Origin of the sequence: Sanguibacter sp. HDW7, from assembly GCF_011300875.1 — a bacterium.
Taxonomy (GTDB): Bacteria; Actinomycetota; Actinomycetes; order Actinomycetales; family Cellulomonadaceae; genus Flavimobilis.
The window spans coordinates 2628890-2686560 of the sequence record NZ_CP049862.1 but is presented as its reverse complement, the minus strand read 5'-3'; the positions used below and the strand labels follow the sequence as shown (position 1 = coordinate 2686560).

Below are 57671 nucleotides of genomic sequence, written 5' to 3'. Positions count from 1 at the left end.
CGTGATCTCGTACTCGCCGCGGGCCGACGGCGCGAGGTCCTTCGCGATCTCGACGACGTCGTTGTCGTAGAAGTACAGCCCGGGGATCGCGTACGAGCTCTTGGGCTGCGCGGGCTTCTCCTCGAGGGAGACTGCGCGGCCCGCCGCGTCGAACTCGACGACACCGTACGCGGTCGGGTCGGAGACGCGGTACGCGAAGATCGCGCCACCGTCGACGTCGCTGAACGACTGGAGCTGGGTCCCGAGCCCGGGGCCGTAGAAGATGTTGTCACCCAGGACGAGCGCCGCCTTCTCGGAGCCGATGAAGTCCTCGCCGAGGATGAACGCCTGCGCGAGCCCGTTGGGCTCCGCCTGGACGGTGTAGCTGATCGAGATGCCGAACTGCGAGCCGTCGCCGAGGAGCCGCTGGAACTGCTCGGCGTCGTGCGGGGTCGTGATGACGAGAACGTCGCGGATCCCGGCGAGCATGAGCGTCGAGAGCGGGTAGTAGATCATCGGCTTGTCGTAGACCGGCACGAGCTGCTTGCTCACACCGAGGGTGATGGGGTGGAGCCGGGTGCCGGAGCCGCCGGCCAGGATGATTCCGCGCATAGGCTCATCTTGCCTGACATCCAACTCTTCGTGCTGATCCGGTCTCACTGCGGCGACGTAGGCCAAGCGCGAGCCGCGACGGCAGTAGGGCCGACGTAGCGCCCGTCCTGGTTCGGCAGTAGGCGGCCGTCGACCGAAGCGCGGGGCGCCGGCCGGGTAACGACTGTGGCGACGCGGCGGCTCGCGTCGACCTCGGGGGATCGCACCTGCACCCCGCGTCCACGCCTCACCGGTGCGTCTGCTGCCTGCGAGCCCGTCTGGAGCTGCAGCCCTTCGAGGCCCGAGGCGTCGGGAAGGAGCGGGGTGGGTGGGCCGAGCCTCCTTCTGTACCCTCCGCGCGTGGCGCGGCTCATGGCGCAAGGGAGTCACTAGACGCGCTGGCCGGTCAGAGGCGGCAGCCGGTGGCGAGGTAGACTGGCGACGTAGGGACGCATGACAGGACCGGAGGACAGGGACACTGTGCACGACGCTCAGGGCTCAGCTGCCGTCCGCGAAGCGGCAGCGGCCACCGTCGCCCAGCCCGAAGCGACGGAACGCGTTCGATGAACCCCGCCCGTAGGCGAAGCATCCTTCTTGGCGTCACCGCCGACACGTCGCTCCAGCTCATGGCCGGGCTGCCTGCGCGCTACGCCGAGGGTGGCTGGGACGTCCACGTCGTCGCGGACGGAGGCCCGCGCCTCGAGACTCTCGTCGGTGTCCCGCACGTCATCCCGCACGTGGTCCAGATGCGACGCAATCCTTCGGTCCGCGCTGACGTGACCGCACTTGTCGCATGGTGGAAGCTTCTGAGGAGGCTGCGGCCCGACGTCGTCGACGTCGGAACGCCGAAGGCGGGCCTGCTGGGGTCGCTGGCGGCGCTCATCGCGCGCACCCCGGTGCGGGTCTACACGCTTCGTGGCCTGCGCTACGAGTCTGCGACCGGTGCGGGTCGACGAGTGCTCGTCATGCTCGAGCGCATCGCCTGCGCATCCGCGACGCACGTCATCGCGGTGAGCGAGACGCTCCGCGCACGTGCGGTTGACGACGGTGTCGTGCGGGCGAGCAAGGTCGAGGTCCTCGGCGCGGGGTCGTCCAACGGCGTCGACCTCGACCGCTTCGCCCCGGCGAGCCAGGCAGCGGAGGCCGGGGATCTCGGCCTCCGCCTGGGTGCACCGGTCGTCGGGTTCATCGGGCGGATCCACGCGGACAAGGGCGTCGACCTCCTCCTCGATGCCGCAGAGCTCCTCCGGTCCCGAGGCGTCGACTTTCAGCTCCTTGTCGTCGGTGGTGCCGACGACGCGACGGGGCGCGAGCTCGAGAACAGTGCAGCAGCACGCCACCCCGACACGATTCTCACCGGACAGATGGACGATGTGGCTGTGGCGCTGCGCGCGATGGACGTCCTCTGCCTCCCCACCCGGCGCGAGGGCTTCCCGAACGTGGTGCTCGAGGCTGCCGCCTCCGGGATCCCGTGCGTAGCGACGAACGCGACAGGCGTGCCTGACGCCATCGTCGACGGCGTGACCGGCTCGATCGTGGGGTCGAGGGAGGCCGCGGCGCTGGCCGACGCCCTCGAGCCCTACCTCACCGACGCAGACCTGCGGGGACGTGCGGGAGCGGCGGCGCGGCGACGCGCCGAGTCCGACTTCGACCGTGCCCAGGTCCAGACCAGAAAGGTCGCCCACAGCGGCGCCCTCGCCGACGCAGCACGATCGCGTCGCTCACCACGCGTGTCGTCGCCGGCGACCCGCTCAGCACAAGACCAAGGAGACCAGTTGTGAAGGTCCTCATCACCGGCGGCGCCGGCTTCATCGGCCACAACCTCGCCCGCTACCTGCTGGCGCAGCCTGAGATCGACGGGGTGCGGGTCATCGACGACCTCAGCACCGGCAACCGTGCGAACCTCGACGGGATCGACGTGGAGTTCGTCGAGGCGAGCATCCTCGACTACCCGGCGCTCGTCGAGGCGGCGCGTGGGACCGAGGCGATCGTGCACCTCGCGGCCATCCCGAGCGTCCCGCGTTCGGTCGCGAACCCGCGGGCGTCGCACGACGCGAACGCGACCGGGACCCTCAACGTGCTCGAGGCGGCGCGCGAGGCGGGCGTCGGCTACGTCGCGGTGGCATCGTCAAGCTCGGTCTACGGCTCGAACCCCACATTGCCCAAGAGCGAGTACGCCTGGACCCGACCGATGAGCCCCTACGCGGTCTCGAAGCTCGCGACCGAGAGCTATGCGATCGCCTACCAGTTCTCCTACGGGCTCAAGACCCTCGCGTTCCGCTTCTTCAACGTCTATGGCCCGGGCCAGGTTGCGGGTCACGCCTATGCAGCGGTCATCCCGAAGTTCCTCGACGCGGCTCTCTCCGACCGTCCGCTCGAGATCCAGGGCGACGGCACGCAGTCGCGTGACTTCACGTACGTCGACACCCTGTGCTCGGTCATCCACCAGGCGGTCGTGGGCCAGATCGCGAGCACCGACCCGGTCAACCTCGCGTTCGGCACGCGCACGAGCCTGCTCGAGCTCATCGAGCTGCTCGAGTCCCAGCTCGGGCGCGAGCTGCCGCGGGTCCACACCGACCCACGCGTCGGCGACGTCAAGGCGTCGCAGGCCGACAGCACGCGTCTGCGCGAGCTGTTCCCCGACGTCGTGCAGGTCCCGCTCGAGGAGGGCACCGCGCGCACGATCGCCTGGTTCGAGGAAGGCTCCGCCCGCTGACGAGGGTGACTGGGGCACTACCCGCAGGCACGAGGCCCGGCGCTAGTCTTGTCGGGGCGAGCTATTTGGACGAAAGAGGAAGAGACGTGCTGTACAACCCGGTACTCCGGCGCGCGACCGTGGCTGCGTGGGACGTGGCGTGCTGGGTCGTCGCGACCGTGTTCGTCGTCGGTATCCGCTACGACTTCACGATCAACGCCGACCAGACGCGATCGACGGTCATCTACATGGCCGTGTCGGGGGTCCTCCTCGTGGGCATCGGCTACGCGGTCAAGCTCTACAGGGGCCGCTACCGCATCGCATCGTTCGACGAGGCGCTCGCCCTGGCGGCGCTCGCGCTCGTCGTGGGTATCGTCACGCTGCTCGTCTTCGTCGTCGCCGGCGACGAGCTGCCGCGCGCGATCGCGTTCCTCGTCCCAGCCATCGCACTCATCGCGATGGCCGGTGGTCGGTGGGCGTACCGGGCCCGTCGGCGGGTTCGGCAGGACGAGGGCGGGGACCGGAGGCGCGTGCTCATCTACGGGGCAGGGGACGCCGGTCACCAGCTGCTCCGCGTCATCCTCACGGACTCCGCCGCCAAGTACACGACCGTCGGCTTCATCGACGACAACCCGGCCAAGCGCAACCTGCGGCTCGTCGGGGTGCCCGTCCTCGGCGCGCGCGACGACCTCGTCCACATCGCGGCGGAACGTGACGTCGACACGGTGATCCTCGCGGTCTCGCGCATCAAGGGCGAGCGGCTCGGCGAGATCCAGGACCTCGTCGAGGGTGCGGGGCTCGAGTTCCTCGCGATCCCGAGCCTCTCGTCGCTCATCGGCGGTCGCGTGCAGCTGCGCGACGTCAAGGAGGTCGACATCACCGATGTACTCGGGCGACACCAGATCGACACGGACCTCGGCGCCATCGCGGACTACCTCTCCGGCAAGCGAGTCCTCATCACCGGCGCCGGAGGGTCCATCGGCTCCGAGCTCGCGCGCCAGGTCTACCGGTTTGGCCCGTCAGAGCTTGTGCTTCTCGACCGCGACGAGTCGGCGCTCCACTCCGTCCAGCTCTCGATCTACGGCAAAGGTCTCCTCGACACCCGCGACATGGTGCTCGTCGACATCCGTGACCGCGACGCGCTGCGAGCGGTGTTCGAGGAGCACCGACCCGAGATCGTCTTCCATGCAGCAGCCCTCAAGCACCTGCCGATGCTCGAGATGTACCCCGAGGAGGGGTGGAAGACGAATGTCCTGGGAACCTACAACCTGCTCGGTCTTGCGGCAGAGACGGGGGTGACCCACTTCGTCAACGTCTCGACGGACAAGGCTGCGGACCCGACGAGCGTCCTCGGACGGACGAAGCGCGTGGCGGAGCAGCTGACCGCGTGGCAGTCGGCGCGGGCGGAGGGCACCTACATGTCCGTCCGGTTCGGCAACGTCCTCGGCTCCCGCGGGTCGATGCTCCACACCTTCAACGCCCAGATCGAGGCCGGTGGACCGCTCACCGTGACGCACCCGGACGTCACGCGATTCTTCATGACGATCCCCGAGGCGTGCCAGCTTGTCATTCAGGCAGGAGCCATCGGCTCACCGGGATCAGTTCTTGTTCTCGACATGGGTCAGCCCGTGAAGATCCTCGACGTCGCGCGGCGGCTCGTCGCGCGCTCCGGCAGGAACATCGAGATCGTCTTCACCGGCCTCCGCCCCGGGGAGAAGATGCACGAAGACCTTTTCGGGACCGCGGAGGACCGTGCCGAGACGGGGCATCCCCTCATCTCGCACGTTCCGGTCCCCGCGATCGACCCGGCGGACCTCGAGCGAGTTCACGACGAGCAGGAGGACGCCAGATGAGCGCCCGGATCTACATGTCGTCCCCTGACATCACGCAGGCGGAGGAGAACGGCGTCCTCGACGCGATCCGCTCCGGGTGGGTCGCACCGCTCGGTCCGGTCGTCGACGCGTTCGAGGCGGAGATGGCGGCGTTCACCGGCCGTGAGCACGCGGTTGCGCTGTCGTCCGGGACAGCCGCGCTCCACCTTGCGCTCCTCGGGGTCGGGGCCGGCCCTGGAACCGTCGTCGTCACCGCCACCATGACGTTCGCCGCGACCGCCAATGCGATCGTCTACACCGGCGCCGAGCCGGTCTTCGTCGATTGCGACGCCACCGGCAACATCGATGTCGAGCTCCTCGCCGAGACGCTCGACGACCTGGTGTCGACGGGCCGGACTGTCGCGGCGGTCGTCCCGGTCGACCTCCTCGGGAAGATCGCCGACCATGCCGGGGTGTCCGCGGCTGCCGAGAAGCACGGGATCCCGGTCGTCGTCGACGCGGCGGAGTCGCTCGGGGCCGTGCGTGACCTTCGCCCGGCCGGAAGTCAGGGCCTGGTCTCCGCCGTGTCCTTCAACGGCAACAAGATCATGACGACGTCGGGTGGCGGCATGCTCCTCACCGACGACGCAGCCACCGCCGATCGCGCCCGGTATCTCGCGACTCAGGCACGTCAGCCCGTCGTCCATTACGAGCACACCGATGTCGGCTACAACTATCGGCTCTCCTCGCTCCTCGCAGGCCTGGGGCGTGCGCAGCTCGAGCGGCTTCCCGCGATGATCGAGCGACGTCGCTCCTGGCGGCTCGCCTACCGTGAGCTCGTCGCCCCGGTCGCCGGCGTCGAGGTCTTCGGCGGAGAGGACGGCTCAGGCGGCGGGACGGACCACGACAACTTCTGGCTCACGTCGATCCTCGTCGACCCCGTCGTCGCCGGGTTCACGACGACCGAGCTGCGTGAGCACCTGGCGGGGTACGACATCGAGTCGCGCCCGCTATGGAAGCCTATGCACCTGCAGCCCGTCTTCGACGGGCGCCAGTACGTCGGCGGCGCCGTTTCCGAGCGGCTCTTCGAGACCGGACTCTCGCTGCCCAGCGGTTCGGCGCTCTCGGACGAGCAGTTCGCGCGCGTCACCGGCGCCATCGACGAGTTCTTCGCGGGGCGTGCGTGACGCACCGACCCTACGACCGCGCCAAGCGCGTCCTCGACGCCGTGGTCGGAGGCGTGGCACTTGTCGCCAGCCTGCCCGTCCAGGCCGTCGTGGCGCTTCTCGTCGCAACGAAGCTCGGTCGTCCCGTGCTCTTCCGCCAGGAGCGCCCCGGCAAGGATGGCGAGATCTTCGAGCTGCGCAAGTTCCGCTCGATGCTCCCTGTCGATGAGTCCACCGGGCATGTGACCGACGCTGATCGGCTCACCCCTTTCGGCAAGGTCCTGCGGTCCACGAGCCTCGATGAGCTCCCTTCGCTGTGGAACGTGGTCCGCGGCGACATGAGCATCGTCGGTCCGCGACCGCTCCTGCCGTCGTACCTTCCGCTCTACGACGCCCGACAGGCGCGTCGGCACGAGGTGCGCCCAGGTCTCACGGGCCTCGCTCAGGTGACGGGCCGCAACGCGACGACGTGGGAGGAGCGGCTGCGCCTCGACGTCGACTACGTCGAGAAGAGGTCCCTGAGGGTCGACCTGATGATCGTCGTCCGGACGTTCACGACCGTACTGTCGCGGTCCGGGGTCTCGGCTGAGGGCGAGGCGACCATGGCGCCGTTCACGGGCTCGACCTCGGCTGTCCAGAGCGCGGAGTCCGCCCCGAGCGCGGGGGCCGCAGAGTGACCTCACCGCTCGTCACAGTGACGCCGTACGGCCGTTCCGGCGCTTCGTCGAGGGTGCGCGTGTTCGAGTGGCTCGACCACCTCGGGCTTGACGCACGATCAGAGACCTACCTCGGGGGCGCATCCGCAGGCCTCGGTGCCCTCCGCTCCGACATGCGCGGTGTCCTGGCTGCCGAAAGACGACTGCGTCGACTGGGCCGTGACGTCGCAGACTCGACGGTGCTTCTCAGCCGAAACGCGAGTCCTCTCTCACGTGGCGGCATCGAGTCATCGCTGCTCCGGGCTTCCGCGCACGGGGTCTATGACTTCGACGACGCGCTCTTCGCCGATCCGGCGCGTGGTGCACGTGGCCTGTTCGCGAAGTCCCACATCTGGAAGCGTGCGGTCGATTCGGCGGACGTCGTCATCGCCGGCAATGACTATCTTGCGGACGCAGCGTCGGATCACGCGAGCGACGTCCGGGTCGTGCCGAGCTGTGTCGAGCCCGCCGACTACCTCGTCAAGAGCGATCATCGACATGAGGGCCGACCGCCGCGGGCAGTCTGGCTCGGAAGTCCATCGACCGAGAAGTACCTGCTCCTGGTCGCCGACTCGCTGCTCAGAGAGCATGCACGCAGCGGCCTGACGCTCCGTGTTGTCTCCCGAGGTCGGGCACCACTCGGTCAGCTCGATCCGATGGTTGAGCGCATCGACTGGGCGGCCGAGTCGTTTGCCGCCGACATGATCGATGGCGAGTTCGGCATTATGCCCCTTCCGGACGATCCGTGGACGCGCGGCAAGTGCGCCTACAAGCTGCTCCAGTACGGGGCGGCGGGGCTCCCCGTCATCGGGAGCCCGGTCGGAGCGAGCGCCGAGGCGCTCGGTGCGCTCAGCGGGGCTGCGGCTGACGGTGAAGAAGCCTGGAGCGCGTCGCTGGCTGCACTGGTCGATGCGGATGTCGACGGACGTTCGCGCATGGGCGCGCAGGCGCGTGCGGGCGTGGAGGAGAACTACAGCTTCAGGGCATGGGCCGGTACGTGGCGAGGGGCCGTGCTCTCGCCCTGAGCGGTTTGAGGCCGGACACGCTCAAGGCCGCCAGCTCTGGGCGTCAGTCGTGCGGCGACGGTTGCCACGATGATGATGAGGCCCCACCCGACGGGGGTCGCCCAGGTGGGTTCCGTGAGCCCCACGAGGTTGACCGCGACGAGGGTGAGGAGCCCCCATGAACGGGCTGGCGACGGTGCTGCGCGGACGAGGAGGACGACGGAAGCGATCTGTACCGCGATCATGAGTGCCACACCGATCCAACCGACCTGCGGCAAGAAGTCGATCGCAGCGTTGTGACCATGCGCCAGCGGGTTTGGCAATGCGTCGTTGATCTGGCTACGGACTGCGTTGCGTGGCGCCGGCATCCAGTGATAGCTCCAGACGGAGCCCCATCCGGCACCCGTGAGAGGTTTGGCGGACGAGACGTCGATCACGGTGGTCCAGAGAGGCGTCCGACCGTTGAGCGTGGTCGTCCCCTGCGCCACGGCGCGTCCGAGGACAGTAAGGACGGCGATGGCCCCGGCCGCGGAGCCGACGACGAGGATGCGTCGCACAGTGCGTCTTGCCCGTTCCGGCGCGGAACCGAGAAGCTTGCTGTGGAGCACCAGCAGGCACGCGACGCAGAGAATCGCGACGGCCGCGATGGTCCCCGTCGTCGACCTCACCTGCCAGACGACAATGAGCACTCCGCCGAGGAGCGCGACCGTCGTCGCGCGCGCAGCGCGCTTGAGCGCACCGAGCGTGACCACGGCTGGAAGCAGCATGACTATCACGTACGACAGGATGTTGGGATTCCCGTAGAGGCCCTGGAAGGCCGGGTATCGCTCGCTGCGCCCCCACCAGGCAGACCAACGCCGAGGGCCTTCGTACCCGAGCAGCGTCGCGCCGATCGAGAGTGAAAGCGCCGCGACCAGTCCAAGTGCCAGGCCGACAGGAACGTCGTCCGGGTGGCTCCGCGCTGCGGCTGCCCAGGCGATCGCCGCGATCGCGACATAGGTGAGGACGGCGCGGCGAGTCATCGCTGGATGCTGCGACCAGTGGTAGGAGATGGCGAACCAGCCGAGCATCGTGAGGACAAGCAGCGCTGGGGGCAACACGCGTCGCGGCCAGGCGACACGAGACCTTGCAGGCGGAAGCAGCAGGAGGCCAAGGGCGACCGCTATCCCGGCCCACGTCAGCCAGTTGACGAACCGAGGCGCGAACTCACGAGGGTAGGTGAAGGCCATCACGACGAACGCGAGGGTGATCACCGAGAGCAGTCGCCGAGCCATGTCGAGGCTCGACGGCCTCTGGACAGCATGGCGTGGGACGCCGTTCCGTCGCCGGTCGCGGATCGCGCGCATGGCTCTCATCCTAGGTCGGAACGACTAGACCACGCGCCGCGCACCGACCGCCACCGAACTCTCAGGTTATGACGCAGAGTTCAGCTCCACCGAGGTCCGACGCGACCTGCTCGACCACGGACTTGGAGTCGGAGCCAGGAGTCACGCAGAGCACGACCAGGTTCGCGACCGAGGCGAACGGGACAAGGACCTGCGAGGTGATGGACGCTCCGCAGTCCACGACGAGAGTGCGACCAACGCTGAGACGCTCGACGAGCGACGTGACGCTGGCGGGGGAGAGCCGAGGCGCAAGCTCGTCGGCCGAGAGTCCGGACTGCAGCTCCACCGTCGAAGGATCGAGGACGCTCGAGGGGCTGTCGAGCAGTGAGACGAGCGTCGGCCCCTGCACCCCCGTATCGCACGGCGTCGCGCGGACGAGGAGCGCCTGCTGTCCGCCAACCCGGATCGAGCCTGCGAGCCGGGCTGCCAGGTCGTCACCGGCACCCGACCCGATGACGGCGACGACCGCGTCTGCCTGAGCCGGGAGCAGGGAACGGACGCGCAGGACGGTGTCGTCCGACGCGGCGCTGAACACTCGGATGCCGGTGAGTCCCAGGTCGCTCAGATCGGAAGGCACCCGGACCATCCGGTCGAGCGCGCCCCTCAGCAGCGCCGCGAGCAAGCCTGCCAGTGCCGCAAGGATGAGAAGGCCAACACTCGCGGCGACCCAGCTGATGGCCGGTTCATGACGGACCTGACCGTGGCCTCGGAGGTCGATCGAGACCGGTGCGTCGGTGCCGAGCCGAGCGGTGAGGATGCTACGCGCGCGGTCGATCACCTCTTCCTCGAGAGCGGCGAGCATCGAAGCGCCGTTGGTCGTGAGGCGGTCGTCTACGCGGATGTCGAGAACAGACCGTGTGGCCGAGATCTCGACGGAGTAGACCTCGCGTGCGTCCTTGAGCGCTACGCCGTCGAGGTGCTCCTGGGCAAAGTCGCGCACCGCGGCGGGCGTCGACATCTCGGTGACGACCTGGGTCACGACCCCTTCGACGACCGTCTGGGTGTCGAGGAAGTAGTTCTCGCTCTGGACCACACGACCCACGAGCGCGACCTGAGAAAAGTGCTCGCTCGATGCCCGCGTGGCTCCCGACGCGGCGACGGCGGCGTAGCCGAGCCCGAGGACGACAGCGATCGTGATGGCCGCCGTGATCCAGCGCTCACGCACGATCGTCAAGATCCGTTGAATGTCCATCCCACGCCTTCCGTACGTCCGCCTGTTGTGCGGCACCTCGTGTTCCGCGCAGCGGACCGCCACAACAGGGTAGCCGGGCGGTCGCACGTCGCGCGCCTATACTTGCACCGTCCGCCTTCGGGCTCCAAGTGCAGCCACGGGGGAACCACGTGCAGGCAGTCGCCGCTACCGTCGCCAACGCCGTCTCGATGCTCGCACCGCAGCTCATCGCGCTGGTACTCCTCGGCCCCCAGGACTTCGGCGCCTTCTCGCTCGTCTACCTCGCGTTCGCGTTCGCGTCGTCCGTCATGCTCTCGACGGTCCTCGAGCCTGCGGCGAGGAGCGCTCGCGCGCGCGGCGCGTCGATCGACTCCCTCCGAACCATCGGTGCCGCCACACGGCTCTCTGTCCTTGCCGCGCTGTGCGGCGGAGGCATCGCGCTCGTCGCGGTCGGGGGGCCCGTCCCGACGATTCTCGGCGCCGTCGCATGCTCCGCTGCGACGTTCCGCTCTGCTGCGAGATTTGTCGAGGTGTCCAGCGGAGATGCAAGGCGCGCGACCCGCGGCGACATGGTGGCGACCGTCGGGCTGCTGTCCGGTGCGGGCATCGTCGCGGCCTGGGGTGTCGAGAGCGTCGAGACGTTGCTCGGGGTCTGGGCAGGCGCGATGTTCGCAGGCGCGACAGCGTCGACCTGGCCGCGACTGACCCGCGTGGACCGGCTCCGCGATTGGTTCGCTGACCACCGTGAGGACATCCGGCCGCTACTCCGGGAGTCGCTCGTCATGGATGCCGGGGCGATCGGGGCGCCCTATGCGATCGCTCCGTTCCTCGGGGCGTCGGCGTTCGGGATCTATCGCGCGGTGTCGAACGTCGCGGCCCCGACTCGACTCGTGATGAACCCCCTCCGACCGCTGATCGTCGCGACGCCGCTGCGGACGTTGCTGTCGGTGCGGGGCACGGTCACCGTCGCGGCACTGGCAGTGGTGGCAGGGGCGGGAGCGAGCGCGGTGCTCGTGCTGGTCGACGTGTGGGGCGTGGACCTCGGATCGCTGAGCGCACTCGCGAGGTTCGCCCTGCCCACCGGGATCTTTGTTGCGGCGAGCACCGTCGGTCACCTCGCATACCTCGTGTGCCGGGCGCACAGCAACCCGCGCGAGCTCTGGTTCGGTCGGGTCGCGCAGAGCAGCGTGGCATTCGTCGTGCCGGTCGTGGGTGCGCTGCTCGGAGGGCTGGACGCTGCCATCTGGTGCTACGTCTCCGCGACAGTGGTCGGGTTGGTAGTGTGGATCGTTGCAATTCGGCGCGCAGTTGTTCGCGCGCGTAGCGACGAGGAAGGGGCCGCACGGTGACCGCCAATGCGCTGACGGCGCTGCCGTTCGCGACCGTTCTCGTGGCGCTCTCGGTTCTCGCCGCGCGTGCACGCCCAGGGAGGGTGCTTCCCCTCGTCGCGCACAACCTCGTGTGGGCGGCGGCCTATCTCGTCGTCGGCTCCGAGCTCATCCACTACTCTCCCATCTCGATACGCGCGTGGTTCGTGCTTGTCTCGGGAGCAGTGGCCTTCAACGTCGGGTACCTGCTGTTCACCCGGCCGCGGCGTGGTGCGGACGAGACCGTCGCTGGCTCGTCCGACGAGAGCGGGCCCCCTGACATCGCGCTTGTCGGCCGGCGAGGTCTCCTGGCGCTCCTCGTCGCCTACTCGCTCGGGTTCGGGCTCTACGTCGTGACGATTATGCGCCACTTCGGGCTCATGACACTTCTGCTCAACCCGACGGCGGTGCGCGGTGCGGCCGACGGCTATCTTGCGCTCGTGCCTGCGTGGGCTCGCGTGCTGCTCTTCCTCGGACCGTTGGTCTTTGCCCTGGTGGCCGTCCGGCCTGCGGTGCGTAACTCTCTCCCGCTTGCATGGCGGGTGCTGCTTCTCGCATATCTGGCCGCATCGATGCTTGCGCTGCTCCAGCGGACGAACCTGTTTCTTGCGCTCCTGTGGACGATCTCGGTCTTCCTGTTCACTGCGCGGACCCAGAGTGCCGACAGCGACACGGACCTGGCGGCGCTCCGACGCGCGAGGATCCGCCGCCGAGTCTTCGCAGTCGGGGCGGTCGCAATCGCGCTCGGAGGCTTTGCGGGCTTCCAGGTGGTCGCCGGGGCGCTCGGCAAGGACGGCGGGCAGGCAGTGTCGTCCGGGGCGGTCTCCGAGGCGCTCGCCGGGACGGGTCTCACGTCGGTCGTCACGTACGCGACGGGCGGGATCCCAGCTTTCAGCCAGCTTGTCGAGTCGGACAACCATGAATGGCCAGACCCTGCGCGGCTTGCGTCGCCCGGGCTCCACACGGGCGACTACAACCCGCAGACGTGGGGCGGGGCAACCTTTGAGCCCTTCGTGCGCATCATTCCGATCGTGAGGCCGTGGGAGTCGATCGCAGCATTCGTCGAGATCCCGTTCTACTTCAACGTCTACACGTGGTACGAGACGCTCTACCGAGACTTCCGGTCCGCGGGTGTCATCGTCGGGATGCTCGCGCTCGGGGCTGCCGCAGCCGCGACGTACGTACGCAGGTTCCGGAGTGTGACGGCCTACTGGGTCGGTTCCTACCTCGTCGCACTCATCTTCCTGTGCACGTTCGTGTCGCGCTTCTTCCACTCGATCTACTTCATCAGTCTCGTCCTTGCGCTCGGGCTCGGTCTGCTTGCTGACCGAAGGCGGACGAGGTCGCGACGTGCCCCTTCGCCAGGCGCCGATCTCGGCGATCGTCCATCGCTCACGGGTGCGACACCTTAGCGAGGCAGTCGGGCACCCTGGCGGGCGTCGAACGGCGATATCGCGACAGAAGGCCCCGCCGCCTCGGAACGAGGGGGCAGGGCCTTCTCCGTCTCAGCGTGTGGTGAACCTGGTCAGAGCACCGCGACGTTCGGGCCCTCGAGGACCCGCTGCGTGTCGAGCGTCGGCACGTCGTGCTCGACGAGGAGCTCGTACGGCTGTCCCGAGTGCCCCGTGATGATGACGGCAGCGTCGGTGCGGGCGACCGTCGCGGCGTCGAGGGTGACCTTCTCGACACCCTCGGGCCAGCGGTGGTCCTCGATGAGCTCGTCGACGGCGACGAGGTGCGCGCCGAGGTCGAGCAGGAGCTCGATGAGCTTGAGGGACGGCGACTCGCGGATGTCGCTCGAGTCCTTCTTGTAGGCGAGGCCCATGAGGAGGATCGTCGAGCCCTTGACGGCACGCTCAGCGTCGTTGAGCATCGCGATGAGCCGTGAGACGACGTACTGCGGCATGTGCTCGTTGACGTCGTTGGCCAGCTCGACGAAGCGGAAGTTCTGGCCGAGCTTGCGGCGCACCTGCCACGAGAGGTAGCTGGGGTCGACGGGCAGGCAGTGACCGCCGACGCCGGGGCCGGGCGTGAAGCGCATGTAGCCGAACGGCTTTGTGGACGCGGCGTCGATCGACTCCCAGATGTCGATGTCGAGCTGGTGCGCGAAGATCGCGAGCTCGTTGACGAGCGCGATGTTGACGTGGCGGAACGTGTTCTCGAGCAGCTTGGTGAGCTCGGCCTCCTTCGTGCCGCCGACGGGCACGGTTCGCTCGATGAGCGAGGAGTAGAACGCGTCGACGAGCTCGAGCGAGCGTGCGTCGATCCCGGAGACGACCTTGGGCGTCTCGACGAAACCGAACTTCTTGTTGCCCGGGTCGATGCGCTCGGGCGAGTAGCCGACGTGGAAGTCCTCGCCCGCGCGCAGGCCCGAGGTCTCCTCGAGGATCGGGACGAGCATCTCCTCGGTCGTGCCCGGGTACGTCGTCGACTCGAGGATGACCGTCGAACCAGCAGTGACGAATGGGCCGAGTGCGCGCGCCGAGTCCTCGATGAACGTGAGGTCGGGCAGCGACTCCTTGAGCGGCGTCGGCACGGTGATGACGGCGATGTCGAAGCCCTCGCACGCTGCGTACTCCGTCGTCACGACGTAGCGACCCGAGGCGAGCGCGGCGGCGAGCTCCCCGGAGGAGATGTCCTCGACGTAGGAGTGCCCGGAGGCCAGCTGGCCGACGCGACGCGTGTCGAGGTCGAGACCGACGACGTCGTATCCCTTGGCGACGGCCTGCATCGCGACCGGAAGTCCGACGTACCCCTGTCCGATGACGATGACCTTCTGCGGCTGGTCGTTGCTCAATGCCTTGCTCCTCGCGGGTTCGGGTGGTCCGTCGATCGTAGATCGGCGCTGCGATCCTATCGTCCGGCGCCCTTGCCCCGACAGGGCCTGCGGCGCGGGTCATGCACGCCGACCTAAGCGCTTTCGATGTGTCCCCGGCGCGAGGTCGGCGTGGGGCCTGCGCCCGACGGTGCGACTGCGACGGCGATCGTGACAGAGTTGTCGTCGACGCGGTCGCCGATCTGCCTCCGACACCTAGGAGCCCAATGTCACGCCCTCTTGTCATCGTCGGAGCCGGCGGTTTCGGTCGCGAGCTCGCCGACGTCGTTGACGACCTCAATGCAGAGACCTCGACGTTCGAGCTGCTCGGCTATCTTGATGACGGACCCGCCGAGGCCGACCTGGCGCGGCTCGCCTCGAGCGGTCTCGACTACCTGGGCACGGTCGAGAGCTTCCTCGCGGAGGGGACGGCGGAGTTCGTCATCGGGATCGCGAGCCCTCGAGCTCGTCGTGCCGTCGATACGCGTCTCACGTCCGCGGGACATGAAGCGGCGACGCTCGTCCACCCGTCGGTGACGACGGGACGACACGTCGAGATGGGATCGGGAACGATCCTGTGCGCAGGTGCACGCCTCACCACGAACATCAGCCTCGGGCGCCATGTGCACGTCAACCTCAACGCGACCGTGGGCCACGACTCGGTGCTCGAGGACTACGTCACGATCTACCCGGGAGCGGCCGTCTCAGGCAACGTCGTCCTCGAGGAGTCGGTGTCGATGGGGGTCGGCTCCGCCGTGCTCCAGGGGCTGCGCATCGGTGCGCGCACCTTCGTGGGCGGCGCGGCCCTCGTGACGAAGGACGCGGGACCGGACCTCGTGCTCAAGGGAGTTCCCGCGCGCTGACGCCCCCGCTGGTGCGTCGGGCCGACGCTCGGCCGTCGGAACACGACCGGGGCCGCACTCACCCTGGGCCCGTCGGACGACAGTGCTCGTGAGCCGCCGCAACACGGCCTTCGGGCCCGCTGATACGCTCGCGAAGCGATGTCAAACGCCCGCGGCTTGGCGGTGTCGTGCCCCCGCGCGCCGAGGCGCGCTGATCACCATGGAGACCACGTGCGAGTCCTCGTCACCGGCGGCGCCGGCTTCATCGGCGCCAACTTCGTCCACCAGACGGTCCGGGAGCGGCCCGGTACGGCGGTCACGGTGCTGGACGCCCTCACATATGCGGGCAACGCCGCGTCGATCGCAGGGCTCGACGGCGTCGAGCTCGTCGTCGGGGACATCGCGGACGCCGCACTCGTCGACGAGCTCGTCGCGCGCCACGACCTCGTCGTGCACTTCGCGGCCGAGTCGCACAACGACAACTCGCTGCACGACCCGTCGCCGTTCGTCCGCACGAACGTCGTCGGCACGTTCACGCTCCTCGAGGCCGTGCGCAGGCACGGCGTGCGTTACCACCACGTCTCGACGGACGAGGTCTACGGCGACCTCGAGCTCGACGACCCGGCGAAGTTCACGCCCGAGACCCCGTACAACCCGTCGAGCCCCTACTCGGCGACCAAGGCGTCCTCGGACCTCCTCGTGCGCGCGTGGGTGCGCTCGTTCGGCGTCGAGGCGACGATCTCCAACTGCTCGAACAACTACGGGCCCTACCAGCACGTCGAGAAGTTCATCCCGCGCCAGATCACCAACCTCGTCGACGGCATCCGTCCACGCCTCTACGGCGCGGGGGAGAACGTCCGCGACTGGATCCATGTCGACGACCACAACTCCGCCGTGTGGGCGATCATCGACAAGGGGCGCGTCGGCGAGACGTACCTCATCGGTGCCGACGGCGAGAAGAGCAACCTCGAGGTCGTCCAGCTCGTCCTCGCCGAGTTCGGCCTCGCCCCCGACGACTTCGACCACGTCACCGACCGCGCGGGCCACGACCTGCGCTACGCGATCGACGCGAGCCGCCTGCGCGACGAGCTCGGCTGGACGCCCCGCTACACGAGCTTTGCCGACGGCCTCCACGCGACGGTCGAGTGGTACCGCGCCAACGAGGCCTGGTGGCGCCCCGCCAAGGCCGCCACGGAGCAGAAGTACCTCACCGCCGGCCACTGAGAGGCCCGCACCGACGAGCGAGGGCTCGGACACGCACCGCGTGCACGAGCCCTCAGCCGTCTCCGGGAACCCGGGTCAGAGCGTCCGCAGGTACGCGTCGACCGCCTCCTGCGTCGGCAGCATGCCCGACGCGCGCGCCTCCGCGAGCGTCGGCGCCGCCTCGTCCTTCGCGGACAGCTCGTAGACGAGCGGCGACCCGTCGCGCGCGACCGTCGGCCACTCGATGCCCACCGCCGGATCGAGCGGGTGGATGCCGTGCTCACGCCCCGGCGCGTACGGCGTCGAGCATAGGTACGCGACCGTCGAGCCGTCCTCGAGCGAGCAGAACGCGTGACCCAGGCCCTCGCCCAGGTAGATCGCGCGCCGGTCCACGTCGTCGAGCAGGACCGAGTCCCACCGCCCGAACGTCGGCGAGCCCACGCGGATGTCGACGACGACGTCGAGCACCGCACCCTTGACGCACGTCACGTACTTCGCCTGGCCGGGCGGCACGTCCGCGAAGTGCACGCCGCGCAGCACGCCCGCGGCCGAGACGGACATGTTCGCCTGCCGCAGGTCGAGCGCATGCCCGACGGCCGTCTCGAACTCCGAGCCCTTGAACCACTCGAGGAAGACGCCGCGCGCGTCCCCGTGCTGCTGGGGCGTGATCTCCCACGCGCCGGGGACGTCGAGCTCGCGGAACTGCATGGGGACCTCCGGGTCAGGTGGCGGTTGCGTCGCCACTGTACTCGGACAGGTGGTACACACTGGGGTGCGGCCGACGCGGCCGCGACGCTCGGACAGAACGGGGGACGACGTGCGCTGGCTCGTCATCGGTGGTGCAGGCATGCTCGGGACGGACGCCGTCGACGTCCTCACGCGGGCGGGCGAGGACGTCCGCGCGCTCGGCCGGGCCGAGCTCGACATCCTCGACGCTGACGCGTGCCTCGCGGCCGTCCGCGACGTCGACGTCGTCTTCAACTGCGCCGCGTGGACGGCCGTCGACGACGCCGAGACGCAGGAGGCCGCGGCCTTCGCCGTCAACGCGACCGGCGCCGCCCACCTCGCCCGGGCCGCGACGGCCGCGGGCGCGCGGCTCGTGCACGTCTCGACCGACTACGTCTTCGACGGCGCGGCGACGGTCCCGTACGAGGCCGACGACGTCGTCGGGCCCCGTTCCGCGTACGGCCGCACCAAGCTCGCCGGGGAGTGGGCCGTCCGCGCCCACGACGCGGCCGGGCGGCACCTCGTCCTGCGCACCGCGTGGCTCTACGGGCAGCACGGCGGCAGCTTCCCGCGCACGATCGTGCGCGTCGCACGCGAGCGCGGCACCGTCGCCGTCGTCACCGACCAGCAGGGCCAGCCCACGTGGACGCGCGACGTCGCCGACCTCGCGCTGCGCCTGGTACGCGCCGACGCGCCCGCCGGCACGTACCACGCGACGTCGTCGGGCACCGCGACCTGGCACGACCTCGCGTCCGCAGCCGTCACGTCCGCGGGCCTCGACCCGGCCATCGTCACGACGACGACGAGCGACGCGTTCGTCCGCCCCGCGCCCCGGCCCGCCTGGTCGGTCCTCGGGCACGCGAGCGTCCGTGCCGCGGGCGTCGAGCCCATCGGCGACTGGCGCGAGCGCTGGGACGCGGCCGTCGCCTCCGACGGCTTCGCGGCGACGGTCCTCGGCGCATAGGCGTCCGCACGCGCGCAGGGGCGGGCACCGTGCCGGTGTCCGCCCCTGCGCGTGAGGTGCCTGTCAGCCCAGCCGCTCGACGACGAAGTCGATCGCGCGGGTGAGGCGCTCGACGTCGCTCGGCTCGACGGCCGGGAACACGCCGACGCGCAGCTGGTTGCGACCGAGCTTGCGGTACGGGAAGACGTCGACGACGCCGTTCTCGCGGAGCACCTTGACGATGCGCGTCGCGTCGATGCTCTCGTCGATGTCGATCGTCGCGACGACGTTCGAGCGCGCGGCCGGGTCGGTGACGAAGGGCGTCGCCCAGTCGCGGGCCTCGGCCCAGCGGTAGAGGATCGACGCCGACTCGGCGCACCGGCCCGCCGACCACGCGAGCCCGCCCTGGGAGTTGAGCCACTCGACCTGCTCGGCGAGCATGACGAGCGTCGCGACCGCCGGGGTGTTGAGCGTCTGGTCGAGGCGCGAGTTCGTCAGCGCGATCTGCAGCGAGAGGATCTCCGGGATCCACCGCTCCTTCGCGAGGCGCTCGGTGCGCTCGACTGCCACGGGGGAGAGCGTCGCGAGCCACAGTCCGCCGTCGGACGCGAAGACCTTCTGGGGCGCGAAGTAGTAGACGTCGGCCTGCGAGGCGTCGAGCGCGAGCCCGCCCGCGCCGCTCGTCGCGTCGATCGCGACGAGCGCGCCCTCCGTGCCCTCGGGCCGGACGACGGGCGCCATCGCGCCGGTCGACGTCTCGTTGTGCGGCCAGGCGTAGAGGTCGACGTCCTCGCGGACCTCGGGCAGGCACACGGTGCCGGGCGCGGAGGTGCGCACGAGGGAGTCGGCGAGGAACGGGGCCTTCGACGTCGCGGACGCGAACTTCGCGGAGAACTCGCCGAACGCGGCGTGCGAGGCACGGTCGTCGACGAGCGAGAACGTCGCGACGTCCCAGAACGCGGTCGCGCCGCCGTTGCCGAGGACGACCTCGTAGCCGTCGGGCAGCGAGAAGAGGTCGGCGAGGCCCGTCCGCACGCGGCGCACGACGTCCTTGACCGGAGCCTGGCGGTGCGACGTGCCGAGGAGGTGCGCGCCCGCCGCGGCGAGCGCCTCGACCTGCTGCGGGCGCACCTTCGAGGGGCCCGAGCCGAAGCGCCCGTCGAGGGGCAGGAGGTCAGCAGGGACGACGATCGCGGGGTTCTCGGTCACCCCGCGAGAATACGCGCGCAGGCCTCTCCCCGGCTGGGCCGTCCGTCGGCTGAGCGGGCCGACCGTCCGGCCCCGGCCCGCCTCCCGGCACGTCTCCGTCCCGGGAGATTCCTTCTCTTGGGGCCTGTGCACACGGATCGTGTGCGCTGCCCCCAACAGACGTGCAGCTCCTGGCCCTACGCGAGGGCCGGGGTCCGGGAGCTCGCCTCAGGGCGTGGGTTCAGTTGTGGCCGGTGCACACGGATCGTGTGCGCTGCCCCCAACAGACGTGCAGCGCCTGGCGGGGGAGGGGCTCAGCGCGTGAGGATCTGGCGGATCTGAGCGATGAGCGCGTCCGGCCGCTCGACGAGGTCCCACCACGTGACCCGCACGACGGTCCACCCTGCCGCTGTCAACGCCGCGTCCCGCCGATGATCGGCGACGAGCCGCGACGCGTGCGTCCGGCGCCCGTCGACCTCGATGACGACGCGAGCCGCGCGGAACACGACGTCAGGGCGCACGCGCAGGCCTGGCAGGTCGATCCGGGTGTTCGCCTCCCAGCCCGTGATGCCGGCGCGTCGTAGCAACGCGTGCATGAGCTCCTCAGCCTCGCTGAGCGCGCCCGACGCGCTACGCCGCAGCAGCTCCCGGAGCTGGCCGTTGCCACGCCGGTGGGGGTGGGCCGCGAGGTGCTCACGCAGGTGCTCCGGCCCCAGACGGGCGTGCGTCACCAGGTAGGCGTAGAGGTTGCGGACGTCGTCCCAGGGCATGGTCGCGAGCGCGTCGACGTACGACCACCTGTCCGGCGCGACGCGCGCGATCCCTCCGACGCGGAGGATCCCCGGAGCATCGACGGTCACCATGCGGCCGACGAAGCCGGACGGGACGGACCGCCCCGGGGAGTCGACCTGGATCGCGACGGGCAGCCTCAGCGGGACGGGGACGCCGTGGTACGCGGCGGCGACCCGCCCGACGACGAGACACCCGGGCCGGACAAGTCCTGCGGCGAGGACGAGATCGGTGGCCGTGACGACGTGGTCGCGGTGCGCGATGACCCCGGCGACGACGTACCGCCAGATGCCGCGCGAGAGGCGGTGGTCGACCTGTCGGCGGGTCATCCCGGCCGCGTACGCGTCTCGTCGGAGGAAGACGGCGTGCGTGCGGGTTCGGGGCGTCCAGGACGCGGGAGAGTGCTCCGCCACGCCCCCACCCTGCCGCGCGAGGGATCCCCGGACCGCCTATCCACAGCCCCCAGTCCCGAAGCGGGGTGTCTGTGGGGGCTGTGCACACGATTCGTGTGCACGGCCACCAAGAGAAGGGCGGCGCGGGTGCGAGAAGGACGGCCTAGACTGGCCCGGACCGACGACACAGGGAGGCTGGGCGCCGTGAGCGACCTCATCGACACCACCGAGATGTATCTACGGACCATCTATGAGCTGGTCGAGGAGGGAATCGTCCCGCTTCGCGCCCGCATCGCCGAGAGGCTCGGCCATTCAGGCCCGACCGTCTCGCAGACGGTCGCACGCATGGAGCGTGACGGCCTCGTCGTCGTCTCGGGCGACCGCCACCTCGAGCTCACCGAGGGCGGCCACGCGAAGGCGATGCGCGTCATGCGCAAGCACCGCCTCGCGGAGCGCCTGCTCACCGACGTCATCGGGCTCGACTGGGAGTTCGTCCACGACGAGGCCTGCCGTTGGGAGCACGTCATGAGCGACCGGGTCGAGCGTCGCCTCGTCGACCTGCTCGACCACCCGACGATCTCGCCGTACGGCAACCCGATCCCGGGCCTCGACGAGCTCGGCGACACGCGCACGATCGACGCCTTCCTCGACGGCGTCGTCTCGCTCCAGACCGTCCATGAGGGTCTCGACGACGACGCCACGTGTGCCGGGACGGTCGCACGGCTCGGCGAGCCTCTCCAGACGGACGTCGAGCTCCTCGCGCGGCTCTCGTCGGCCGGCGTGACGCCGGGCACGCAGATCTCGATCGTCCGGCGCGGCGAGCGGCTCGAGGTGGCCTCGGCCGACGCCGAGCACGGCGCCGACCTGCCCGTCGAGGTCTTCCGGCACGTCTTCGTGGAGGCCTGAGCGGATTCGCACCCGTCTCGTGAGGGGCGTCGCACCGAGGGTGCGGCGCCCCTCGCGTGGTGTCGCGGTACGTGAATTCCCGACACCTCCTCACAGACCGTGATCTGAGCGTGACATGACCAGGGTGGGTGAGGTACCTTCGATCTGCCCGACCGGTTCTCCGGACGGGCCCGCGACCGGAACGCCGAGCTCTGCCACCGGAAGCGGACACGATGAACCGCTGGCAGAGGCGGGGGAACCACCTTGGCCTCGTGGAGACACGAGGCCCGGGGTGAAGCCGGAAGGACCTCGGTCCTGACGGCCGGGCACTCTTCAGCCCGAACCCGACAGCTAACTTCGCAGGCGTTGGAGAGAGGCCAGCAGTGACCCTCAGCAGCACCCGCGGGCGGCACCGTGCCGCGCGCCGCCCCCTCGGCCAGGTCATCGTCGACGTCGCAGGAGAGGGCATCGGACGGCGCACAGCCGTCGTCGCAGCCTCCTCCGGCCTCCTCGTCTCGATGGCCGTGGCCCCCGCCAACGCCGCCGTCGGCGCCGATGCTCTCGCGCTCGGCTCCGCAGACGTCTCGGCCCTCACCTCGCAGGCCCGCGCTCAGCTCTCTGCCGCGCCCGCCGTCACCGTCTCCGAGGGCTCCTGGGCCGACGACATCGACGACATCGAGATCGTCAAGGTCACCCCGGCTCCCGAGGTTCGCCAGGCGCCCGTCGCCCCGGCACGCACCGAGACCCCCGCCTCGCGCTCGAACGACCGCACCGAGGCCCCCGCGCCGAAGGTCGAGAACAACCCGATCCCGCAGAGCGTGTCGGGTTCCAAGGTCCTCGAGATCGCGGCCCGCTACGTCGGCGTCCCGTACGTCTACGGAGGCACGACGCCCCGCGGGTTCGACTGCTCCGGCTTCACGTCGTACGTCTACGCGCAGCTCGGCATCGACCTGCCCCGCTCGTCGAGCGCCCAGCGCTACGCCGGCAAGGTCATCTCCCGGGCTGACGCCCGCCCCGGGGACCTCATCTGGACCCCGGGCCACATCGCGATCTACGCGGGCGGCAACTCGCAGATCGACGCCCCGCGCCCCGGCAAGACGGTCCAGTTCCGCAAGATCTGGCAGAGCAACCCGGTCTTCATCCGCGTCAGCTGACGCGCGCCCGTCCCGACGGCCCGGCCCCCGCAAGGGTGCCGGGCCGTCGGCGTCCGCAGGGTGATGCCGGACCGCACGGTGTGCAAGAGCAGGTCCAGGACGAGTAAAGTCGGCGGTAGGACGACGTGGTCCTTGCGCGTCGTCACCTCGAGAAGGAGGCACCCCTTGCCGCACCGAGACGTAGTCCTGGTTGGAGTCGACGGCTCGGCCCCGAGCCTCCACGCGCTCGACTGGGCGGCCGCAGAGGCGAAGAAGCTCGGCTGGCCGCTGCACGTCGTCTGCGCGTACTCCCTGCCCTCGTTCACCGCGGCCTCGCTCGACGGCGGCTACGCGGCGCTCGACGACACGGCGATCCTCGACGGCGCCCGCACGGTCCTCGAGGAGGCCAAGGCGCGCGCCGCCGCACAGGGTGTCGCCGTCACCGCGACCGTGACGACGGGTGACCCTGCGGGCGCGCTCGTCGACCTCTCCAAGGAGCACCGGCTCGTCGTCGTCGGGACGCGCGGTCACGGCGGCTTCGCCGGCCGCCTGCTCGGCACCGTGTCGTCGGCCCTGCCCGCGCACAGCCACTGCCCGACGGTCGTCGTTCCCTACCTCGGCGAGGACGGCGAGCGCACCGCGATCAGCTCGGTCGCGTCGAACGCCGGGCTCGACCCCGTCGACCAGCGGCCCCTCTTCCCGCTGCGCCGTATCGTCGTCGGCATGGACGGCTCGCCGACCGCCGAGGACGCGCTGCGCGCGGCGCTGCGACAGCAGAAGATCTGGGACTGCGAGCTCGTCGCCGTCGCGGGCGTGCCCGTCGGCTCCGGCGCCGGCATGCTCGCGTGGCTCCCGGCGGCCGTCGACCACGAGGCCGTCCTCGCAGACGTCGCCGAGGGCCTCGGCGTCATCGTCGACCGTGTCCTCGCCGACCACCCCGGGCAGACCGTCCGCCGCATCGTCCTCGACGGCACGGGCGCCGAGCTCCTCACCGAGTTCTCGACGGCCTCCGACCTCGTCGTCGTCGGCTCGCGTGGGCGCGGCGGGTTCGCGGGCCTGCTGCTCGGCTCGACGTCCCAGGCCGTGCTGCACCACGCCAAGTGCCCCGTCATGGTCGTGACGAAGCGAGCGGCCGCCGCTGACACGCCGCAGGAGACCGCGGAGCAGGGCTGAGCGGCTCCGAGGAGCTCTGGGGCGGCGCCTGCGTGCTGGGCGCCGCCCGGCGGCGTCCAGAGTCGCGCAGCGTCGCTCAGCGCAGCACGAGCGTGCAGCACTTCACGGAGCCGCCGCCCCGGAGGATCTCCGAGACGTCGACCGGCACGGGCGTGTAGCCGCGCTCGCGCAGCCGCGCCTCCCAGGACGGCGAGCCCGCGCCGAGCCACACGCGCTCGCCGTCGCTCAGGGCGTTGAGGGCGAACGTCGCCGCGTCGGTCTCGGTTGCGAGCAGGGCGTCCGGGAAGAGGCGCTGCAGCGCCTCCTGGGATGCGGCGGAGAACGCGCCGGGGAAGTAGGCGACGTCGACGTCCCCTGCCTCCCCGGTGGTGCCCCTCAGCACTGTGAGCGCGGTGTCGAGGTGGTAGAAGCGGGCGTCGACGAGCTCGAGCGTCACGACCGGCAGGCCGAGCGCGCGCGACGCCTCCGCGTGCGCGGCCCGCTCCGTGCGCCAGCCCGTGCCCGCGAGCAGCATGTCGCCTGCGACGAGCAGGTCGCCCTCGCCCTCGTTGACGCGGGCGGCGTCGTACGGGGTGAGGCCGAGCTCAGTGAGACGCGCGAGATATGCGGGTGCCTCCTCGCGCCGCTCCGCGACGAAGAATCGGGCCGCGTACGCGACGCCGCCCGCGACCGTCGCACCGTTGGCCGCGTAGACCATGTCCGGCATGCCCGACAGTGGCTCGATGATCTCGACGGCGTGACCCGCCGCGACGTACGAGGCACGCAGGGCCTCCCACTGGGCGACCGCGCGCGCCGTGTCGACGGGACGTGAGGCGTCCATCCACGGGTTGATCTCGTACCGCACCGTGAACTCGGCGGGCGGGCACATGAGCAGCCGGAGCGGACGCGTCATCTCAGTCCTCCGTGGGCTGCCCGGTCTGCGGGTCCCCGCCGGACGGGCCTCCAGCGAGCGGGGGAGCGGGAACGAGCTGCGGCGGCGCGCCCGCCGACTCGACCTCGACGACGCGCACGAGCGGGCCGAACGCCGTCGGCGGCTCGCCGAACGCCGCACGCGCCTGCGTGACGACGCCCTTGCCGAGCGCGCGCCCGCCGAGGACCCCGATCGCGGCCCCGATGCCGAACGGCACGAGACGCCCCAGCAGGACGCTCGAGTGGCGCAGCAGGTGCTTCTTGACGAAGCGTCCTGCCAGGACCTTGTTGACCCGCTGGATCGTCGTCGACGGCATCGTCGCGAGGCCTACGCGCGCCCACGCCGCGGGGCTCACGCCCGCGGCCGCGACGGCGCGCGAGCCGTCCTCGCCGAGGACCGACGCGAGCAGGAGGGTCCGCCGGCGTGCGACGTCGTCGACCTCCACCCCGTGGACGTCAGCGACCGCGAGCGTGTACGCGGCGGCCGCCGCGAAGAACGCCGCGACGTCCGCGGCCGTGAGCGTCGCAGCGACCGCCGTGCCGACCGCGGGGATCGCCGCCGTGCCGCCGACCGCGCCGCCCGTCGTCTGGACGAGCGCGAGGAACTCGGAGTCGAGGATCGCGAGGATCTGCGCAGGGGTCGCCTCCGGGTTGCGCCGGCGCAGCTGCTCGACGTGCGTGCGGATGACGGACGACGGCACGCGGACGGCCGTGTCGATCGCGCGACCTACGAGGTGCGTCCCCGGGACGCCCGCGAAGCGCTCGAAGGGGTCGCCGGCAGTCATCGTGCAACCTCTTGCGCCACGTGGACCGTCGCGGCCCCCGTCGCCGTGTCGACGAATGTCAGGACGACCTCCGCACCGGCCTGGACCGTGCGCCCCACCGTGCAGTTCTTGTCCACGGCCCGCGCCGCCGCGGTGAGCAGACGCGCGGCGGCCTCGGGATCGAGCGACGAGAGATCGATCTCGAGGCGCTCGTGCGCCTGCGTGTAGCGCTCCTCCGCGACGTTCTTCACGGTCGCGCCGTGCAGCGTCGCGTCGTAGTCGTCGCCGAGGCGGCGCGCGAGCGTCACGTCCGTCGACAGGCCCGTGCAGCCGAGGAGCGCGATCTTGAGCAGCTCTCCGGGCGTGAATCGCTCGTCGTGCTCGGCAGAGCCGATGTGGACGACGGCGCCGCGGCCGTTGTACCCGATGTACTGGCGGGGGCCGACGCGCTCGATGCGCACCGCGGCGGGATCGTCGGGCAGTGCTCCCGCGGCCTCGGCCGCGTCGGCGGCGAGGGCGGCGGCGAGCTCGAGGTCAGGGGAGGACGTCATGCGTCCATGTTTCCACGGGCCGGGTCCAGCTGCCCAGGTGCTCCGTATGCGGGACGGGGAGCCGCGCGATGGTGCGCCTGGGCAGATTCGAACTGCCGACACCCGCTTTAGGAGAGCGGTGCTCTATCCCCTGAGCTACAGACGCGCTGCGCGGGACCTGCTCGCGCACGGAGGAAGCCTACCCTGCCGACGGCGACGTGCCTGCGCGGCGTCCTCCGAGCGGCTTCGCGGCACCGCGTCGCGTGCCGCGCGACACGCGTGAAAGGGGTTCCCTCACCTGCATTGACACCAGGTGGTTGAACATGCAAACTTCTCGATGACGGCGCGCATCGCCTGCCCCCTGCGTGGTGCGCGCCGTCCCTCATGCCCGGGCCCGGAGCCCGCGAGCCCGGCCGCTGAGCGGCCCCCACGCATCCGCACGATCCCGTGCGCGGCGTGGCAACGCGGCCATGACGGCGCCCCCGGTTAGCGTGGCGGGGTGAACGTCGCCGCCAACCAGAGCACCCCGGGGGAGCACGACGGGCAGACGCCCGCGCCCGCAGCCCCGCGCATCGTCGTGCCACCGACGACGCCCCAGGTCGTCGCGCGTGCCGTCGCCGGATGGCGCCGCACGCTCTCCGACCGCGCCGGAGTCTCCTCGCTCGCCGACGTCGACCTCCTCGGCGAGGCCGTCCTCGAGCTCACGCACGCCCACCCGTCCGGCGTCGCCCAGCTCTTCGCCGGCCGCACGACCGCGCTCGCCAACCTCTTCCGCGAGGGCGTCTCGCTGCCCACCGCGCGCCGCCGCGCCCGAGCGGTCGCCGCGCGCGCGACCGAGCAGACCGAGCGCTACGGCATCGCCCCGACGTTCCTCGCGATCGGCGTCGCCTCCTGGACCGTCGACGCCGCGTCGTCGAGCTCGCACGACGACGTCGCCGCGCTCGCCCGTATCGCCGGCTCCGCCGCAGACCCCGGCGCCGAGAGCGACGACGACGCCCCCGTCGGCCCGCGCACCGTCCACGCCCCCGTGCTCCTGCGCCCCGTGCGGCTCACCGAGCGCGCGTCGGGCGACGGCGACTTCGAGATCGGCCTCGAGCCGACGGCCGAGCTCAACCCCTTCCTCGCGCGCGCCCTGCGCGCCCGCGGCGCGCTCCTCGACCCCACCGCGCTCGCCGCGAGCGCGTTCGACGGCGGCGGCTTCGACCCCCGCGCCGTCACCGAGCGCGTCCACGCCCTCGGCACGGCCGTCCTGCCTGGCTTCGAGCTCGTCGAGAAGCTGCTCGTCGGCTCGTTCGTCCACCCCGGTCAGGCGCTCGTCGACGACCTCGACGCGCTCGCCGGGCTCGAGCACAACGACCTCGTCGTCGCTCTCGCGCACCTCGACCTCGAGGACGCGCACCTCGTCCAGCACGCCAAGGAGTCCGACGTCCCCGCGGCCGAGCTGCCCGAGGACACGGCCGCGGCCGCCGCGCGCGTGCACGTCGCCCAGGACCTCCCGCCCGTGCGCCTCGGCGACGAGGACCCGGCCGACGAGCGTGGCGTCGGCGACCTCGACCGCACCCAGCGCCACGTCCTCGACGCCGTGACGTCGGGCCGGCACGTGCTGGTCGACGCGCCCGCGGGCGCCGACATCGCCGGCACCGTCACCGCGATCCTCGCCGACGCCGCCGCGTCGGGCCGCTCCGTCCTCTACGTGCCCGGGCACCGCCGCGCCGCCGAGCAGGTCCTCGCGCGCATGGCCGAGCACGGCATCGACGACCTCGTGCTCGACATCGAGCCGTCGTCGTCGTGGCGCGCCGGCGTCTCCCGGCGCCTGCTCGCCGCGATGACGCTCGAGCCGCCGTACGTCGACCGCCAGGCGCTCGGCCGCACGCGCGCCGACCTCATCGACACGCGCCGCCGGCTCGCCGGGTACATGCGCTCGCTGCACCTCGTGCGCGCGCCCTGGGACGTCTCCGCGTACGACGTCCTGCAGTCGCTCGCGCGCCTCACCGCCGAGCGACCCTCCCCGTCGACGCACGTGCGCCTCGATCTGGACGCCGCAACCGCGCTGCGCGGCGACGCACGCCTCGACGCGGCCGACGACCTCGTCCGCGCGAGCGAGCTCGGCGCGTTCACGCTGCGCCCCGGAGCGACCCCCTGGTTCGGAGCGGACCTCGTCGACGACGACGCCGCGGCGGCCGCCCTCGCCGGCGCCGCGCACCTCGCCGACACGCTCCTGCCGGCCGTCGTCGCGCAGATCGAGCACGTCCGCCGCACGGCCGGGCTCGTCGAGCCCCGCACGGTCCGCGAGTGGGGCGACCGCCTCACCATGCTCGACGGCCTGCGCACGACCCTCGACGTCTTCCAGCCCCTCATCTTCGAGCGCACCGCCGCAGGCCTCGTCGCCGCGACCGCGGACGCCCGCACCCGCCGCGAGCAGCCCGACGACATGACGACGCTCCAGCGCCGCCGCCTCGTCAAGCAGGCCAAGGACATGCTGCGCCCCGGCATGCGCGTGCCCGACCTCCACGCCGCGCTCATCGACGTCCAGGCGCAGCGCGAGGCCTGGACCGCCGTGTGCCCCGGCGGCGGCTGGCCCATCCTGCCCGACGGCCTCGCCGAGATGGAGCAGACCTGGGACGCGCTCGTCGCCGGCCTTGACGAGCTCGGCGCCGTGCTCGCGACGACGCCCGCCGGCGCCGCGCTCCTCGACACCCCGCTCGACGACCTCGCCGCTCGCCTGCGCGCCCTCGCCGACGACCGCGAGGCCCTCGACACGCTGCCCGAGCGCACGCGCCTCGTGCGCGCCCTCGACGCGGCCGGGCTCGGCGAGCTCGTCGCCGACCTCCGCGAGCGACGCGTCGAGGTCGGGCTCGTCGTCGCCGAGCTCGAGCTCGCCTGGTGGGCCACCGCGTTCGAGCGCATCCTCGCCGAGGACCGCTCGCTCGCGATCTACGACGGCGCAGGCCTCGAGGCGCTCGCACAGCGCTTCCGCGACCTCGACCGTGCGCACGTCGCCGGCCTGCCCGGCCCCGTGCTCGTCGCCGCGCTCTCCGGCATCACCCTCGCCGTCCGCCGCCACCCCGACGACGCCGAGGAGCTCTTCGCCGAGCTCCTCGAAGGCCGCTTCGGCGGGCTGCGCGACGCCATGGACCGCTACCCGGCCCTCGTGCGTGCGCTGCGACCCGTCGTCGTCGCGAGCCCCACGCTCGTGCCGCACGTCCTGCCGCCGACCCGCACCGTCGACCTCGTCGTCCTCGACGCCGTCCACCACCTGCCGATCGACGCGCTCCTGCCCGCGATCGCCCGCGCCCGGCAGGTCGTCGTCGTCGGGGACCCCCGCCGCGCCTCCGGCTCGGGCGTCCGCGACCTCGCGCGTCTCCTGCCGTCGCTCGCCGTCACCGCCGACGTCTCGTCGCGCGACCAGGGGCTCGTCGAGCTGCTCGTCGCCCACGGCTACGACGGCGTCCTGCACCCCACGCCGCTGCCCGTCGCGCACGAGCTCGTGACCTTCGAGGACGTCGCAGGCGTCGGCGTCCCCGCCGACGACGGCACCGTCCTCACGACGCAGGCCGAGGTCGGCCGCGTCGTCGAGATGGCCGTCGAGCACGCGCTCGTCCGCCCCGAGGAGTCCCTCGCGATCGTCGCGCTCTCCGCGACCCACGCCGAGCGCGTCCGCGAGGCCCTCCACACGGAGGTCCGCCGCAACCCCGGGCTCGCCACGTTCTTCTCGGCCGAGCAGCCCGAGCCCGTCGTCGTCGCCGACATCTCCGCGGTCGCGGGCCTCGCGCGCGACGCCGTCATCCTCACCGTGGGCTTCGGCCGCACGCCCCACGGACGCGTCCTGCACCGCTTCGGAGCCGTCGCCGAGCCCACCGGTGAGGCGCTGCTCCTCGACGCCCTCAGCGTCTCGCGTGCACGGCTGCAGGTCGTCACCTCGTTCTCGGCGAGCGATCTCGACCCCGAGCGGCTCCGCGCCCCCGGGACGAGGCTGCTCGCCGACCTCCTCGCGTTCGCCGAGCGCCGCGCTCTCGCAGGTGCCGCCCCTGTGCGGGTCGAGGGAGCGGAGACCGGGCTCAACCCCGACCGCCTCGTCATCGACCTCGCCGAGCGGCTCTGGCGCGCAGGCCTGCTCGTCGACACCGACTTCGGGCTGCCCGGCGGCGAGCGCATCCCGCTCGTCGTCGGCCACCCCGACCTGCCCGAGCGCATGCTCGTCGCGGTTCTCACCGACGACGACGCGTATATCGCCGAGGAGTCCGTGCGCGTCCGCGACCGTCAGCGTGCCGAGCACCTCGAGCGCCTCGGCTGGCGGGTCGTCCAGGTGTGGAGCGCCGCCGCGTTCCTCGACCCGGTCAAGGAGGCCAACCGCATCCGCACCGCAGCTCTCGAGGCGGCGGCCGCGCTGCGTCAGGCGCCGCTCTTCGGCGGCATGGCGCTCGGGCACACGACCGACGAGCTCGCCGAGGGCGTGCCCGCCGCGCGTGCCGAGTCGGCGGGTGCTGGTGACAGCGGGACGGTGTCTGCCGCGTCGGCACCCACGGCCGAGGCACCCGCCGGCGACGGCGACGTCGACAGTGTTGGGGACGCCGCAGGTCCTGCGCCGACGACGGACGACGCTGCATCCGCTGCCGAAGCGCCTGCGGGCGCCCTGCCGCGTCCCGCAGCAGCGTCGCCCCGGGCGACGACCCCTGAGGAGACAGCCGAGACAGCTGAGCCGTCGAGTCTGTCCGCGGTGTCGGACGCGAGCGCCGGGTCTGCTACGTCGACCGCGTCTGCATCCTCTGCGGCTTCGAGCGTCTCTGCGACGTCGGGAGCCTCGGCCATGAGCGGCGCGTCGGCCGTGAGCGGAGCGTCGGCGGCGTCCGCGGCCTCGGGCGCGAGCAGCGTCACGGGCCGGAGCGCAACCTCGTCGACGTCGTCCGCGTCGGTCGCCTCGACCGCGTCGGCCGCGGACCTCCCCGACGAGGTGGTCGCCGAGCCGCGCGCGTTCGTGCGCGGCCCGCGCGAGGCGACGACGGCGCTGGGTGGCGAGGCGGTCCTCCAGGGCGGGTTCGCGATGGTGGGCGGCGTGCAGCCGGACCTTCTCGCGTCGCTCGCAGGCGACAGTGTTGACGGCCCCCGCCCGTCGCGGCCCGACGTGCAGCCCGGCCTGCCGATCAGCGCGTACGGCGACAACGACCTCGACGCGCTCGCGCGGTGGATCGCGTCCGACGGCGTCGTGCGCGACGAGCAGCAGCTCGCGGGCGCCCTGCGCGCCGAGCTCGGGGTCGTGCGTCGCTCCAACCGCGTCGATGCGGCCGTGTCCGCGGCGGTGCGCAGGCTCCTGGGTCGATGAGCGAGCAGTCGTCCGAGCAGCCGTCGGCGGACCGCCCGCAGGGCGACGTGGCGGACGCGCAGGAGGGTGCGGAGGGCGCCAACGAGGCCGCTGTGGGTGCGACGCCTCGGCGGCGGCACCGTCGCGTCGTGCGCCAGGGCACCGAGTCGGGTGTCGTCGCCGGCACGAGCGTGGATGAGCGCCAGGAGGGCTGGTCCGAGAAGGGCACCTCGAGCCACGACGCCGATCTGCTGCGCGACCTTCCGCCCCACTGGGGCGGCGCAGGCTACCGAGACTGACCCCGCTCCCGAGCGACCCGGAGCACCCCTGCACACTCCCGTTGTGCGCAGTGTCGCTACGAGTCGGGGTGTGGGGCGACGGGTAGCGCGTCTGCACGCTGCCGTTGTGTGCGGGGGCGCTACGAGTCGGGAGAGCGTGGGCGGCAGGGAACGTTGGGCGCCCCGGAACGCAAGAATCCGGGTAGCAGGCCGCGTGTGCGAGCTGCTACCCGGATTCTCGGCGGGATGCTACGGGGCGTCAGGCCTGGGGCGTGCCGCCAGCCTGGGCGCGGAGGAGGTCGCGGATCTCCTCGAGCAGCTGGATGTCGTCGGCCTTGACCTCGGGCTCCGGCTCGAGGCCACGCGCACGACGCTCGGCGAGCTTGTTCATCGGCAGGACGATGAGGAAGTAGACGGCCGCGGCGACCGCGAGGAAGCCGATGATCGCGTCGAGGACGAGACCAGGCTGGAACTGGGCGCCGTTGATCGAGAAGCTCAGCGCGCTTGCGAGGCTGTGCGAGCCGAAGACCGCAGCGATGAGCGGCGTGATGATCGCGTCGACGATGTTCGTGACGATCTTGCCGAACGCGCCGCCGATGACGACCGCGACCGCGAGCTCGACGACGTTGCCTCGTGAGATGAAGTTCTTGAAGCCCTCGAAGATGTCCTTCATGGCGTTCCTCCTGCGCTGTGTCCGCTGTGTGCGCGCCGATCATCCCACGAGGACGACCGCGAGGCCCCCCGAAACCGCCGACGCCGCAACGACCGGCGCGTCCTTCACCCGGACCGCGAGGAGCACGACAGGCTCGGCCGCCGTCGTCCCGCCGAGCAGCCCGCCCTCGTCCTCCGTGGCCGCGGGAGCGGGCAGGACGAGGGCGTCGTGCGTGAGGACGCGGCCCTCGGCGGCCGCAGTGTCCCCGGTGGGGTCGGGGGTGGAGGGCACGACGACGTCGACGCGGGTTCCCGCGAGGAGCAGCGCGGCCACGCGCGGGTCGGCGAGACGCACGGGCACGGCCGCCGTGCCGGGCGGCAGGTCGGCGGTGCCGCGCACGAGGAGCTCGGGGCACAGGTGGGTGCCGCGCGTGAGGTCGACCGCGGGCGAGGCGCCGACGGCGTCGCCGGGCGTCGTGAGCGCACAGGGCTGCGCCCCGTCGACGGGGGCGGTCGTGCTCGTGAGGTCGGACGCCTCGAGCGGCTCGCCCGCGACGACGTCGTGCGCGAGGACGACGACCGCACGCTGCGGGGGTGGGGGAGGGCTCGCCGCCGTGACGACGGCTGCGGCGAGCACCCCGAGGGCGAGGCTCACGAGGACGTGCCGGCCGCGCCAGGCGAGGACGCGGAACGCGCGGGCGCGTCGGCTCCGGGCGACGGAACGCCCGCGGGCGTCGGGCCGGTGGGGTCGGGTCATGGGCCGACGCTAGGTCGACATCGCCGTGGGAGCTCGGGTGATGTGGACGGGCCGGGCGGCCGCCGTCGCTGTGGGCGGGCTGCCCGGCGGCGTCAGGCCGCGCCCGACGCCTTGCTCGCCGCGGGCGTCGACGCCGCGGGCTGCGATGCGGCCGGCTTCGAGGGCGTCGAGGACACGCTCGACGACGAGCCCGAGCGCGAGTCCGTGCGGTAGAAGCCCGAGCCCTTGAACGTCACGCCGACGGTCGAGAAGATCTTGCGCAGCCGGCCCGAGCACTCGGGGCACACCGTGAGGGCGTCGTCCGCGAAGGACTGGTGGATGTCGAAGCTGTGACCGCACGCGGTGCACGTGTACGCGTAGGTGGGCACGGTTCTCTCTCCTTGCTGGCGGGTGCGGGGCCGCGACGGGCCGCCGTGGGCTGGCACTCCGTCGTTCCGAGTGCCAACTATACGTCCGACGGCGCGCGCCGCGCCGTGCGGCCCGTCACACGTCGCGAGGTGCTCGCGTCGCGCGGCTCGATGGACCACCCCTGCCGTTGTCGGTGGTCGGGACTAGGCTCGGACCCGTGCTCAGCCGACTCTCCGCACCTCGCAAGGTGCTCCTCGCCCTCGTGTCGCTGCTCGTCGTCGTCCTCGTCGCGACGGCCGTCACGGCCGTCGTCGTCGTGCGCCGCTCGTTCCCGACGACCTCGGGCGCGGTGACGATCGACGGGCTCGTCGGCCCCGTCACCGTCGAGCGCGACGCGCGTGGCGTCCCCTACATCACGGCGACGACGAGCGCGGACCTCTTCCGTGCGCAGGGCTACGTCCACGCGCAGGATCGCTTCTTCGAGATGGACTACCGCCGCCACGTCACCTCGGGCCGGCTCTCCGAGCTCGTCGGGGACAACCCGGACGCGATCTCCGCGGACCGCGTCATCCGCGCCTTCGGGTGGCGGCGCGTCGCGGAGCGCGAGTGGGACCTCCTCGACCAGGACACGCGTGACAACCTCACCGCGTACGCCGAGGGCGTCAACGCGTACCTCACGGACCGCTCGCCGTCCGAGCTCGCGCTCGAGTACGCGGTGCTCGGCGTCCAGGTGAACGTCTCCGACCCCGAGCCGTGGCAGCCGATCGACTCCGTCGCATGGCTCAAGGCGATGGCGTGGGACCTCCGCGGCAACTTCGACGAGGAGCTCGAGCGCGCGGCCGCGTACGGCACGCTGCGCGACGTCGACCTCGTCGAGTCGCTCTTCCCGGCGTACCCGGACGCGGCCAACCCTCCGATCCTCGACGCCGACGAGGCCGCGACGACCCGTGACGAGCGCCGCGCCGCGGCAGCCGCGGTCGAGGGGGGCACGGGTGGCGCGAACAGCGCCGACGACGGCCTCCCGCTCGAGGACGCGGGAGTCCGCGCGGCGCTCGACGCGACCGCCGACGCGCTCGCTGCCGTGCCGCACCAGGTCGGCCGCGGCGAGGGCACCGGCTCCAACTCGTGGGTCGTCTCCGGCGACCTCGCCGAGAGCGGCAAGCCGCTCCTCGCGAACGACCCGCACCTCTCGCTCGCCGCGCCGAGCATCTGGGCGCAGGTCGGGCTCCGGTGCGCTCAGGTGTCCGACGCCTGCCCCTACGACGTCGCAGGGTTCTCGTTCTCGGGCCTGCCCGGCGTCATCATCGGCCACAACGCGGACCTCGCGTGGGGCCTGACGAACCTCGGCGCTGACGTCACCGACTTCTTCGTCGAGGCGATCCGTGACGACTCCTACCTGCGCGACGGCGCGTGGCAGCCGCTCACCGTCCGCCAGGAGACCATCAAGGTCAACGGCGGCGACGACATCGTCATCGATGTCGCCGAGACCATCCACGGGCCCATCATCTCCGGCGAGTACGGCGAGGCGTTGGCCTCGATGTTCTCGCCCCTCGCCGACGCGGGCGTCGGCGGCGTGACGTACGGCGTCGCGCTCGGGTGGACCGCGCTCACGCCGAACCGCACCGCCGACGCGATCTTCGCGCTCAACCGTGCCGCGACCGCCGACGACGTCGCCGCGGCCGCCGCGCTCTTCGCGGTGCCCTCGCAGAACATCGTCTTCGCGACGACCGACGGCCACATCGGCTACCAGGCGCCGGGCGCGATCCCGCTGCGCGGCCAGGTGGCCGGTCCTGTGCCGTCCGACGGCACGTGGCCGCGGCCCGGCTGGGACCCCGCCTACGACTGGCAGGGCCTCGTCGACCCCGCGGACATGCCCGCGGTCCTCGACCCGGCCTCCGGCGTCGTCGTCGCAGCGAACCAGGCCGTCCTCCCCGCGGGGAAGGGCCCCTACCTCACGTCCGACTGGGACTACGGCTACCGCTCGCAGCGCATCGGGACGCTGCTCGGGACCGCGACAGCGAGGAACCAGAAGCTCTCCGCCGAGACCATGTCGGCGATCCAGTCGGACGTGTGGAGCCCCTTCGCGGCCGCGCTCGTCCCGACGCTCCTCAGCATCAAGCTCGACGACGCGTTCGCGGCGCAGGGCCAGGAACTGCTGCGGGACTGGGACTACAACACCGACCCGTCGTCGCCGGCCGCCGCGTACTTCAACGCCGTGTGGGCGCAGATCGTCGACGGTGCGTTCGCCGACGACCTGCCGGACTCGGTGCGTCCGAGCGGGTCGAGCCGATGGCTCGCCGTCGTGACGGAGCTCCTCGACGACCCCGAGGCGCGCCTGTGGGACGACCGCACGACCGTCGACGTCGTCGAGACGCGCGACGAGATCCTGCGCCAGGCGCTCGTCGACGCACGTCTCGAGCTGACGACCGCGCTCGGCCGCGACACAGGCGAGTGGCAGTGGGGCCGCCTGCACCAGCTGCGGCTCGAGCACCCGGTCCTCGGCGGCGAGTCGATCCCGTGGCCCGTGCGCGCCTTCGTCAACCCCGGCGCCGTCCAGCTCGGCGGCGGCTCGTCGATCGTCGACGCGACCGGCTGGGACGCCTCCGAGCGGACCTCGTCCGGGCGGACCGACTTCCAGGTGACGTCGGGCCCCTCGATGCGCATGGTCGTCGACCTCGCCGCGCTCGACTCCTCTACGTGGGTCGTCGTCACCGGCACCTCCGGGCACCCCGGGCACCCTCACTACTCCGACCAGCTCGAGGCGTGGAGCATCGGCGAGACCTTCGCCTGGCCCTTCACGCCCGACGCCGTCACCCGATCGGCCGGCGACACGCTGCGCCTCGTGCCGAGCGACGAGTAGCCCGCGGCGCGACGCAGCAGACCCGGGACGAGGCAGCAGACCCGGGACGACGGCGGGGCCGGTGACCCGAAGGTCACCGGCCCCGCCGTCGGTGCAGGGGATGGGGCCCGTCGTCGACGTCCTCGATCAGGCCCCGCGGCGGTCGGTCCAGCGCCAGCCCGACGGCGTCGCGATCGCGTCGACGGCGACGTCGTGCGCCTCGGTCGGGATCGGCGAGTCGTCCGCGTCGTAGATCTCCTCGGGGAAGACGAGCGCGACGACCTTCGCGTCCGGACGTTTGTGGCCGAGAGCGCGGTCGTACCAGCCGCCGCCCTGACCGAGCCGGGCGCCCGACGTGTCGACGGCGAGCGCGGGCGCGATGATGACGTCGGCCTCCGCGAGGGCCTCGGCGCCGAGATGCGCCGTGCCGGGCTCCGGCGGGCGGCCCGGTGCGCGCTCGAGGAGGTCGTCGGCGCCGGCGAACGGCGCCCAGTCGCGCTCGAGGCCTGAGCCGAGCACGGGCAGCAGGACGCGCACGCCGCGCAGCGCGAGGTCCTCGAGGAGGGGGAGCGTGCCGGGCTCCGCGGGACGGGAGACGTAGGCGGCGACGCAGCGGGCGTCGCGCAGGTGCTCGAAGTCGGCGAGCGCGTGGACGAAGCCGGCGGCGGCCTCCTGGCGACGTCGTGCGGGGCGGTTCTCCCGGGCCGAGCGGACCGCCTTGCGGAACATCGACTTCGCGTCCTCCGGCTCGAGACCGGGAGGGACATGGATGGGCTGCGCTGCTCCGCTCATGACCCCATCATCCCAAACTTTCGCGATCCGGCCGCCTCCGACGGTCCCAGGTCGGGTCCGAGCCTGCTGGTCGCTAAGGTGTCTCCATGGAGATCACGAAGGCTGTCATCCCTGCCGCAGGCCTGGGCACCAGGTTCCTCCCCGCGACGAAGTCGACGCCCAAGGAGATGCTCCCCGTCGTCGACAAGCCCGCGATCCAGTACGTCGTCGAGGAGGCCACCGCGGCCGGTCTCGACGACGTCCTGTTCATCACGGGCAGGTCGAAGCGGTCGCTCGAGGACCACTTCGACGGAGTGCCGGAGCTCGAGGCGAACCTCGAGGCCAAGGGCGACGATGCCCGCCTCGCCGCGGTGCGTGAGTCGAGCGGCCTCGCCGACGTGCACTTCGTCCGCCAGGGCGAGCCCATGGGCCTCGGCCACGCCGTGCTGCGGGCCAAGAACCACGTGGGTGACCACTCGTTCGCGGTCCTCCTCGGCGACGACCTCATCGACGAGCGCGACCCGGTGCTGCCCGCGATGATCGAGGTCGCTCGCCGCACGGGCGGTTCCGTCGTCGCCCTGCTCGAGGTCGACCCCGCGCAGGTCTCGATGTACGGCTGCGCCGCCGCCGAGGCCGCGCCCCAGGTCGGCACGGTCGACGGCGTCCCCGCCGACGACGTCGTGCGTGTGACGGGCCTCGTCGAGAAGCCCGCCCCCGAGGACGCGCCGAGCAACCTCGCCGTCATCGGCCGCTACGTCCTCAACCCCGCCGTCTTCGAGGTCCTCGAGCGCACCGCGCCGGGCCGCGGCGGCGAGATCCAGCTGACCGACGCTCTCGCCGAGCTCGCGACGATGCCGGCCGAGCAGGGCGGCGGCGTGCACGGCGTCGTCTTCCGCGGCCGCCGCTACGACACGGGCGACAAGCTCGACTACCTCAAGGCCGTCGTGCGCCTCGCGTCCGAGCGCGACGACCTGGGCCCGGAGTTCCGGGACTGGCTCCGGGGCTACGTCCCGACGCTCGACGCGTGACGCTGCCGTGCTGAGCGTCCAGGCGCATCTCGCCGAGATCCTCGCGGGGCTCAGCCCCGTCCCGCCGCTCGAGGTCGTCCTCGGCGACGCTGCGGGCTGCATCCTCGCGGAGGACGTCACCGTCGTCGCCGACGTCCCGGCCCACGCGACGGCCGCGCACGACGGCTACGCGGTGCGGGCCGACGACGTCCACCCAGCGACGGATGCGTCCCCGGTGACCCTCCCGGTCGTCGCAGACCTGTGGTCGGCCGCCGAGGAGCCGGAGCGGCTCGTCGTCGGGCAGGCCGTGCGCATCTCGTCGGGCGTCGCCCTGCCGGTCGGCGCGAACGCCGTCGTCCCGCTCGAGCACACCGACCACGGCACCGCGCAGGTGCGTGTGCGCCGCTCGGTCGGCGTGGGCTCGGGCGTCCGACGGGTCGGGGCCGACGCGCGTGCGGGGACCGTCGTCCTCGCCGCCGGCCTGCGTCTCGGGGCGCGGCAGATCTCCCTCGCGGCGGCGCTCGGACGCTCCCACCTGCGCGTCCACCCGCGCCCTCGCGTCGTCATCGTGCCCGTCGGCGACGAGCTGCGCGTGCCCGGACGGCGAGGTGGCGGCGCAGGCGTGTTCGAGGCGAACGCGCAGGCGCTCGCGATCGCCGTCGAGGACGCGGGCGCCGTCGCGATCCCCGTGCCGCCCGTGAGCGACGACCGCGCGACGTTGCGCGAGGTCCTCGCCGACCAGCTCGTGCGGGCGGACCTGGTCCTCACGACGGGCGGTCTCTCGGAGGGCAGCCACGACACGCTCAAGGACGTGCTCGGCCCGCTCGGCACCGTGCGCTTCGACCACGTGGCGCTCGCGCCCGGGCGCGGCCACGGCTTCGGCTCGATCGGCGAGGACGACGGCGTCGTGCCGATCGTCGCCCTGCCCGGGCACCCCGTCGCGGCGCTCGTCGCGTACGAGGTCTTCGTGCGGCCGGCCCTGCTCGAGATCGCGGGGCACTCCGAGCTCTTCCGCCCGTCGGTCGTCGCCTACGCCGACGCCGAGTGGAACAGCCCCGCAGGCAGGCGCGAGTTCGTGCCCGCGCACCTCACGGGGAGCCCCGACGAGGGCTACAAGGTCGTGCCGGTCGCCGACCCGCGCGCGATCGACCAGATGTCGCTCACCGCGCTCGCCTCGGCGAACGCGCTCGCTGTCGTCCCGGAGGGGGAGACGTTCGTGCGGCTCGGCTCGCGCGTGCACTGCCTGGTGCTCGAGGGATGAGCGCCGGCTGGCCCGCGACGCTGCGCACGTCGACGGCCGCCGGGACGGTGACCGTCCGGCCCCTGCGCCGCCGGGACGCGCGCGCGTGGTCCGTGGCGCGCGCCCGCAACGCGGCCTGGCTCGAGCCGTGGGAGGCGACGTCGCCCTCCGGGGTGCCGTCCGCCTCGTTCGGGTCCTACGTCGCCGCGGCGCGCGCCCAGGCGCGCGCCGGCACGCACCTGCCGTTCGTCGTCGAGCTCGACGGGCGGCTCGTCGGCCAGGTGACGGTCGCGAGCATCGTCCGCGGGTCAGCGTGCACCGCGTCGATCGGGTACTGGGTCGACGAGGCCGTCGCGGGGCGCGGCATCGTGCCGACCGCGGTCGCGCTCGTCGTCGACCACTGCTTCGCGGACGTCGGGCTGCACCGCATCGAGATCGCGATCCGGCCCGAGAACGGCCCGAGCCTGCGCGTCGTCGAGAAGCTCGGGCTGCGCGAGGAGGGGCTGCGCGAGAGGTTCCTCCACATCGACGGGCGCTGGCGCGACCACAGGGTGTTCGCCGTCACTGCCGAGGAGGTTCCCGGCGGGTTGCTCGCGCGGCTGCGGGCACGCACGGGGGCCTAGGGTCGCCCGTCTCCGGTGCGGGTGCTCCGGGTGTCTCGAGCGTCCCTGGGCCGGGTTGAATAACACCGGTGTAAGACACGCCGGAGGGCGTGCCGAGGACCGCGCCACCGCTCGCATACCGTCGGGGAGTGGAGAATCTGGCCGGGGCGGCGGTGCTTGCCATCGCCGCGTTCTGGGCGGTGTACCTCCTGCCACAGCGTGTGTCGGAGAGGTCGCAGGTCGTCGAGGCCCGCACCGAGGACCGGCACTCGGGCGCCATGCGGATCCTCGCGGTCGCCCGGCGCGAAGGTCGGGAGGAGCCCGGGGCGTCGCGTGACTGCCCTCCGGGACAGGTTCCCCACGGCAGGCTGCTGACGGGCCCGATGCCCGTCGTCGTCGCGCAGCCCGTCGTCGCAGCGGAAGGAGTCGTCACCATGGACCGACCGGTCATCGCCTCGCAGCGCCGTCCCGGCGCGCCCGCGGGCCGAGCCAACGCGCCCGCTGCACCGTCGACGGGCACGACCCCGTCGGGCTCCGCCCGCACCGCGGCCCCCGCGCGCACCGAGGGAGTCGAGCGCACCTCGGGCGCCGAGCGTGCCCGCGCGCGTGCGCTCGCCGAGCGCCGCGCAGCTGCGGCCCGCCGCCGACTCGCGCTCACCCTCACGCTCCTCGCCGCGTCCGCGATCGCCTGGACGGCGGTGAGCGCCTTCTCCCTCCACGTCGCGGTGCCGACGGCCCTCACCGTCGCGCTCGGCGGCGTCCTCGCGCTCGGCCGCCGGGCCGTGGTGGCCGCCCGCCGCTCCGACGCGCAGGCCGCGGCTCGCGCGTCGCGACCCGCTGCAGCCCGCACGTCGCGACCCGCCGCACGCCCCGCGTCGAGCACCGCGCCGCGCCGCGGCGAGGCCGCGCGCACCGCGAGCGTCACCGGCCGCGCCGTCCACGCGAGCCAGACGGCCACCCAGATGATCTCGAGCGTCGAGGTCCTCGAGCGTGCGACGGCCGCGGCCGAGCGCTCGTCGGCCACCCGTGAGCGCGCCGATGCCGTGCGGGCAGCCGACGCCGCCGTGGCTGCCGTCGACGAGGCCTCCGCGACGCCTGTCGACCTGATCTCTACGACGACCGTCGTCGAGGCGCCCGTGGTCGCCGAGACGATCACCCGGACCGTCGTCGAGCGTCCTGCCGCGGAGGCCGACGGCGACCGCGTCCTCGGAGGATTCTCGCTCCCGCGCCCGACGTACACGATGAAGGCCGCCGCGCCCCGTCGCGAGGTCGCGCCGCTCGCCGACGCCGACGTGACGACGCCCGCGAACGCCGCTGAGCGCGCCGGTGCTGCCGGCACCTCCGGCGTGACGGCAGGTTCCGCGGAGGAGCCTGGGACGACGACCGAGGGCCTCGGCCTGGGGCTCGACGCGATCCTCGCGCGGCGTCGCGCGTCGGGCGCCTGAACCGCCTGCGGGAGGGCGCCGATTTCTGTCGGAGGCCCACCGCGTGCTAACGTAGTTCTCGCTTCACGGGGCTATGGCGCAGTTGGTAGCGCGCTTCGTTCGCATCGAAGAGGTCAGGAGTTCGAATCTCCTTAGCTCCACAGCGAGGGCCGCATCCCAGTCGGGATGCGGCCCTCAACGTTTTCCGGGACCGGCAGGATCCTGCGGTTCCGACCGGGCCGAGCCCGGCCCGTGAGCCCGACCCGCGCGGTCGGGAGCCCAGGGGGAGACGCGACGACGGACCGCGGCCTTCCGACCGTTCGACGGTCGGGAGGCGGCGATCCGTCGCGAGGCTCGGGTGGGGCGGGGGAGCGTCAGGCCGGCGTGGGCTGAGGGTCGTGGTCGTCCGTGAGATCCGCGTTGTCGAGCATGCGGCGCAGCGGCGCGTAGTGCTCCGTCACCGCGGCGCGGAACGCGGCGGCGTCGCCGGCCTCGGCCGCGCGGAGCATGTCCCCGTGCGCCCGCGCGGTCTCGCTGAGATCGTCGGGCAGCTGGAGACCGAGCCGCGGCATGACGGCTGAGTGGACGTCCCAGAACGCGGTGACGAGCTGTCCGACGAGCGTGTTGTCGATGCGTGCGAGGAGCGCCGCGTGGAACGCGCGGTCGGCGGTGAGGAAGGTCTCGCCGCGCTCGGCGGCCTCGACCATCTCGTCGACGAGCGCGTGGAGCTCGGGGTTCTCGGTGTCACGGAAGGACGCGGTGACGCGCTCGGCGACGGAGTCGTCGAGGGTCTGGCGTACCTCGACGACCTCGCGCAGCGCATGGACGTCGTCGCCCGCGGTGATGACGCCCCGGAAGACGAGGGTCTCGACGAGCGCGTCGAGACGCATCTCGCCGACGAAGGTGCCGCGTCCGTGGCGTACCTCGACGATGTCGAGGGTCGAGAGGGTGCGGACGGCCTCGCGGACGCTCGAGCGCGAGACGCCGAGGAGCTCGCAGAGCTCGGTCTCGGTGGGCATGGGGTCGCCCGGCTGCAGGCCGCGGCGCAGGACAAGCTCCTTGATGCGCCGGGCCGTCTCGTCGCGCCGTGTGGGCGTCGGGACCGCCGCACCGCGGCCGAGCGCCTCGGTTGCAGATTCGTGACCTCGCATGACTTGACCCTCCTGTCGGGAAGAACTTATCGTCATCCTAATAGGTCAGACGTCAGACGTCATCTGTCTCACGTCACTATGTATGGAGGATCAATGAAGACCACCACCTCGCGGCTCCGCCGCCGCAGCGCCGTCGCTGCCGCAGCAGCCGTCCTCGCCCTCGCGCTCACGGCGTGCGGTTCCGGCGGCACCACCGCCAACCCCACGTCCGGAGGCTCCGCAGCCACGGGCGACATCGACAAGAACGCGACGATCGAGGCAGGCATCTCCTACTCGCTCGGCGGCGGCTTCGACCCGATGACCACCTCCGGCGCCGTCACCGTCGCCGCCAACTGGCACACGCTCGAGGGGCTCACCGAGCTCGACGGCGTCACCCGCGTCCCCTACGAGGCCCTCGCCGGCAAGATCACCGAGGACGGCGACTCCGCGATCACCGTCGCCCTCCGTGACGGCGCCGTCTTCCACGACGGCTCCCCGGTGACGGCCGACGACGTCGTCTTCTCCTACGAGCGCGTCCTCGACCCCGCCAACAACTCGCTCTACCGCGACTTCATCTCCTTCGTCGACAAGGTCGAGAAGGTCGACGACACGTCGGTGAAGATCAGCTTCAAGTTCCCGTTCTCGCTCTACATGGAGCGCCTCTCCGCCGTGAAGATCGTCCCCAAGGCGATCGTCGAGAAGGACCTCGACGCCTTCACCGCGCTCCCCACGGGCACCGGCCCCTACAAGATCACGTCGGCCACGCCTGACGACAAGATCACGTTCGAGCGCTTCGACAAGTACACCGGCCCCAAGCCCGCCCAGGCCGCCGGCATGACGTGGAACCTCCTGTCCGACCCCGCCGCGCGCGTCACGGCGCTGCAGTCCGGCACGGTCCACGCGATCGAGGACGTCCCGCTCATCGACCTCCCGACCCTGCAGGGCGTCGAGGGCCTCAAGGCCGAGAAGGTCCAGGCCTTCGGCCTGCTCTTCATGATGTTCAACACCAAGTCCGCGCCGTTCGACGACGTCCGCGTGCGCCAGGCCTTCCACTACGCGCTCGACAAGGAGTCGCTCGTCAAGAACGGCATGCTCGACGCCGCCGAGCCCGCCACGAGCTTCCTCCCCTCGACGCACCCGAACTACCACGAGGCATCGACGCAGTACGCGTACGACCCCGAGAAGGCCAAGGCGCTCCTCGCCGAGGCCGGCGTGAGCAACCTCAGCATCACGCTCCTCGCGACGGACACCGGCTGGGTCGCAGACGTCCTCCCGCTCATCCAGCAGGACCTCGAGAAGGTCGGCGTCAAGGTCACCCTCGACGTCGGTCAGTCCTCGGGCCAGTACACCAAGGTCGACGCCGGCGACTACCAGGTGATGGTCGCCCCCGGTGACCCGTCGGTCTTCGGCAACGACGTCGACATCCTGTCCCGCTGGTGGTTCGGCGACAACGTCTGGACCAAGTCCCGCACCGGCTGGGCCGGCTCCGAGAAGTTCACCGAGCTCACCAACCACCTCGACAAGGCGCTGCGCACGTCCGGCGACGCCCAGCAGACCGAGTGGAACGACGCCATGGACATCATGTCCGAGGAGGTCACGCTGTACCCGCTCTTCCACCGCCAGCTCCCCACGGCGTGGTCGACGAGCTCGCTGAAGAACTTCAGCCCCATCAGCACGACCGGCCTCAACTTCCTCGAGGCGGGCGTCGTCACCAAGTGACGCCCCGGGTGCGGCGGCCGGGACACGGCCGCCGCACCCGCACTTCCGCAACTCCCCCGCTTGTAAGGAGCCCGCAACGTGAACGCACTGCTGCGACTCACGGGCCGACGACTCGTCCAGCTTCCCGTCATGATCCTCGGCATCACGTTCCTCGTGTTCGTCGTGATGTCGTTCTCGAAGATCGATCCCGCGATCACCGCGCTCGGCGAGAGCTCCTCGCTCGAGGCCCGTGCCGCCTACAGGCTCCAGCACGGCCTCGACGAGCCCCTCCTCGTGCGCTACTGGAACTTCCTCGTCGGGATGGTCCAGGGTGATCTCGGCACGTTCTCCGCACGCCAGACGCCCGTCGTCGACGAGGTCACCCGCGCGTTCCCCATCACCCTGCAGCTGACGTTCCTCGGTCTGCTCATCGCCGTCGTCATCGCGGCGCTCCTCGGCGTCACGGCCGCGCTCTACCGCGACCGCTGGCCCGACCAGGCCATCCGCTTCCTCTCTGTCATCAGCCTCGCGACCCCGTCGTTCTGGCTCGCCGTCCTGCTCATCCAGAGCGCCACGCTCAAGCTCGGGATCCTGCCCGCCTCGGGTCCGCTGCCTGCCTTCGGTGACGACCCCGCCGGGTACCTCGCCCGGTTCGCGCTGCCGGCCTTCGCGCTCGGCGTGCCCGTCGCCGGATCCCTCACGCGCGTCGTGCGCACCGCCGTCGTCGAGGAGCTCGACAAGGACTACGTCCGCACCGCGATCGGCGCCGGGATCCCGCGCGCCGAGGTCGTCGGCCGCAACGTCCTGCGCAACGCCCTCATCACGCCGATCACCGTCCTCGGACTGCGCATCGGCTACCTCATGGGTGGCGCCGTCGTCATCGAGATCATCTTCGCGCTGCCCGGCATGGGCACGCTCATCCTCAACGGCGTCACCAACAACGAGCCCAACCTCGTGCAGGGCGTGACCCTCACGGTCGCGCTCGCCTTCGTCATCATCAACATCGTGGTCGACATGCTCTACGTGCTCGTCAACCCGCGGATCAGGACGGTGTGACCATGCGCCGCAAGCTCACCGAACGCCTCTCGGCCCCCGGCCTGCGCCTCGCCGCGCTGCCGCTCGGCTCGAAGATCGCCCTCGGGTTCCTCGCCCTCGTCATCCTCAGCGCAGTGCTCGCGCCCGTCGTCGCGCAGTTCGACCCGCTCGCCGTCGGCACCCCCGTGCAGGCACCGGGCGCCGAGCACTGGTTCGGCACCGACCGCCAGGGCCGCGACATCTTCTCGCGCGTGCTCCACGGCGGCCGCTACTCGCTCGTCATCGGCCTCGGCGCGACCGTCGTCGCCCTCGCAGCCGCCTCGGTCCTCGGCTCGATCGCCGCAACCGCCGGCCGGCGGACCTCCGAGGTCCTCATGCGAGTCATGGACATCATCATGTCCTTCCCCGGCATCGCACTCGCCGCCGTCTTCGTCTCCGTCCTCGGCCGCTCGCTGCCCGTCCTCGTCCTGACGATCGCCTTCCTCTACACGCCGCAGCTCACGCGCGTCGTCCGCGCCAACGTCCTCGCCGCCTACGGCGAGGACTACGTCGCCGCGACGAAGGTCATGGGCGCCCCGACCGCGTGGATCGTCGCCAAGCACGTCGTGCGCAACGTCGCCGCCCCCGTCATGGTCTTCACGACCGTGCTCGTCGCCGACGCGATCGTCTTCGAGGCGTCGTTGTCCTTCATCCAGGCCGGCGTCCCGGCGCCCGAGCCGTCGTGGGGAAACATCATCTCCGACGGCCGAGCGCTCGTCATGAGCGGCTACTGGTGGGCGACGTTCTTCCCCGGCCTGACGATCATGCTCACCGTCCTCGCGCTCAACGTCCTCTCCGAGGGCCTCACGGACGCGATGGTCGCCCGCAAGGGCCGCGGCTCGCTGCCCGACGAGACGAAGGCCGAGGTCGAGGCGCAGGTCTCCGACCCCGTCGTCGAGGAGATCCTCACGAGCTCGCTCGCCCTTCTGCGCGAGCGCGAGCTCGCCCGTCCCGAGCGCCTCGTCTACACGCGCGAGGACGCCCCCGTCCTCGCGGTCCGCGACCTCTGCGTACGCTTCCCCGCGCAGCACGGCGACGTCGACATCGTCGACCGCCTCTCGTTCGACGTCCGCCCGGGCGAGACCATGGGCCTCGTCGGCGAGTCCGGCTCCGGCAAGTCCCTCACCGGCCTCGCCATCATGGGCCTGCTCGACCGCACCGCCGTCGTCTCCGGCGAGATCCTCTACAAGGGTCGCGACCTGCTGAAGATGAGCGCCAAGGAGCGGGGATCCCTGCGCGGGCACGAGATCGCGATGATCTACCAGGACGCGCTCTCCTCGCTCAACCCGTCGATGCTCATCCGCACCCAGATGAAGCAGCTCACCTCGCGCGGCGGCACACGCACCGCGGCCGACCTGCTCACGCTCGTCGGGCTCGACCCCGAGCGCACCCTGCGGTCCTACCCGCACGAGCTCTCCGGCGGCCAGCGCCAGCGCGTGCTCATCGCCATGGCGCTCACGCGCGACCCGGCCGTCGTCATCGCCGACGAGCCGACCACCGCTCTCGACGTCACCGTCCAGAAGCAGGTCGTCGCGCTCCTCCACGAGCTGCGCGAGAAGCTCGGCTTCGCGCTCGTGTTCGTCAGCCACGACCTCGCGCTCGTCGCCGAGCTCGCCCACCGGGTCACCGTCATGTACGCGGGCCAGGTCGTCGAGCAGGCGCCCACCCGCGAGCTCCTCGTCCAGCCCGTCCACGAGTACACCCGCGGGCTGCTGGGCGCCGTCCTCTCGATCGAGTCCGGCGCCGAGCGGCTCCACCAGGTGCCCGGCGTCGTGCCCTCGCCGCGGGACTTCCCCGCGGGCGACCGCTTCGCACCCCGCTCGACCCACCACCGGGTCGCGAGCGCCGTGCGCCCGACGTTGCGCCGCATCGACGGGACCGACCACTTCTACGCCGCGCACGACGACGAGCCCGTCGTCCTCGCCCACGGAGGTACCCGATGAGCACCACGCCGACCCCGGTCATCGAGCTGCGCGACATCGACGTGCACTACCGGTCACGCACGGGCACGATCCTCAAGCCCGTCATCGTCAAGGCGGTCGACGGCGTCTCGCTGTCGGTCATGCCCGGCCAGACCCTCGGTATCGTCGGGGAGTCCGGCTCGGGCAAGACGACGACGGCCCGCGTCCTGCTCGGCCTCGAGCAGCCCACGCGCGGCGAGGTCTTCTTCGAGGGCCGCGCCGAGGGAAGCCGCTCGGGCAAGCGTCGCAAGGAGATCGGCCGCGTCGTCTCGGCCGTCTTCCAGGACCCCGCGACCGCGCTCAACCCGCGCATGTCGATCAAGGACGCCCTGCGCGACCCGCTCGACGTCCACGGCATCGGCTCGGCCGCGAGCCGCGTCGAGAAGGTGCGCGAGATCCTCTCGCTCGTCGGGCTGCCGGCGTCGGCCCTCGCGATGCTGCCGACGCAGCTCTCGGGCGGACAGCGCCAGCGCGTCGCGATCGCCCGGGCACTCGTCCTCGATCCGTCCGTCATCGTCGCCGACGAGCCGACGAGCGCCCTCGACGTCTCCGTCCGTGCCCAGATCCTCAACCTCCTCGCGGACGTCAAGGAGAGCCTCGGCCTCGCCATGGTCTTCATCTCCCACGACATCCAGACCGTCCGCTACGTCTCGGACCGCATCGCGGTCATGAGCCGCGGCAAGGTCGTCGAGGAGGGGCCTGCGGAGCAGGTGTTCGCGAACCCGTCCGACCCCTACACCCGCTCCCTGCTCGGCGCCGCGCCGTCGCTGCTGCACGCCTGAGCACCGTCACCACCCGTCCCTCGGGCGACGTCTCGTCGCCCGCCCGCACTGCCGGCCCGTCCGGGCCGACGACCCACACCCAGGAAATGACATGACCTCCACGCTCCGCCTCACCGGCATCGTCCCCCCGATCGCGACCCCCTTCACCGCCGACGGCGACATCGACGTCCCCTCGCTGCGCCGCACGGTCGACCACCTCGTCGAGGGCGGTGTCCACGGCATCTTCGCGCTCGGCTCGACCGCCGAGGTCGCCTACCTCGACGACGCGCAGCGCGAGCTCGTCCTGCGCACGGTCGTCGAGACGGCCGCGGGCCGCGTGCCCGTCGTCGCCGCCGCGATCGAGATGACGACGCGCCGCGTCCAGCAGGCCGTCGCGGCCGCCGCCGCGATCGGCGTCGACGGCGTCGTCGTCACCGCGCCGTTCTACGCGCTGCCCGACGCGGGCGAGATCGAGGCTCACTTCCGCGCCGTCGCCGCGGCCAGCCCCGTGCCGGTCTACGCGTACGACGTCCCCGTGCGCGTGCACTCCAAGCTCGGCGCCGACATGCTCGTGCGCCTCGGCTCCGAGGGCGTCATCGCGGGCGTCAAGGACTCCTCGGGCGACGACGTCGGCTTCCGACGCCTCGTCGCGGCCAACGCCGCCGCGGGCTCGCCGCTCGCGCTGCTCACGGGGCACGAGGTCGTCGTCGACGGCATGCTGCTCCTCGGGGCCGACGGCGTCGTCCCGGGCCTCGCGAACGTCGACCCGCAGGGCTACAGCCGCCTGTGGGACGCCGCGCAGGCGGGGGACTGGGCGCAGGTGCGCGTCGAGCAGGACCGCATCGCGGCGCTCTTCGAGATCGTCTTCCAGTCGCCCGAGCGCTCGCTCGACGCCCGCGGCGTCGGCGCGTTCAAGGTCGCGATGGCCCTCCAGGGCATCTGCGACACCCCGATGATGGCGTACCCGGTCCAGCCGATCGTCGGCCCCGCCGTCGAGCGCATCACCGAGATCGTCCGCGCGGCCGGCCTCACCGTGGTGACGCCCGCGTGACCATGCTCGCACCCGTCGTCGGCGTCGACCTCGGCGGGACCAAGACGACCGCCGCGGTCGTCGGCGCCGACGGCAGCGTCGGGACGGTCCGCACCGTCCCGACGCCCGCCGCGGCCGGCCCGCAGGCCGTGCTCGACGCCGTCGCGGACGCCGTCCGCGCCCTCGGCGTCGGCACGCCCGCGGCGCTCGGCGTCGGCACGGCCGGCGTCGTCGACGTGGGCCGGGCGACGATCGTCTCGGCGACCGACGTCATGCCGGGCTGGCCCGGCACCGACGTCGCCGCGGGGCTGCGCGAGCGGCTCGGGACGGACGTCGTCCACGTCGAGAACGACGTCGACGCCCACGCCGCCGGGGAGGCCTGGCTCGGCGCGGCCGCGGGCGCGCCGAGCGCGCTCGTCGTCGCCGTCGGCACGGGCGTCGGCGCGGCGATCGTCCTCGATGGCACGGTGCTGCGCGGCGCGCACCACGTCGCCGGCGAGATGGGCCACGTGCCCGCTCCGGGCGCCGACGGGCTCATGTGCCCGTGCGGGCGACCCGGCCACCTCGAGGCTCTCGGGGCGGGCCCGGCGCTCCACCGCCGGTATCTGTCCCTCGGCGGCGACCCCGCGAGCCCCGACACGCGCGACGTCGTCGCCCGCGCCGAGGCCGGCGACCCGCTCGCGGTGCGTGCCGTCGTCGACGCGGCGACGGTCGTGGGCCGCGCGACCGCCGGCGTCGTCACGGTCCTCGACCCCGCCGTCGTCGTCCTCGCGGGCGGCCTCGCGCGCGCCGGCGGTGGCTGGTGGGACGCCATGGAGTCCGCGCTGCGCGCCGAGCTCGTCGACGTCCTCGCGGACGTGCGCGTCGTGCCCGCGACGCTCGAGAACGCGGCCGTCGTCGGCGCGGCACGCGGTGCCCACCGGGCGCTCGCCCGCGCCCGCGGTCTTGCGGACCCGACGGCGACGGGCGCTGCCGTGCCCGACGTTGCCGGGGCTGCACCACTCTTCGGAAGGAACCACCCGTGAACCCGCTGCTCGCAGGCCTGCAGGGCCGCCTCGTCGTCTCGTGCCAGGCCTACCCGGGCGAGCCCATGCGCGATCCGCGCACGACGGCGCAGATCGCCGCGTCCGTCGTCCGCGGCGAGGCTGCGGCCGTCCGCGTCCAGGGCGTCGGCGACGTCCGCGCGACCGTCGAGGCCGTCGATGTGCCGGTCATCGGCCTGTGGAAGGACGGCGCCGACGGCGTCTTCATCACCCCGACGCTCGAGCATGCGCTCGCCGTGGCCGAGGCCGGCGCGCACGTCGTCGCGCTCGACGGCACGCGACGTCCGCGGCCGGACGGCCTCACGCTCGCGGAGACTGTCGCCCGCTTCCGCGAGCGGTCCGACGCGTTGCTCATGGCCGACTGCGGCTCGCTCGCCGACGCGCTCGAGGCCGAGGCCGCGGGCGTCGACGTGCTCGGGACGACGCTCGCCGGGTACTCGGGGGAGCGGCCGCGCACCGAGGGTCCGGACCTCGAGCTCGTCGCCGAGGTAGTCGCCGCGTGCACGCTGCCGGTCGTCGTCGAGGGGCGCGTCCACAGCCCCGCGCAGGCGGCGGCGGCGATGGCGCTCGGGGCGTTCTCGGTGTGCGTCGGGACGGCGATCACGCACCCGTCGACGATCACGGGCTGGTTCGTCGAGGCGATCGACGCCCGCTGACCTGGGCTCCCGCCTGCCGGCGGCCTGACTGTTGGGGTCTGTGCACACGTCTCGTGCGCGCAGGCCCCAACTGACGTATTCGCTCCGGGTGGATGGGTCCTCAGGTGAGCGGCGCGATGCCTTCCTGGTGGTCGAGGACGTTCGCCATGCCGTCGAGGAACGCCGCGACGTCCGCTCGTGAGGTCGCCGGCACGGCGCGCGCGACCCGCTCCATCTCCGCGTGCATGTGCGTGAGCCGTGCGCGGATCTCGTCGTGGGCGTGCTCCGTGGGGACGAGCCGCACCGAGCGACGGTCCCGCGGGTGGGGCGCGCGCACGAGGTAGCCGGCGTCCTCGAGCCGATCGATGAGCTTGGTCGTCGAGGCGGTCGAGATGTCGAGGTGGAGGGCGACGGCGTTGGGCGTGACGACGGTGCCGTGTCGCTCGGCGGCGACGACGAGCTGGAGCGCCATCATGTCGGACTCGTTCATGTCCATCGCGCGTGCGGTGCGGCGGCGCATGCCGGTGTCGGCCATCCGGAAGCGGCGCAGGGCGAGGAGCAGCTCGCGCACGCCGTCGTCGGCGTACCAGTAGGGGGTGTCGGGTCCCGGGGCCGTCTCGTGCACGACGTCATCCTAGCGTGACAGATTGCTAGCCTGTCTAGTAACGTGGCGAGCAACCAACTGCCGAGGAGCCGCGATGACACAGCTCGCACCGCCGCCCAGCACGTCTACGCACGACTCCACCGACGACGTCGTCCTGCTCGACGACGCCGGTCGGCCCACGGGAACGGCACCCCGCGAGAGGGTCCACGGCGCGCAGACACCTCTGCACCTGGCGTTCTCGTGCCACGTGGTCGACGACGACGGCTCCGTCCTCCTCAGCCGCCGCGCCCTCACCAAGCGGTCCTGGCCCGGCGTCTGGACCAACGCGTTCTGCGGCCATCCGCGGCCCGGCGAGGACCTCCTCGACGCCGTCCTCCGCCACGGCCGCGCCGAGCTCGGGCTCACGACCCTCACGGACCTCGACGTCGTCCTGCCCGACTTCCGCTACAGAGCCGTCGACGCCCACGGCACCGTCGAGAACGAGCTGTGCCCCGTCGTCCTCGCCCGCGTGCCCGGCCGGAGGCCACCCGTCACGCCCGACCCCCGCGAGGCCGTCGAGGTCACATGGGTCGACGCGGCCGACCTCGGCCGCACGAGCGTCTGCGCGCCCTGGTCCCTCAGCCCCTGGGCCGTCGCACAGCTCCGCGAGCTCGCTGCCCTCGAGGACCTCCGGTGAGCGCCGTCGCGATCGGGCGCTCGTCCGCGCCGGACCCCACCTGGACGTCCGACGCGCTCGTCGACGCGCTGCGCCGGGAAGCCACGCGCCTGCCCGACCCGGACGGCCACCTCGCGTCCCTGTGGGACGCGCTCGCCGACGCCGCCGACGGAGGCAGCGGGGTCCGTCCCGCGCTGCTCCTCGCGACCTACCGCGCGCTCGGCGGCGAGCGCGACGACCTCGCCCTGGCCCTCGCCGACGCGACCGAGCTCCTCCACACCGCCTTCCTCGTCCACGACGACGTCATCGACCACGACGACGTCCGCCGCGGCCGCCCCACCGCCGCAGCCCGCCACGGTGCCGCCGCACGTGCCCGTGGCGCGTCGCCCGCCGGCGTCGCCGACGCGGCGCTCGCAGGCGGCATCCTCGCGGGTGACCTCGCGCTCGTCCGCGCCGTGAGCGCGGTCGCGTCGCTCGACGTCCCCGCCGCGACGCGCGCAGGCCTGCTCGACCTTCTCGGTGACGTCGTCGCGGAGTCCGCGGCCGGCGAGCTCGCCGACACCACCGTGCTCGCCGCCGCGCGGCCGCCTCTCGCGACGGTCCTTGCGACCGCGGAGCGCAAGACTGCCGTCTACACCTTCGTGTGGCCGCTGCGCGCCGCCGCGCTGCTCGTCGGGACGCCGTCCGCGCTCGCCCTCGCGCCGGCGCTCGAGCACGTCGGGCGGCTCGTCGGCGTCGCCTTCCAGCTCCGCGACGACCTGCGCGGGACCTTCGGTGACCCCGCCGCGACCGGCAAGTCGTGCGTCTCCGACCTGCGCGCCGGGCGCGCGACGGCGGTCGTCGCGGTCGCGGCCGGCACGGGTGCATGGCCCGACGTCCTACGCGTCCTGGGCGACGTCACGCTTGACGCTGCGGGCGCCGAACCCGTCCGTCGCGCGCTCGTCGCGCACGGCGTGCCGGACGCCGTCGCGCGGCTCGCGGACGACCGGATCGCGAGCGCGCTCCACGTCGGCCGCGCCGCGGGAGTGCCCGACGCGCTGCTCGACCTCCTCTGCGCAGGGGCATGTGTCGACGCGCTCGCGGCAGTCGCAGTCGGGACGCCCGTCGCAGCGACGCCCGTCGACGCGACGCCCGTCAACGCGGGGGCCGAGGCGTGAGCGCGTCCGAGCGTGCCCGCTACGACGCCGCGGCGCGCGCTGCGAGCGAGACGGTCATCGCGAGCTACTCGACGAGCTTCTCCCTCGCTGTGAGGCTCCTGCCGCCGGGGCAGCGCGCCGACGTCCGCGCGGTGTACGGGCTCGTACGTCTCGCCGACGAGGTGGTCGACGGTGCGCTCGACGAGGTGGCGCCCGACGCACGCACCCGACTGCTCGACGACCTCGAGGACGAGGTCGCGCTCTCGCTCGTCCGGGGCTGCTCGACGAACCTCGTCGTCCACGCGTTCACCCTCGCGGCGCTGCGCTGCGGGATCGACGCGACGCTCACGGAGCCGTTCTTCGCGGCGATGCGCACCGACCTCGTGCAGGGCGACCACGACCCCGCGTCGCTCGCGACGTACGTCCACGGCTCGGCGGAGGTCGTCGGCCTCATGTGCCTGCGCGTGTTCGCGGCCGACCTCCCCCCGGCCGACCGGCAGCGGCTGCTGCACGAGGCCGCGCCCGGGGCGTGCGCGCTCGGCTCGGCCTTCCAGAAGGTGAACTTCGTCCGCGACCTCGGCGCGGACCTCGACGAGCGCGGCAGGAGGTACCTCGCGGACCTCGCGACAGCGCCGACCGACGCGGCCCGCGACGCCGCGCTCGACGACGTCGACGCCGAGATCGCCCTCGCCCGCACCGCGGTACCTCTTCTGCCGCCGGGCGCCCGGCGGGCCGTCGTCGCCGCCACCGCGCTGTTCGCCGAGCTCTCGCGCCGCCTGCGGACGACGCCTGCGCACGCGATCGCCTCGACGCGCGTCAGCGTCCCTGCGGCCCGCAAGGCACGCGTCGTCGGTGGTGCGCTGCTGCGCGACGCCGCGGCCCGCCGGCCCCGGGGCGCTCGCGGCCGGAGGGTGCGGCCCGTCGTCCGGCAGGGCGTCGCGTGAGCCGCGTCGTCGTCGTCGGCGCGGGGGTGGCCGGGCTCGCGGCCGCGACCCTCCTTGCCCGCGAGGGGGACGACGTCGAGGTCGTCGACCGGCTCGACGTCGTCGGCGGACGCGCGGGGACCTGGGAGCACGCGGGCTTCACGTTCGATCTCGGCCCGTCGTGGTTCCTCATGCCCGAGGTGTTCGAGAGCTACTACGCCGAGGTCGGCACGACGACCGCCGCCCAGCTCGACCTCGTGGCGCTCGATCCCGCCTACCGCGTCCTGGCCGAGGACGCCGCGCCGCTCGACGTCCGGTCGGGCCGCGCGGCCGCGACGGCGCTCTTCGAATCCGTCGAGCCCGGCGCCGGGGAGCGTCTGGGCCGCTACCTCGACGAGGCCCACGACGTCTACCGCACGGCCGTCGACCACCTTCTGCGCACCGACTTCGGCCGCCTCCGCGACCTCTTCGTGCCCGCCCTGCTGCGACGGCTGCCGACGCTCGTGCGGCTGCTCGTCGTGCCGCTCGACCGCCACGTGAGGTCGCGCTTCGCCGACCGTCGCCTCCGGCAGATCCTCGGCTACCCGGCGGTGTTCCTCGGCACCCGGCCCGAGCGGGCGCCGAGCATGTATCACCTCATGAGCCATCTCGACCTCGTCGACGGCGTCCGCTACCCCCGCGGTGGCTTCGGCGAGGTCACGCGGTCGCTCGCGCGCCTCGCCGAGGAGGCCGGCGTGCGGATCACGCTCGGCACCGAGGTGACGGCGGTCCGCACCTCGCGGGGCGTCGGCCGGATCCGGACGGCGCGCCGGCCGCGAGCGCACGTCACAGGGGTCGACGTGCTCGGCCCGGGCGGCCCGCGCACGATCGACGCCGACGTCGTCGTCCACGCGGGCGACCTCCACCACCTCGAGACGCAGATCCTGCCCGCCCACCTCCGCACCTACCCGGAACGCTGGTGGGCCGGGCGCGACCCCGGGCCCGGCGCGGTGCTCGTGCACCTCGGCGTACGCGGCGAGCTCCCGCAGCTCACGCACCACACGCTCATGTTCACGCGCGACTGGACGACGGGCTTCGACGCCGTCGACGGCCGACGCCCGTTGCCGGACCCCGCGTCGATCTACGTGTGCGCGCCCTCCCGGACCGATCCCGGCGTCGCACCGGCAGGGCACGAGACGCTCTTCGTGCTCGTCCCCGTCCACGCGGACCCCGCGCTCGGACGAGGCGGCCTCGACGGCGCGGGCGACCCGGGCGTCGAGGACATCGCCGATCGCGCCGTCGCGCAGCTCGGCGCGTGGGCCGGGATCCCCGACCTCGCCGAGCGCGTCGTCGTCCGGCGCACGGTCGGACCGGGCGACATGGCGGCGGACCTCCACGCGTGGCGGGGCGGGGCGCTGGGCCCCGCGCACACGCTGCGGCAGTCGGCGATGTTCCGGGCCCGCAGCACCTCGCGCCACGTCGACGGGCTCGTCCACGCCGGGGCGTCCACCGTCCCGGGCGTCGGCGTTCCCATGTGCCTGCTGAGCGCTCAGGTCGCGCGCGACACGCTCGCGCGGGCGCCCGGCCGGGACGCGGGGGCCGGCGCACCCGTCCACGTGCGCCGGCCCTCGTCCCAGGACGGAGGCCGCCGATGACGGGTGCCTACCTCGCCGCGCTGCTCGTCTCCGGGGCGGGCGTGCTCGCGATCGACCTGCGGTGGCGGCTGCTGCTCGGTGCCCGCAGCGAGGCGGTCGGTCCGCTCGGCTCGGGTCTGCGCGTCGTCGCCGTCGTCGTGCTCGGGGCGCTCCTGCTGCTCGCGTGGGACGTCGTCGCGATCCGCGCCGGCTTCTACGGCCGCGGTGGCGGCGACGCGCTCCTCGGTGTCGAGGTCGCACCGCACCTGCCGCTCGAGGAGCTCGTGTTCGTCGTGTTCCTGCCGTACGTGACGCTCGTCGTGGCCGCAGCGTGCCTGCGCGTCCAGGAGCGACGCAGGAGGCGGGACCGATGACGTACGCGACGCTCGCCGCAGTCGTCCTCGCGCTCGCCGCCGCAGCGCACGTGGGGCTGCGGGCCGTCGCGCGGCGTCGCGGGACGCTGCCTGCGGGCCTCGGGGCCGCGACGACGGTCACCGCCCTGGTCCTCGTCGTGCTCACCGTCGTCTTCGACTCGGCGATGATCGCCGCCGACCTCTTCCGCTTCGAGGAGTCGCAGCTGCTCGGCCTGCGCGTCGGCCTCGCCCCCGTCGAGGACCTTGCGTGGCCCGTCGCGTCGGCGCTCGTCCTACCCGTGCTCGCGGCCGCCGTCGCGCCGGGCGGGGGAGAGGCTCGTGACGACGCGCGCCGCCGGACGCTCGCCCGCCTCGTCGGCACCTCCCGCCCCGTCTCGTGGATCAACACGGCCTACCCCTTCGTCGCCGCGTACCTCCTCGCGGGCGGGACGTCGTGGTGGCTCGGCACGGTCGCGGCCCTCTTCCTCCTCGTCCCCTACAACCTCGCGATGTACGGCATCAACGACGTCTTCGACCACGACTCCGACGTCGCAAACCCGCGCAAGGGCGGCATCGAGGGGATCGTCCTCGAGCGAGGGCTCCACCGGACGACGCTCGTCGCTGCCGTCGTGACGAACGTGCCGTTCCTCGTCGTCCTCCTCGTCGCGGGCACGGCGCTCGCGAACGCCGTGCTCCTCGTCGCGGTCGTCGCCGTCGTCGGCTACTCCGCCCCGCCGCTGCGGCTCAAGGAGCGTCCCGTGCTCGACTCGCTCACGAGCTCGACGCACTTCGTGGCGCCAGCCGTCTACGGCGTCGCGCTCGCGGGCGGGGCATGGACGGGCGAGGTCGTCGCGGTGCTCGTCGCGTTCTTCTGCTGGGGCGTCGCCTCGCACGCGTTCGGCGCGGTGCAGGACGTGCGCGCCGACCGCGAGGCGGGCATCGGCTCCGTCGCGACCGTGCTCGGGGCTCGGCTCACGACGCGGCTCGCGCTGGCCGCCTACGCGCTCGCCGCGGTCGTCCTGCTCGTCGGCGCGGGCTGGCCCGGACACGTCGCGGCGCTCGTGCCGCTGCTCCACCTTCTCAACGTGTGGCCGCACCGGCACGTCACGGACGCGACGTGCGAGACGGCGAACGCCGGCTGGCGACGCTTCCTCTGGCTCAACCAGGTGTGCGGCTTCGTCGTGACGCTCGTCGTCCTCGCGATCCTCCTCGACCGCTGAGCGGCCGCGCCCGCGACAAGGAGGTGTCGCGGGCGCCCGACGGGCCCTCGACCGGGCGTGGCGCGGCGGCAGCGGGTTCGGTCGTCGTCGCTCTGACCTCCCTCGGCGCGACGCGTCCTGCGGTCGTCAGGTCCGCGCGTCCTCGGGCATCGGCGCTCGCTCCCACGACGCCACCGGACCGTCGACGACGTCGAACAGCGGGTGAGCCCGTGCGTGGGCGCCGAGCCGGGCGAGGTCGTCGGGCGCCCGCAGCGCGAGCTTGGCAGCGAGGTGCGCTCGCTCGAGCGCCAGCTGGCCCGTCGTCACGGTGAGCCGGGGAACGGGACGGTCCGTGTCCCCGCCCGACGTGCCCGCGCCCGACGTGCCCGCGCCCGTCGGGCCCGGCCGGTCGATGCGCGCGCGGTCGAAGCGGTAGCCGCGCGCGTCGGCCTCGTCCGCGAGCCCCGTGAGGTACGCGCCGACC

General features: G+C 72.5%; 51 protein-coding genes, 2 tRNA genes and 1 riboswitch (2 of these 54 running past the window's edge). Of the genes, 35 read left to right on the top strand and 18 right to left on the bottom strand.

Annotation, left to right across the window (positions count from 1 at the left end; translation table 11 throughout):
• Positions 1–591, bottom strand: partial view of a glucose-1-phosphate thymidylyltransferase RfbA gene (gene rfbA, locus G7063_RS12110; RefSeq protein ID WP_166414618.1) — the 5' portion only. The gene continues 276 nt to the left of window position 1, outside the view; only the first 591 of its 867 coding nucleotides appear in the window; its start codon is at positions 589–591; its stop codon lies beyond the left edge, outside the window.
• A 542-nt stretch (positions 592–1133) separates the two neighbouring features.
• Here rfbA and G7063_RS12105 point away from each other — a divergent pair.
• The 6 genes from G7063_RS12105 (at position 1134) to G7063_RS12080 (ending at position 7962) form a co-directional block, all read left to right on the top strand.
• Entirely contained in the window at positions 1134–2351 is a 1218-nt protein-coding gene (locus tag G7063_RS12105) for a glycosyltransferase family 4 protein (RefSeq protein WP_166414617.1), read from the top strand.
• Entirely contained in the window at positions 2348–3286 is a 939-nt protein-coding gene (locus tag G7063_RS12100; protein ID WP_166414616.1) for an NAD-dependent epimerase/dehydratase family protein, read from the top strand. The genes G7063_RS12105 and G7063_RS12100 overlap by 4 nt, the downstream gene beginning before the upstream one ends.
• An 86-nt stretch (positions 3287–3372) precedes the next feature.
• On the top strand, positions 3373–5118 hold the full coding sequence (locus tag G7063_RS12095) for a nucleoside-diphosphate sugar epimerase/dehydratase (protein WP_206188151.1): 1746 nt from the start codon (positions 3373–3375) through the stop codon (positions 5116–5118).
• Positions 5115–6263, top strand: a complete 1149-nt coding sequence (locus G7063_RS12090) for a DegT/DnrJ/EryC1/StrS aminotransferase family protein (RefSeq protein ID WP_166414615.1) — start codon at positions 5115–5117, stop codon at positions 6261–6263. The genes G7063_RS12095 and G7063_RS12090 overlap by 4 nt, the downstream gene beginning before the upstream one ends.
• On the top strand, positions 6260–6919 hold the full coding sequence (locus G7063_RS12085) for a sugar transferase (RefSeq protein ID WP_166414614.1): 660 nt from the start codon (positions 6260–6262) through the stop codon (positions 6917–6919). The genes G7063_RS12090 and G7063_RS12085 overlap by 4 nt, the downstream gene beginning before the upstream one ends.
• 59 nt (positions 6920–6978) lie before the next feature.
• Positions 6979–7962: a glycosyltransferase family 4 protein gene (locus tag G7063_RS12080; protein ID WP_166414613.1), complete on the top strand. Its 984-nt coding sequence runs from the start codon at positions 6979–6981 to the stop codon at positions 7960–7962.
• On the opposite strand, the gene G7063_RS12075 is transcribed toward G7063_RS12080, so the two are convergent.
• Positions 7908–9287, bottom strand: a complete 1380-nt coding sequence (locus G7063_RS12075) for an O-antigen ligase (RefSeq protein ID WP_166414612.1) — start codon at positions 9285–9287, stop codon at positions 7908–7910. The two genes, G7063_RS12080 and G7063_RS12075, sit on opposite strands and share 55 nt — an antisense overlap.
• Before the next feature lie 61 nt (positions 9288–9348).
• Positions 9349–10491, bottom strand: coding sequence for a hypothetical protein (locus G7063_RS12070; protein WP_166414611.1), 1143 nt, complete (start codon positions 10489–10491; stop codon positions 9349–9351).
• A gap of 314 nt (positions 10492–10805) precedes the next feature.
• Between G7063_RS12070 and G7063_RS12065 the strand changes: the two genes are divergently transcribed.
• Both G7063_RS12065 and G7063_RS12060 read left to right on the top strand, forming a co-directional pair.
• A complete protein-coding gene (locus G7063_RS12065) occupies positions 10806–11846 on the top strand; it encodes a hypothetical protein (RefSeq protein WP_166414610.1) in 1041 nt (346 codons plus the stop codon).
• Positions 11843–13276, top strand: a complete 1434-nt coding sequence (locus tag G7063_RS12060; protein WP_166414609.1) for an oligosaccharide repeat unit polymerase — start codon at positions 11843–11845, stop codon at positions 13274–13276. The genes G7063_RS12065 and G7063_RS12060 overlap by 4 nt, the downstream gene beginning before the upstream one ends.
• Positions 13277–13389: 113 nt before the next feature.
• On the opposite strand, the gene G7063_RS12055 is transcribed toward G7063_RS12060, so the two are convergent.
• A complete protein-coding gene (locus G7063_RS12055; protein WP_240916069.1) occupies positions 13390–14661 on the bottom strand; it encodes a nucleotide sugar dehydrogenase in 1272 nt (423 codons plus the stop codon).
• A gap of 245 nt (positions 14662–14906) precedes the next feature.
• Between G7063_RS12055 and G7063_RS12050 the strand changes: the two genes are divergently transcribed.
• Both G7063_RS12050 and rfbB read left to right on the top strand, forming a co-directional pair.
• Complete coding sequence (locus tag G7063_RS12050) at positions 14907–15542, top strand: acetyltransferase (RefSeq protein WP_166414608.1); 636 nt, start codon at positions 14907–14909, stop codon at positions 15540–15542.
• Between the two features lie 210 nt (positions 15543–15752).
• On the top strand, positions 15753–16745 hold the full coding sequence (gene rfbB / locus G7063_RS12045) for a dTDP-glucose 4,6-dehydratase (protein ID WP_166414607.1): 993 nt from the start codon (positions 15753–15755) through the stop codon (positions 16743–16745).
• A 75-nt stretch (positions 16746–16820) separates the two neighbouring features.
• Here rfbB and G7063_RS12040 read toward each other — a convergent pair whose 3' ends face one another.
• Entirely contained in the window at positions 16821–17432 is a 612-nt protein-coding gene (locus G7063_RS12040) for a dTDP-4-dehydrorhamnose 3,5-epimerase family protein (protein WP_166414606.1), read from the bottom strand.
• A 109-nt stretch (positions 17433–17541) separates the two neighbouring features.
• Here G7063_RS12040 and rfbD point away from each other — a divergent pair, with 109 nt between their 5' ends.
• Positions 17542–18414, top strand: a complete 873-nt coding sequence (gene rfbD, locus G7063_RS12035; RefSeq protein ID WP_240916068.1) for a dTDP-4-dehydrorhamnose reductase — start codon at positions 17542–17544, stop codon at positions 18412–18414.
• 63 nt (positions 18415–18477) lie between these two features.
• Here the strand turns inward: rfbD and serC are convergent, their stop codons facing one another.
• Positions 18478–19602: a phosphoserine transaminase gene (gene serC, locus G7063_RS12030; RefSeq protein WP_166414604.1), complete on the bottom strand. Its 1125-nt coding sequence runs from the start codon at positions 19600–19602 to the stop codon at positions 18478–18480.
• Positions 19603–19895: 293 nt separating this feature from the next.
• Positions 19896–20699 carry an endonuclease domain-containing protein gene (locus G7063_RS12025; protein ID WP_166414603.1) on the bottom strand — a complete coding sequence of 268 codons (804 nt, stop codon included), beginning with the start codon at positions 20697–20699 and terminating at the stop codon, positions 19896–19898.
• Between the two features lie 267 nt (positions 20700–20966).
• On the opposite strand from G7063_RS12025, the gene G7063_RS12020 reads away from it, so the two are divergent.
• From G7063_RS12020 to G7063_RS12010, 3 genes are all read left to right on the top strand, one after another.
• Positions 20967–21668 (top strand): metal-dependent transcriptional regulator, encoded by a 702-nt coding sequence (locus G7063_RS12020; RefSeq protein ID WP_166414602.1) that lies wholly within the window; start codon positions 20967–20969, stop codon positions 21666–21668.
• Positions 21669–21868: 200 nt separating this feature from the next.
• A riboswitch (cyclic di-AMP (ydaO/yuaA leader) is annotated at positions 21869–22028 on the top strand.
• Positions 22029–22030: 2 nt separating this feature from the next.
• Complete coding sequence (locus G7063_RS12015) at positions 22031–22801, top strand: C40 family peptidase (RefSeq protein WP_166414601.1); 771 nt, start codon at positions 22031–22033, stop codon at positions 22799–22801.
• Positions 22802–22966: 165 nt separating this feature from the next.
• Positions 22967–23953 (top strand): universal stress protein, encoded by a 987-nt coding sequence (locus G7063_RS12010; RefSeq protein WP_166414600.1) that lies wholly within the window; start codon positions 22967–22969, stop codon positions 23951–23953.
• Positions 23954–24029: 76 nt separating this feature from the next.
• Here the strand turns inward: G7063_RS12010 and ddaH are convergent, their stop codons facing one another.
• The 4 genes from ddaH to G7063_RS11990 all read right to left on the bottom strand — a co-directional run bounded on the left by ddaH (position 24030) and on the right by G7063_RS11990 (position 26322).
• Complete coding sequence (gene ddaH / locus G7063_RS12005; protein ID WP_166414599.1) at positions 24030–24845, bottom strand: dimethylargininase; 816 nt, start codon at positions 24843–24845, stop codon at positions 24030–24032.
• Position 24846: 1 nt separating this feature from the next.
• Positions 24847–25647 carry a hypothetical protein gene (locus tag G7063_RS12000; protein WP_166414598.1) on the bottom strand — a complete coding sequence of 267 codons (801 nt, stop codon included), beginning with the start codon at positions 25645–25647 and terminating at the stop codon, positions 24847–24849.
• Positions 25644–26177, bottom strand: coding sequence for an OsmC family protein (locus G7063_RS11995; protein ID WP_166414597.1), 534 nt, complete (start codon positions 26175–26177; stop codon positions 25644–25646). The genes G7063_RS12000 and G7063_RS11995 overlap by 4 nt, the downstream gene beginning before the upstream one ends.
• 69 nt (positions 26178–26246) lie before the next feature.
• A tRNA-Arg gene (locus tag G7063_RS11990) sits at positions 26247–26322 on the bottom strand.
• A 333-nt stretch (positions 26323–26655) separates the two neighbouring features.
• Here G7063_RS11990 and G7063_RS11985 point away from each other — a divergent pair.
• Entirely contained in the window at positions 26656–31476 is a 4821-nt protein-coding gene (locus G7063_RS11985) for a hypothetical protein (protein ID WP_166414596.1), read from the top strand.
• Complete coding sequence (locus G7063_RS11980) at positions 31473–31754, top strand: hypothetical protein (protein ID WP_166414595.1); 282 nt, start codon at positions 31473–31475, stop codon at positions 31752–31754. The genes G7063_RS11985 and G7063_RS11980 overlap by 4 nt, the downstream gene beginning before the upstream one ends.
• A 238-nt stretch (positions 31755–31992) precedes the next feature.
• Here G7063_RS11980 and mscL read toward each other — a convergent pair whose 3' ends face one another.
• The 3 genes from mscL to G7063_RS11965 all read right to left on the bottom strand — a co-directional run bounded on the left by mscL (position 31993) and on the right by G7063_RS11965 (position 33509).
• Positions 31993–32406: a large conductance mechanosensitive channel protein MscL gene (gene mscL, locus G7063_RS11975; RefSeq protein ID WP_240916067.1), complete on the bottom strand. Its 414-nt coding sequence runs from the start codon at positions 32404–32406 to the stop codon at positions 31993–31995.
• Positions 32407–32445: 39 nt separating this feature from the next.
• On the bottom strand, positions 32446–33141 hold the full coding sequence (locus G7063_RS11970; RefSeq protein ID WP_166414594.1) for an SAF domain-containing protein: 696 nt from the start codon (positions 33139–33141) through the stop codon (positions 32446–32448).
• A gap of 92 nt (positions 33142–33233) precedes the next feature.
• Positions 33234–33509: an FmdB family zinc ribbon protein gene (locus G7063_RS11965; protein WP_166414593.1), complete on the bottom strand. Its 276-nt coding sequence runs from the start codon at positions 33507–33509 to the stop codon at positions 33234–33236.
• A 197-nt stretch (positions 33510–33706) separates the two neighbouring features.
• On the opposite strand from G7063_RS11965, the gene G7063_RS11960 reads away from it, so the two are divergent.
• Positions 33707–36349, top strand: a complete 2643-nt coding sequence (locus G7063_RS11960) for a penicillin acylase family protein (RefSeq protein WP_166414592.1) — start codon at positions 33707–33709, stop codon at positions 36347–36349.
• Between the two features lie 126 nt (positions 36350–36475).
• Here G7063_RS11960 and G7063_RS11955 read toward each other — a convergent pair whose 3' ends face one another.
• The gene (locus G7063_RS11955; RefSeq protein ID WP_166414591.1) at positions 36476–37120 is read right to left on the bottom strand and encodes a 5-formyltetrahydrofolate cyclo-ligase; all 645 of its coding nucleotides are present in this window, start codon (positions 37118–37120) and stop codon (positions 36476–36478) included.
• Positions 37121–37206: 86 nt separating this feature from the next.
• On the opposite strand from G7063_RS11955, the gene G7063_RS11950 reads away from it, so the two are divergent.
• The 5 genes from G7063_RS11950 (at position 37207) to G7063_RS11930 (ending at position 41533) form a co-directional block, all read left to right on the top strand.
• The gene (locus G7063_RS11950; RefSeq protein ID WP_166414590.1) at positions 37207–38127 is read left to right on the top strand and encodes a UTP--glucose-1-phosphate uridylyltransferase; all 921 of its coding nucleotides are present in this window, start codon (positions 37207–37209) and stop codon (positions 38125–38127) included.
• 7 nt (positions 38128–38134) lie between these two features.
• Positions 38135–39367, top strand: a complete 1233-nt coding sequence (gene glp / locus G7063_RS11945; protein WP_166414589.1) for a gephyrin-like molybdotransferase Glp — start codon at positions 38135–38137, stop codon at positions 39365–39367.
• Entirely contained in the window at positions 39364–39969 is a 606-nt protein-coding gene (locus G7063_RS11940) for a GNAT family N-acetyltransferase (RefSeq protein ID WP_166414588.1), read from the top strand. The genes glp and G7063_RS11940 overlap by 4 nt, the downstream gene beginning before the upstream one ends.
• A 128-nt stretch (positions 39970–40097) precedes the next feature.
• A complete protein-coding gene (locus G7063_RS11935; protein ID WP_166414587.1) occupies positions 40098–41393 on the top strand; it encodes a hypothetical protein in 1296 nt (431 codons plus the stop codon).
• Positions 41394–41460: 67 nt separating this feature from the next.
• Positions 41461–41533: transfer RNA gene (locus G7063_RS11930), tRNA-Ala, on the top strand.
• 213 nt (positions 41534–41746) lie between these two features.
• Here the strand turns inward: G7063_RS11930 and G7063_RS11925 are convergent.
• Positions 41747–42523, bottom strand: coding sequence for a FadR/GntR family transcriptional regulator (locus G7063_RS11925; protein ID WP_166414586.1), 777 nt, complete (start codon positions 42521–42523; stop codon positions 41747–41749).
• 93 nt (positions 42524–42616) lie between these two features.
• Between G7063_RS11925 and G7063_RS11920 the strand changes: the two genes are divergently transcribed.
• The 7 genes from G7063_RS11920 (at position 42617) to G7063_RS11890 (ending at position 50725) form a co-directional block, all read left to right on the top strand.
• A complete protein-coding gene (locus G7063_RS11920; RefSeq protein ID WP_206188150.1) occupies positions 42617–44221 on the top strand; it encodes an ABC transporter substrate-binding protein in 1605 nt (534 codons plus the stop codon).
• A gap of 78 nt (positions 44222–44299) precedes the next feature.
• On the top strand, positions 44300–45256 hold the full coding sequence (locus tag G7063_RS11915; RefSeq protein WP_166414584.1) for an ABC transporter permease: 957 nt from the start codon (positions 44300–44302) through the stop codon (positions 45254–45256).
• Positions 45257–45258: 2 nt separating this feature from the next.
• Positions 45259–47217: a dipeptide/oligopeptide/nickel ABC transporter permease/ATP-binding protein gene (locus tag G7063_RS11910; RefSeq protein WP_166414583.1), complete on the top strand. Its 1959-nt coding sequence runs from the start codon at positions 45259–45261 to the stop codon at positions 47215–47217.
• Positions 47214–48017, top strand: a complete 804-nt coding sequence (locus G7063_RS11905) for an ATP-binding cassette domain-containing protein (protein WP_166414582.1) — start codon at positions 47214–47216, stop codon at positions 48015–48017. Before G7063_RS11910 ends, G7063_RS11905 begins: the two co-directional genes overlap by 4 nt.
• Positions 48018–48108: 91 nt before the next feature.
• Entirely contained in the window at positions 48109–49047 is a 939-nt protein-coding gene (locus tag G7063_RS11900; protein WP_166414581.1) for a dihydrodipicolinate synthase family protein, read from the top strand.
• A gap of 2 nt (positions 49048–49049) precedes the next feature.
• The gene (locus G7063_RS11895) at positions 49050–50051 is read left to right on the top strand and encodes an ROK family protein (RefSeq protein WP_166415349.1); all 1002 of its coding nucleotides are present in this window, start codon (positions 49050–49052) and stop codon (positions 50049–50051) included.
• Positions 50048–50725, top strand: coding sequence for an N-acetylmannosamine-6-phosphate 2-epimerase (locus G7063_RS11890; protein WP_166414580.1), 678 nt, complete (start codon positions 50048–50050; stop codon positions 50723–50725). Before G7063_RS11895 ends, G7063_RS11890 begins: the two co-directional genes overlap by 4 nt.
• Positions 50726–50825: 100 nt before the next feature.
• Here G7063_RS11890 and G7063_RS11885 read toward each other — a convergent pair whose 3' ends face one another.
• Positions 50826–51329, bottom strand: a complete 504-nt coding sequence (locus tag G7063_RS11885) for a MarR family winged helix-turn-helix transcriptional regulator (RefSeq protein ID WP_240916066.1) — start codon at positions 51327–51329, stop codon at positions 50826–50828.
• 73 nt (positions 51330–51402) lie between these two features.
• Between G7063_RS11885 and idi the strand changes: the two genes are divergently transcribed.
• From idi to G7063_RS11855, 6 genes are read left to right on the top strand one after another with little or no spacing between them, the layout of a single operon-like run.
• Complete coding sequence (gene idi / locus G7063_RS11880; RefSeq protein WP_166414579.1) at positions 51403–51984, top strand: isopentenyl-diphosphate Delta-isomerase; 582 nt, start codon at positions 51403–51405, stop codon at positions 51982–51984.
• Positions 51981–53120, top strand: coding sequence for a polyprenyl synthetase family protein (locus tag G7063_RS11875; RefSeq protein ID WP_166414578.1), 1140 nt, complete (start codon positions 51981–51983; stop codon positions 53118–53120). The genes idi and G7063_RS11875 overlap by 4 nt, the downstream gene beginning before the upstream one ends.
• A complete protein-coding gene (locus tag G7063_RS11870) occupies positions 53117–54043 on the top strand; it encodes a squalene/phytoene synthase family protein (protein ID WP_240916065.1) in 927 nt (308 codons plus the stop codon). The genes G7063_RS11875 and G7063_RS11870 overlap by 4 nt, the downstream gene beginning before the upstream one ends.
• On the top strand, positions 54040–55656 hold the full coding sequence (crtI, locus tag G7063_RS11865) for a phytoene desaturase family protein (RefSeq protein WP_166414576.1): 1617 nt from the start codon (positions 54040–54042) through the stop codon (positions 55654–55656). Before G7063_RS11870 ends, crtI begins: the two co-directional genes overlap by 4 nt.
• Positions 55653–56009: a lycopene cyclase domain-containing protein gene (locus G7063_RS11860; protein ID WP_166414575.1), complete on the top strand. Its 357-nt coding sequence runs from the start codon at positions 55653–55655 to the stop codon at positions 56007–56009. Before crtI ends, G7063_RS11860 begins: the two co-directional genes overlap by 4 nt.
• Positions 56006–57208 carry a prenyltransferase gene (locus tag G7063_RS11855; RefSeq protein ID WP_166414574.1) on the top strand — a complete coding sequence of 401 codons (1203 nt, stop codon included), beginning with the start codon at positions 56006–56008 and terminating at the stop codon, positions 57206–57208. The genes G7063_RS11860 and G7063_RS11855 overlap by 4 nt, the downstream gene beginning before the upstream one ends.
• A 126-nt stretch (positions 57209–57334) precedes the next feature.
• On the opposite strand, the gene G7063_RS11850 is transcribed toward G7063_RS11855, so the two are convergent.
• On the bottom strand, positions 57335–57671 hold the 3' portion of the coding sequence (locus tag G7063_RS11850; protein ID WP_166414573.1) for a pyrimidine dimer DNA glycosylase/endonuclease V. 164 nt of this gene lie beyond the right edge of the window; 337 of the gene's 501 nt are visible here — the last part of the coding sequence; its start codon lies off the right edge, out of view; its stop codon occupies positions 57335–57337.

Bases quoted from the DNA above. Each gene is read 5' to 3' on its own strand.
- G7063_RS12105 (WP_166414617.1), top strand. From the start codon at position 1,134: ATGAACCCCGCCCGTAGGCGAAGCATCCTTCTTGGCGTCACCGCCGAC.
- G7063_RS12090 (WP_166414615.1), top strand. From the start codon at position 5,115: ATGAGCGCCCGGATCTACATGTCGTCCCCTGACATCACGCAGGCGGAG.
- G7063_RS12075 (WP_166414612.1), bottom strand. From the start codon at position 9,287: ATGCGCGCGATCCGCGACCGGCGACGGAACGGCGTCCCACGCCATGCT.
- G7063_RS12065 (WP_166414610.1), top strand. From the start codon at position 10,806: ATGCTCTCGACGGTCCTCGAGCCTGCGGCGAGGAGCGCTCGCGCGCGC.
- G7063_RS12050 (WP_166414608.1), top strand. From the start codon at position 14,907: ATGTCACGCCCTCTTGTCATCGTCGGAGCCGGCGGTTTCGGTCGCGAG.
- G7063_RS12040 (WP_166414606.1), bottom strand. From the start codon at position 17,432: ATGCAGTTCCGCGAGCTCGACGTCCCCGGCGCGTGGGAGATCACGCCC.
- G7063_RS12025 (WP_166414603.1), bottom strand. From the start codon at position 20,699: ATGACCCGCCGACAGGTCGACCACCGCCTCTCGCGCGGCATCTGGCGG.
- ddaH (WP_166414599.1), bottom strand. From the start codon at position 24,845: ATGACGCGTCCGCTCCGGCTGCTCATGTGCCCGCCCGCCGAGTTCACG.
- G7063_RS12000 (WP_166414598.1), bottom strand. From the start codon at position 25,647: ATGACTGCCGGCGACCCCTTCGAGCGCTTCGCGGGCGTCCCGGGGACG.
- G7063_RS11995 (WP_166414597.1), bottom strand. From the start codon at position 26,177: ATGACGTCCTCCCCTGACCTCGAGCTCGCCGCCGCCCTCGCCGCCGAC.
- G7063_RS11980 (WP_166414595.1), top strand. From the start codon at position 31,473: ATGAGCGAGCAGTCGTCCGAGCAGCCGTCGGCGGACCGCCCGCAGGGC.
- mscL (WP_240916067.1), bottom strand. From the start codon at position 32,406: ATGAAGGACATCTTCGAGGGCTTCAAGAACTTCATCTCACGAGGCAAC.
- G7063_RS11970 (WP_166414594.1), bottom strand. From the start codon at position 33,141: ATGACCCGACCCCACCGGCCCGACGCCCGCGGGCGTTCCGTCGCCCGG.
- G7063_RS11955 (WP_166414591.1), bottom strand. From the start codon at position 37,120: ATGAGCGGAGCAGCGCAGCCCATCCATGTCCCTCCCGGTCTCGAGCCG.
- G7063_RS11950 (WP_166414590.1), top strand. From the start codon at position 37,207: ATGGAGATCACGAAGGCTGTCATCCCTGCCGCAGGCCTGGGCACCAGG.
- G7063_RS11940 (WP_166414588.1), top strand. From the start codon at position 39,364: ATGAGCGCCGGCTGGCCCGCGACGCTGCGCACGTCGACGGCCGCCGGG.
- G7063_RS11925 (WP_166414586.1), bottom strand. From the start codon at position 42,523: ATGCGAGGTCACGAATCTGCAACCGAGGCGCTCGGCCGCGGTGCGGCG.
- G7063_RS11920 (WP_206188150.1), top strand. From the start codon at position 42,617: ATGAAGACCACCACCTCGCGGCTCCGCCGCCGCAGCGCCGTCGCTGCC.
- G7063_RS11910 (WP_166414583.1), top strand. From the start codon at position 45,259: ATGCGCCGCAAGCTCACCGAACGCCTCTCGGCCCCCGGCCTGCGCCTC.
- G7063_RS11905 (WP_166414582.1), top strand. From the start codon at position 47,214: ATGAGCACCACGCCGACCCCGGTCATCGAGCTGCGCGACATCGACGTG.
- G7063_RS11900 (WP_166414581.1), top strand. From the start codon at position 48,109: ATGACCTCCACGCTCCGCCTCACCGGCATCGTCCCCCCGATCGCGACC.
- G7063_RS11895 (WP_166415349.1), top strand. From the start codon at position 49,050: ATGCTCGCACCCGTCGTCGGCGTCGACCTCGGCGGGACCAAGACGACC.
- idi (WP_166414579.1), top strand. From the start codon at position 51,403: ATGACACAGCTCGCACCGCCGCCCAGCACGTCTACGCACGACTCCACC.
- G7063_RS11860 (WP_166414575.1), top strand. From the start codon at position 55,653: ATGACGGGTGCCTACCTCGCCGCGCTGCTCGTCTCCGGGGCGGGCGTG.
- G7063_RS11855 (WP_166414574.1), top strand. From the start codon at position 56,006: ATGACGTACGCGACGCTCGCCGCAGTCGTCCTCGCGCTCGCCGCCGCA.